Here is a 57,671-nt window from a genome sequence, read left to right as displayed (position 1 = left end):
CTGATGAAAACCGAAGGCCGCCGCCGCCGTGCCCGCAACGAAACTCGGCGCCACGGTCGGCAGGTAAATGGCCGGCGTGACGAGTTCCGGCTTGCGTCCGCCTTGCCAGAGTCGTCCATGCAGATACACGCCGAGTGCCAGTTGCGCGACGACGGCCACACCGAACAGCGCGAGTGCGACGCGATATGCGTGCGGCTGCAAAAGTTGCGCGGCCAGCATGCTCGACACGGGCGCAAGCGCCGCGAAAGACGACTGCACCGGATGCTGCATTTCCTCACGAGCCTCGGCAGTGCGTGTCAGCCACTTCAGCCCGTAGGCGACGAGAATGGCGAGCCACACGACTAACGCAGCGACCGTCGTCAACGTTCCAATGGCGGCGGGCAAGTGCCACAGCCTGATCGCCACGCGCCACAGATTGGCGAGCGCGAGGGCGCCCACCGCGATACCGAAGAATGCAACGGGTACTGAGCCACGATTGGTGTCCATCACCGATCCTCCAGGAGTTGCGTCGCGCTAGACTGTTCCGGCTTCGCGCGATCGATGACGTACTGTAGAACCGCGCCCGCAAACGCAGAACGCTGGGCGCGCTCAACAAATCGCGCAATCGTCTCAAGATGCGCAGCATACGGTTCGGTTTCGATCACGCGTTTCATTCGAGCGTTTGGCTCCGATGCGCGCTTTGCGTGCTTGACATTAGCCCCTCTTCCAACTGATCATTTGATGCAGTACGCCCAGTTCTAATGGCACGCGTTCCTGCGCGGCGCCCATCGCACGCAGCGTCTCGTCAAGCCTCCTCCCGTCATTCGCTTCAGCCATTTCCAGTTTTCGCCAGCACGTTGACCCAAAAATCCGACATCGCCCGCCAGCCCACAGGTACAGCTAGTGGCCCGCACAAGGTGCTCACCGCATTGCGTGCAGCAACTTCGCAACGCCACGAGTCGACTCACCTCCTGATGCCGCTGTCGGTCGACAGTGTCGCGCTCGGCGATTACGTCGCGCATCTGGTCATTCTTCGCGAATGGCTCGTACAACTCGATGCCTGGTTAGCGCATTTCAGCGATGGACCTCAGGCACCGGCGCTGCTCGCAGCCCGTAATCGCGTCGCGTTGATCGATATGGATCTGGCCCACGCATCGGTAAAACTGGAAGATCGCATTGGTACGCAGGAAGTAAGTAGTACATGTCACTGGGTTGGCAGCGAGAGCGCCGCTTATCGTTGGGGCGTGTGCTATGTGATCGAAGGTTCGCAGTTGGGCGGCGCGGTTTTATACGAACGCCTGAAAGAACGGCTCGCGCCTCATCCTCTCGGATACCTGAAGGCGGGCCGCGACGCACTCGGTGTGCGTTGGCCGGCGTTCGTTCGCGCAATGTGCGCCGACGTCGATATGCAAACTCAAGCCAGTATCAAAGAAGCGTGCCGCGGCGCCTGCGACGCGTTTGACCACCTCATCGAACTCGTGCCGCGTCCCGCCATGGCCACCTTCGCGGGCGGCGAATAACCGCGGGCGGCACACGTAATGAATCGCTTCCAAGAGGACGGTCCAGCGCCGTCGCACCCGCTCGACGCGGCGTCGGTTTTCGACCTGCTACCCGAGGCTTATCTGATTCTCAACCGGCATTACGAAATACAGCTTGCCAATGCACGCTATTGCGAACTGGTGAGCCAATCGTCAAGTGACCTGTTGGGCAAATCGATTTATGAGGTCAACCAGTTCGGTCCCCAGGAGCAGCGCGAGGCCCGACGCTCGTGGCTGGAAAGCGTGCTGCTCGACCTCGCGCCTGGCGAGCCAAAATGGTCGACGTTGTTCCGCTACGAAAGTCCGCGGCGCGCTCAGGATGCGGCGCGCGCCGCTGCTTCAGATCCGGATGGCTCGTCCGCGCAGCTTGCGCCACGTTACTGGAAGATCAAGGCGTCCTTGCTGGACTCGACGCAAAGAGGCGGCGATATCGCTTTGCGCGTGAGCGAAGTCACCGACCGTGTCGACGAATACGAGCGAAATCAGCGCGAGCGCGCGAAGCTTCGTTCGCAGGCGCAGTTGCGTCTACTGTTGGCGAAGGAAGCAAAAGAGCAGTTGCGCGAGAACGAAGAACGCTTTCAACTCGCGCTTGCGTTTTCGCAACTCGGTGCATGGGAATTGGATCCGCGCACAATGCGCATCGACTGCACGGATCAGTGCAAGGCGAACCTGGGTCTGTCGCACAGTTCGGTGCTGACTGAGCAGCGACTCTTCGGCGAGATCGCGCATCCGGAAGACAGTGTGCGTTTGCGCGATGAAATGAATCGCGCCTTCGCGAGCCGTGAGCATTTCGAAGTGGATTTCCGCGTCGGTTGGGCGACTGGTTCGATCCGCTGGATTCTGGTGCGCGGCGTGGGACGATTCCTGCCCGATGGCGCGCTCAATTCAGTCATTGGATTTACCCTCGACATCACGACTCGAAAAGAAGCCGAGCTGGAGCAGCAGCAAATCGCGTTGTCGGAGAAGCGGGCGCGTGAGGAGAGCGAGCGCCTCGCCACGGCGATGGACCATTTCGTCACGACAGTCAGTCATGAATTGCGCTCGCCGCTCGCCGCGATCGTATCCTGGACTCATTTGCTCGAGCGCACAAAAGACGCTTCGCAGGTAGCGCCGCGCGCGGCTGGCGTTATCAGCCGCAATGCGCGGCAACTCGCGCATATGGTCGACGATCTGCTCGATAGCGGCGCCATTGTTACGGGCAAGCTGTCGGTCAATCTGAGCCCGGTCGATCTGGGTGCGCTCGCGGGCAACGTCGCGGAAGACATGCGTATGGACGTCGAGGCAAAAGGCTTGCGTCTCGTCGCTGACGATCTCGCATCGGTCACCGTGCTCGCCGATGAAAGCCGCATGAAGCAGGTTGTGTGGAACCTGTTGTCGAACGCGCTGAAGTTTTGTCCGACCGGATTCATCCAGCTATCCGTCACAACCGGTGCAGAACATGTCGAACTCGCGGTGCGCGATACCGGCGTGGGCCTGGATGAAAATTCGCTCAAGCAGATTTTCGAACGTTTCCAGCAGTTCGCCGGCAACGGTTCCGGACGCGTTGCCGGGCTCGGCTTAGGCTTGTGGCTGGTGAATAACCTGGTCGACCTGCATAACGGCACGATCTTCGCCGAAAGCGCCGGCCTCGGGCATGGCGCCACTTTCCGGGTTCGCCTGCCTGTGTATCGCTAAGCCGTGCAGCGCCTCTTTGACTCGCCATGGGCAGCGTGTGTGAACCGCACGGTCAGCCACGGCATTGAGCGTGAGTGAATGACACGCTTGCGGGCGAGGTATGCGTCAGCGCGGAAGAGGCGGCGGTTCGTTGAGTACGGCCCAGAACACACCAAGGTCTTTGATGGCGTCCATGAAGTCTTCGAACTGAACGGGCTTCACCACGTAGGCGTTCACGCCCAGATCGTAGCTGCGCAGCAGATCGCTTTCTTCGCGCGATGAGGTAAGCATCACCACCGGAATGCGCCTGAGATCTTCGTCGGCGCGTACGGTTTTTAGCACCTCGTGACCGTCTACCTTCGGCAACTTCTTGTCCAGCAGAATGACCGCCGGAATCTCCGCACCTCGGTCCGCCCACTGCCCCTCACGGCGAAGGTATTGCAACGCCTCTTCTCCGTCGCGCAACGATACGACCGGATTCGCAAGCCGCGTTTTCTCCAGCGCGATCAGCGTCAGTTCGATGTCGTTGGGATTGTCTTCAACCAGCAAAATTGGTTTTAGCACGCGTTCATTCTCCTTTCATCTTCGTTTCAGCTCTCCGATCAGACCGCGTCCGGTTTTGCGCCAGCAAGTTGTCTGGGCGTGCCGTGGAGACTGCCGGCGATTCTTCGTTCCCCGTTGCAACAGCCGCAAGCGAACGGGGCAGTGAGAATGTCACGGTTGCCCCTTTGTCCACTTCGCCGACCGCCCACGCCTCACCGCCATGACGTTCGACGATCCGCTTCACGGTCGCGAGGCCGATACCGGTTCCGCTAAATTCTTCCATGCGATGCAGGCGCTGGAAGACTTCGAAAAGTTTGCCGACGTAGAGCATGTCGAAACCGACACCGTTGTCTTTCACGAAGAACACGTCGTGGCCGGCTAGTGCATCTTCCCCTGCGTAACGGCCGATTTCGATTACAGCGGCATCGCGCGTCGCGGTGAACTTGACGGCGTTCTCGATCAGATTGCGCAGCACGACATGAATCAGCACAGGGTCCGCCGTAATCTGGCCGAGGTCGCCCACGTGCCACGTGATGTTGCGCTCGGACGCGTGCTTGAGTTCGTCGGCGATCAGGGAGTCGACCAGTTCCTGCACGTCGATCAGTTGCGGACGCAGCGCCGTGCGGCTCATCTGCGAGAACGCCAGCAGGTCGTCTACCAGCTCGCCGCCAAATTTCGCCGATGAAATGATCCGCTCGAGAAAGTGTTGGCCGCGCTCGGACAGCGCGCCGCTTTCCATCTGACGCAGCAGATCCGCGAAGCTGGCGATGTGCCGAAGAGGCGCACGCAAATCGTGCGATACCGTATAGGAGAAACCTTGCAATTCCTCGTTCGCACGTCCGAGTTCGTGCGCGAGTTGCCCGAGTTCTTCGGCCCGGCGCAGCACGATGCCGAGCAAGGCAGTGCGGAATTCCGAAGCAATTTCCAGTTCAGCAGGGCGCCATGCGAGCGATCGGTCGCGTACCGTGTCCGTCCAGACGTCGAAGCTCTTGCGCGGAGACAGCGAAGGCGAAAGACTTGCGAGCTTTTCTCGCGGATCGCCCGCCCATTTGATTGTCTGAATGGCTTCCTTGCGGAACCACAGCACATAATTCCGGAACAACGTCGAAATCGATACGGACAGCAGGCCGGCATAACCTGGATTGGCTGGCACGACCGGACAGGTGAACGCTAGGGCGTCGGTTTCGAACGTCTCCTGAGACTTGGTATCCAGCCATTCGACGAGCTTCCCGACGTCCGCCTCGGATGGCGTGCTGCCAATGAGCAGCACTCGACCGTCAACGACGATGGCTGCGCCGTCTGATGCGGTCAGTCCGAGGAAATCGCCAGGATCGTTGACGAGCGCGTCGGTAAAACTGTCTGCGTCTGCCATTGCACCGAGAAGCCGCGTGAGGGTGCGGCGCAATTCGAGTCGGTATGCGGCTTCGGCATGTTCGTCTTTCGCTTCGATCTGCAGCGACAGCACTTGTGCAATGTGTTCACACGCGGTGCGTACTTCGAAAGGCGGAACGCGCCCGCTATCGTGATGACAGGAAATCAAGCCCCACAGCTTTCCGCGAACTACGATGGACATGGACATGGACGACATCGTGTCCATGTTCTTCATGTACTGCACGTGCACAGGCGATACGCTTCGCAGCGAAGCATAGGTCAGATCGGTGGGCTTGCCTGTCGACGGGTGCAAGGACGGCACGAGCGGCGCGGGCTGATATCCGGCGTCCGCAATCAAGCGGATGCGGTTGCGTATATATAGCGCACGCGCCTGTGCTGGAATGTCCGAGCCAGGGAAGTGCTGGTCGATGTAAGACGCGTACCCCGGTTCGACGTGTTCTGCGATCACGTGACCGATACCGGCTTCGTCGAAGTTGTAGACCAGAGTGCGGCCGTAACCGGTGATGCGATGCACTTCGTCGGCGGCGAGTTGCGCGAGACACTCGATACTGTTCGCCTCTTCAAGGCGGTTGATGAATGTGCGCACGAGCGGATACATCGACGAAAACACGTCGCCGGTTCCCAGCGCCGGCTCGAGTTCGACGATCGCGACACCCTGGTAGCGATGCACGATAACGGCGAAGGGCGAGGGCCGCCCGGATGCCTCGTCACCACGCGGGTCGCTCATCGAACCGATGTAAAGCGGGATGCCGTCATCGACCTGCGAGGCAAGCCCGTTGACGATGCGGGCCGCCCATTCTTCGCCGAGAATGCTCTCGATCGAGCCGCCCAGTGTGTTCTCCGCGGGCGAGCCTGTCAGGCTCGCGATATTGGCGCTGACCTGCAACAACGTTCCGTCTGCGGCAATGCTGAACAGAAAGCCGTGCGGCTGAATGCCGCCTGGGATATGAATGGGTTCTCGCGCGCAGTCGACCTCAGCTGCCGATGAAGCGGAATAAGGCAGTTCTGCCATGCTTGCTCCGGAAACGGTGTGCTGTATTTTCGCATATTCGTTTCATCGGAACTTGAACTGCAGATCGAAATGTGTGGGCCCGGCGCGTCTGGAACTCGCCTAAAACCCATACAACTCAGCCGGATTATCTACAAGCATCTTGCGGCGAACTTCGTCGCTTTCCGTTAGCCGCATCGTCCAGTCGAGCATGCGCGCGTCGTCGGGCACGGGCTTTACGTTGGGATGCGGCCAATTCGACGCCCACACGCCGCGCTCCGGAAATCGGCTTGAAAGCGTGCGCACGAGCCACGACACGTCGTCGAAATCAGGCGAGCCGTTGCGCGAGCTTTCATAGGGCGCGGACAGCTTGATCCAGCAACGGGGACCGTCGAGCAGGCGGCACAACGACGTGAACCCTTCGCTTTCCGGTGTGACGGGCGCGAGAAATTTGCCGAGATGATCGATAACAAGATTCGACGGTAAGCTCGCCAGCATCGCTTCATGGGCAGGCAGCGTGTGCCCATCGAGCTGCAGGTTGATATTCCATCCCATCGGAGCGATGCGCGCCGACATATCCCTGAGCACACTCCACGGCAGTACGCCGCCCGACAGCATCATGAAACGCACGCCACGTATGCCGGCATCGTGCAGGCGCTGCAATTCGTCATCGCTGACGTCGGGCGGCACGACTGCGACGCCGCGCGCACCGTCGCCCAACTGAGCGATGGCCGCGAGCGTGCAGCGGTTGTCGAAGCCGTACCCCGTCGGTTGCACGACGATCGCGCGCGACAAACCGAGCCCGCGCTGCACTTCGCGATATGCCGATGCAGGTGCCGGAGGCGGCGTGAAGGTTGCGCTCGCCGCGAGCGGATAGCCTTCCTCGTACACGTGGATGTGGCAATCGCATGCGCCTTCGAAGTCGATTGGACGTGTCATCGCGCGTCCGTCGGCATGGCAAAGCCTGAGAGGCGATACGCGTGCGCCGCATTCACCGCGCCCGCAGGCACGCGGCCCTGAAACAGGGCTTCGGTTTGCGCGACGGTTTCCATCGATTGATGCTCGATGGCGCCCGGCGTCAGTCCGCCAATGTGCGGCGTCGCGATTACGCGCGGATGGGCCGCCAACTCAGGCGACGGCATCTGATCTGCCGCGCGGCCCACGTCGAGCGCGCATCCTGCCAGGTGGCCACGCTCCAGCGCGGCGAGCAGAGCGGCGTCGTCGACCAGTTCGCCGCGGGCCGCGTTGATGAAGTACGCGCCCGCTTTCATCGCCGCGAAGGTCTGCGCGTTCATCAGGTTCGCAGTCTGCGGCGTGGCGGGCGCAAGGCAGACGACGAAGTCCGACTCGGCGAGCAGATCGTCCAGGCCGACTTGCTGCACGCGCGTGTCGCCGATCGTCGCATACGGATCGGACACGATCACGCGCATGCCGAAGGCCGACGCGAGAGGGCACAGGTAGCGCGATATCTGCCCATACCCGATCACGCCGAACGTGCTGCCGCGCAACTCGCGGCCCATCTTCGGAGCAGGCGATTCGTGCCGGTGGTACGCCTCTGCATACGCGGTGGTTCCTCGCGCGAGATCGAGCATTGCGCCGATCACCCACTCGGACACGGCCGGTATGAAGCCTGCGCTCGCCTGCGTGACGAGCACGCCGAGTTCGCTCGCGGCATCTACATCGACCGTACGGATATCCACCGCGCAGCGCACGAAGGCGGCCAGCTTCGGCAGCGCTTCGAACAACGCGCGCGGCGCGGGCGTCTGCCGGTAGGCGATGATGACATCGGCCTCGCGCGCGGCGTCGGCGAGTTCAGTAAGCGTCAGCTCGCGATCTTCGGGGTTGTACGTGACGTCGGCGAACTTCGCCAGCGCCGCCGCGGCGCGCGTGCCGAAGTAATGATCCAGCATGTGCCGGGGATGACTCACGAATACCTTGTTCATGTCCTTATCCTGTCTTTCTGGCTTGCTTCGCTTTCGCCGCGGTTTTGCCCGGGCGCGCGACCGATTCGCGTTCCACGAGCGTGATGTCCGTGAACAGCGCCTGCTCCGACGCAGGCATGGGTTCGTCGTGCGGACGCATCGCGCGCTCCACCATTGCGGCGGCCATCGCCGGCACCGGAAGTTGCACGGTTGTGAGCGCGGGGTTTGAAATCGCCGCGAGGAAATGCCCGTCCATGCCGACGATCGACACGTCTTCCGGCACGCGCAGTCCGCACTCGCGCAGGCCTGCCATGAGGCCGAGCGCCATCAGGTCGTTGACCGCGACAATGCCGGTCGGGCGCGCGTCGTCTTGCGAGAGCAGGCGCGCGAGCGCGCGACCGTTCTCAGCAATCATCGAGTCGCCGTATTCGTTCACCGGGCCGCTGTCGAGCACGCGCGCCTCTTCTGATAGCCCCGCCTCCTGTGCTGCCGAGAGGAACCCGTTGATCTTGTCGCGGCGGCTCATCGTCACGCCGGTCAACGTTGCAAAGGCGAGCCGCGCGTGGCCGTGCGCGATCAGATGGCGCGTCGCGATGCGCGCTGCTTCGAAGTTGTCCGGCGTGACGTGTTCGACGCGCGTGGTCTCACCTTCGGTCGCGCGGCGGTCGTAGCTGACAACAACCATGCCGCGTTCGACGGCGGTTTCCAGATGGCGCTCGTTCGCAAGCGACGAGATGACGATCACGCGCCGCACGCCTTGCGACAGCAGGTCTTCGAAGAACGACGCTTCCTTCGCCGGATCGCGATACGTGTTGCCGATCATCACACGGTAGCCGTAGCGCTCCTGTGCATACGTTTCGACCTCGCGTGCGATATAGCCGTACATCGGATTGGCGATGGACGGCACGAGCAGTCCGATGAGCGGCGTCTGTCCCGTCTTGAGCTGACGCGCGAGCGTGCTCGGCCGATATTGCAGCGAACTCATCGCGGCCTGCACGCGCGCGAGCGTTTCCTGACGCATCTGGTCGGTGCGGCCGTTGAGTACGTTGGATACCGTGCTCACGGATACACCGGCCTCGCGGGCGACATCCTGAATGGTGCTCATAAGGTTTTGCATCTGCCGGCTACAGGCCGAGCCGGGTCGGCAACCACAACGAAAAGGATGGCACCAGAACCAGCACCACCAGTGCAATGCACAACACCAGCAGATATTTGAGCATAGGACGCGCCACAGCCTTCATTTCCGTGCCGGTGATGGCGCAGGTCGCAAAGAGGCCCAGGCCGACCGGCGGCGCGAACAAACCCAGGCCCATTGCGACGACGATCACCGTGCCGAAATGCAGCGGGTTGATGCCGAGTTGCGTGGCGATCGGAGTAAGCAGCGGGCCGAAGATGATGAGCGCGGGTGCGCCTTCCAGCACCGCGCCGAACACGATCATGATCAGCACGGAAAGCAGCAGGAACATCGTGGGACCGTATTGATGCGCGAAGGCGATCATCGAATCGGAGACGAGCGCGGGGATCTGCTCGATGGTCAGCGCGAACGACACGCTGGAGGCCGCCGCTACGATGAAGAGAATGCTGCTCGCCATCGATGCCGAGCGCACGAATACCCGTGCCACCGATTTCGGCGTCAGTTCACGAAACGCCAGCCAGCCGACGATAAGCGCATAGACCACGGCGAATGCGGACACTTCGGTCGACGTCGCGATACCCGAAGTCACACCCTTGCCGATCATGGTGATCATGACGAGCGCGACCAGCGCGCCGCCGAGCAGCGGCATCCACGCGCGAGGATTGGTGAGCGCATCGGCGAGATTGATGCGGCGCCCGAAAATCACCGCGACGATCGCCAACGCCACCGCAAGGACGGCTGCCGGCACCACGCCCGCGAGGAACAGCCCCGCAATCGATATGTTCGCGACGAAGCCCATGATGATCATGTTCACGCACGGCGGAATGGTTTCGGCCATCACGGCGCTGCAGGCGAGCAACGCTGCGGCTTCGTTCGGATCTTCCTTGCTCTGGCGCACTGCCGGCATCACGACGCCGCCGACGGCCGCGATATCCGCAAGCTTTGAACCGGACACGCCGGAGAAGAAGGCCGTTGCCATGATAGTGATGAGCCCGAGGCCGCCGCGCACGCGCCCGAAGATCCGCAGCAGCAGTTCGATCAGTCGCGACGACATGCCGTTGGTTTCCATCAGCAGGCCGGCTAATACGAAGAACGGAATAGCGAGCAGCACGAAATGGTCGGTGCCGGCCATTACTTGTTGCGAGTAGACGAGCATCGGCAGCGATGGGTCCGCGAGGAAATACAGCAGCGCCGAGAACGCGAGCACGAAGCCGATCGGCACGCCGAGCACCAGTGCGCCGACGAAGCCGGCTATCAGCAGCGAGCCGGGCTTGATCGCGTGAGCGGGCACGGAGGCGTTCCACGCGAACACCGCCGCCGCGAGCAACAGGCAGCCGATCAATGTGCCCAGCACGGTCTTGCGCGCGCCGTTCACCGCGTTGGCGAGCGCGAAGATCGTCATGAATACGCTGCCAATGACGAGTGGGTACACGTTGATCCATGCGGGGAGGCCGCTCGGCGTCATCTGACCGTACGAATCGACCAGCAGCAGGCACGACGACACGCAAAGATTGCCCGCGACGCCAACGATTACCCAGTGCCCCACATGAACGAGCGCGGGCTGCCAGCGCCTTGGCAGCATGCCGCGAAACAGGTCGACGCCGACGTGCTGACTGCGCGCAAGCACCGTGGCGGCGCCGAAGAACACCAGCACGATCATCAGCGCGCCGGCGACTTCCTCGGCCCAGTCGAAAGGATCATGCAGGAAATAGCGGTAGATCACGGAGAGGAACACCACGAGCACATCGGCCGCGAGCACCGCCGCGCACAGGTATTCGATCCAGCGCATGAGACGGGCGAGGCCGCGCGCGAGCATGGTCTCATGGCCGAAGCCCGGCGCGGCGAGTTGCGTTTCCGGCCCGGGCGTCGCGGAGAAAGTGGTCATGGTGTGCTGCCTCGTTAGCCGCGCGCTGCGGCGATTGCGCTGAAGAGCGGCGCGGTCGAGGGATACTGCTTCGAGAAGCTCGCGTACAGCTGCGACTGCATCTCGCCGCGCGCGGTATCGCGGTCGGCCTTCGACATCGGATAGAACGTCATGCCGCGCTTTTTCAACTCCTGCTCGGCGCGGGCAGCCGTTTCGATGGCTACGACGCGCTGCTTCACCGTCGCGTCTTGCGCCGCTTTCTGAAACGCGGGGCGCAAATTCTCCGGAATCTTCGCCAGCGCGCGGCGGCCCATCGCGACGACGAGCGGGCTGAACACATGCTGCGTCTGCCAGCACGACTTCACCACTTCGTCGTACTTGCTCGCGAGCACGGTCGCGCAGTCATGCTCGAAGCCATCGACGACGCCTGTTTGCGCGGCCATGTACAACTCGCCGATTGGAATGGGCGTCGGTACAGCGCCCATCAGCTTGAAGGTTTCCATGAAAGCGGGCGTGGGCAGCACGCGCAGCTTCACGCCCTTGATGTCGGCAAGCGATTGCGTGGGCTTCTTCGTGAACACGTTGCGCGCGCCGAACGAATAGCCCCACGTGACGACCGAGCAGCCCGCACGCTGTTGCAGCATCGTGTCGAACGTTTTGCCGACGGTGCCGTCCATGGCGCGCCCGACGTGGTCGAAGCTGTCGAACACATAGCCCAGATCGAGCATGCCCAGTTCCGGCAACACGGTCGCCCAGATCGACGAGCCGGTGACCATCATGTCGACGGCGCCGACCTTCACCTGCTGCACCACGTCGCTTTCCTTGCCGAGCTGGTTGTTCGGGAAGTAGTCGATCCGGATCTGATCGCCGACGCTCGCTTTCAGGTTCGCAGCGAGGTTTTGATACCACACGTAGTGCGCGGCGTTTTCGTTGGGAGGCATGGACGACGACAGCCGCAACGTGGCGGCGGGCTGCGCACGCACGATCGCGGGAAACCCCGCGCCCGCGGCTGCAAGCGAAGCTGCCGAAGCAGTCTGAAGGAACCGTCGCCGGGAAATGGAATGCATGGTGTTGTCTCCTGGATGCCGCGTTGACCGCGGACGAGTTTGTCGGGCGCGGCAAGACAGAACGCGCGACTGTATCGATTTAGTGTATCGATACAGTAAATCGCGGCATCGCTGGAACAAATGGGCGTTTACCCGGTGCACGCGGTGGTTGACTATGAGGCGCGGCGCACTGGCACACCGCATAAAGCGACCGCGTTACAGGCGTGAACAAGCGGTTCGCGGCGCGCGATGGTCAACGCCGCACCAAGCTGCGTGCGTTAAATTTCTCTGCCGATGGCCTTGTCGATCGAATATCGGCCGGCGCCCTTGAACGCAATATGCAGCGCCAGCAAGCCCATCAGGACGGGATATTCCATGCCCTTGTCCAGCCAGACCCATGCCGGCGCGAGGACGAAGCAGATCCCGATCATCTCGAACGTGATCATTGCGGCAAAAATGCGCGTCATGAATCCCAGGGCGATACACAACGCGCCGCCCGACTCCAGGAAGGTCACGAAATAGGCAAGCATTTCCGCTGCCGGAAGGTGAAGTCTGGAATCGATCAGCCGCATGGAACTCGCCAATGGATTGTCCATTGATCCATGTGAGTGGCCGAGCACCTTCGGGAGTCCGTGGGTGAGAAGGACAATGCCGAAACCAAGTCGCAATACGGCGTATGACACAGGATCAAAGAGCCGATAGAGCTGGCCGAGTTGCGGGATGATCAGCTTCGGAGCCGTCGCATCTGCGTTGCGGGTGTCGAGTTCCTGCGTGTCGAGATCCATAGCCAGGCTCCGCATGAATTGAAAAGACCGGTGAGAGCAGCGTGCCGGACCGCGCACGGACCGGAACGAGTAGTCCGGTGAACCCTGCGCGTTCCCCGAACGACAGTTATTTCGACTTCGGAGCGAGTCCCATTTTTTCGAGCGTCAGGGTTTCGTCGGCGCGACCCCATCCTCCGTCGGCAACTTCCTCGACAAGAACCATCGAATACGGGCGGACACCTTCACCGAAGTATTCGACGAACATCGCCGTAGTGCGATGGATGATTTCTTCCTTGCGCGCGTGATCCAGAATGCCTTCCGGGAACTTGTAATTTGCAAACGGCATAGTGCTTCTCCTGTAGATGCCTCGTTGACAAGGCGCATGTCGCGGCACCGGGCGGTCCGGCATGACTGACCGCATTTTTGTCGTTGCCCGCCTTGAGATAAAGAGTGGCAGATGGACAACTGCATTCGAGGTCGATCAATAATGAGTGAGCGAAGGGGCTGTAGACGGCGCGGTGTTGCTTGCTGCCCAACAGTGCGTCACCTGGAAATGGACGTAAGTCGGTTTAGCTCCAAAACCGGTGTCGTCAGACGATTCGTTGCATCGTCAAGGAGCACCGGCTGCGCGCCGGGCGGACCGCTGCTGCACGCGAATGTTTGCCTGATCGCGACGGACGATAGCGAGTCGGTACAAATAATGCTGACGCATTTGCAGCCAGGCCGGTTGCATGCAGTTATCGTTGATGCAAGACAAGGACTACAACCGGGGTAACGATGACTTTGAAAAAGTACCCAATGCGACTCTTTTTATGGCTGCTGACGCCCGCCCTCTTTTTGTCGACACCGGCATTCAGTCATGCACTGGATCAGGAAATGGCATGCGAGGGCACGCCCCATGACTTCGTCGAGGAACTGGTCGATCAGCAATCGATTGAGACGCCAGCCAACCGCGTTCAGCCGGATTCAGTCAACGCGTTCCGCCCAACTCGCGGTGCACATCTGACCGCGTTCGGTTTCCGGGTGAAGGCGATTTTTGGATATCAGCCCGGCGATCCGCTTTTCGAGGCCGGCACCGGCAAGCCAGCGTCCGCGCCGCTCTATGGCGTGGTCGTGTTCGGTTCGTCCGAGTCGGTGCAGCGTGAACTGGCTGCGGCGGGCAGCCATGCCGTCACTCATTCGGTGATTCCGATGGTGCTAACCGCAATTGTGTGTGCGCAATGACACATGACGAAGCGCCGCGCCTGGTCAGCTCGACCGGTGGCGGATACGTTTAATCATGCCAGCGCCAACGGCACCCGCGAACGCGCTGCGCAGGCCGTGGAGACCGTTGAGCAGGCAACTTTAGAAGATTTCGATTGCGGTGGAACTGTGTATGTTTGCTAACACTAGAGCATTGGCTGTCGCGCTATTAGAGGCGAATCCCGCTGCGTGTGCAGTGCTCGCTCGTGACTTGACCGTAATTGAAGCTAACGTCCGTTTCAGCGACCTGTTCGACTATCGCCCGTCACCGTCGGTGTCCACGAGTGTTGTTTCTCTCGTCATCGGAAAGCTGCCGGTTCTGTCGAGGGAGGCGTCGCGAGCAAAACTTCTGGCGGCCGCGGGCCGAGCATTTGAAGAAGGTCGAACGCAGAGCGTCGTCATTGCCGACGCTGTGATCGATGCGGACGCCGCGCAGGGTGCTGTGGGTTCTGAGTCGGGCATCACGTGGCGGATCGAATTCAATCCTCTTGCCGTGGACGATGCCATCGACATGGCTCCAGCGATGGTGGTGCTGGTGAAGTCCAAAGACGCCGCGGGCGAGCTTTCATCGGCAGGCAGAAAGTTAGAGGGCGCCGCCGCGTCCGGGAACGATGACTCTCGTGACGATTCGGAATTGCGTCGATTGCTGTTGGAGGCCCGATATCACGCGCTGGTGAAGGTAGCCAGCTCGGCGGCCTACGTGTGCGATGCCGTGGGCAGATTCGTGGTGCCGCAACCTTCGTGGGAAAGCTATACCGGGCAGCCTTGGGAGAAGCACCAAGGTTATGGGTGGGCCGAAATGATCCATCCGGACGATCGGCTCGTGGCGCAGACAGCGCTGAACAAGTCTCTCGAAACAGACGGGCCGTATCGCGCGGACGTCCGGCTGTGGCACGCCGCATCTTCGACCTACAGACGCTGTCAGATTCGCGCGGCGGGCTCGCATGACGAGAGCGGCGCGATCTACGAATGGGTGGGGATGATTACCGATGTCGAAGAAACGCTAATCAACGCGCAAAGTCTCACGGAAGAACGCGAGCGTCTCGACCTGTCGATCCAGGCAGCCGAAATCGGCACGTTCCATTGTCCGATTCCGCTGGACCGGATCATCTGGAACGTCAAGTGCAAGGAACACTTCTGGCTGCCTGCAAACGCCGAGGTTGGCTTTGACCTGTTCTACGCAAGGATTCACCCGGACGACAGGCAAAAAACCCGGGACGCTGTCGAGAAGGCGGTCAACGAAGGTGTGCCTTACGACATCGAATACCGAACCGCTTCGCCATCGGGCGATATCCGGTGGATTCGTGCCAAGGGACGAACACATGTAGACGAAGCGGGTCGGCCGTTGCGGTTCGACGGCATCACCATCGACGTTTCTTCTCACAAGGCGCTTGAAATGGAGCGCGACCGGCTTCTGACAAACGAGCGGCTGTTGCGGTTAGAGGCGCAACACGCCAATCAGCTCAAAGATGCCTTTCTTGCTACCGTGTCTCACGAGCTGCGAACGCCGCTGAATGCGATGCAATCGTGGCTCTATCTTCTGCAACACGAAAACACCGACCCCGAACTCATCGCGCGCGGCATCGAGGCGATAGATCGCAACGTCGAACTGCAAACGCGGCTTGTCGACGACCTGCTGGATCTGAGCCGGATCGCCGCCGGCAAGCTGTTCATCAATTCGAGCGAGGTGGACCTCGTGCCGCTGCTCGTCGCCGAAATCAGTGACGTTAAGTTGGCTGCGCGCGCTAAAGGAGTCGAGATCGTGCCGCGGCTCTCAGACACATTGCTCGTGGAGGGCGACCCGCTCCGGCTGCGTCAGGTGTTTTCCAATGTACTCAGCAATGCGCTGAAGTACTCGAAGGCCGAAGGGAAAATCGATATCGTTGCCAGTCGCGCCGGCAACTGGGCGGAGATACGGGTTGAGGACAATGGAGCGGGAATTCCAGCTTCTTTCATCAACCACGTATTCGAGCCATTTGCACAAGCTTCACAGGCGACGACACGCCGCTTCGGCGGGCTCGGTATTGGTCTCGCAATCGCGAAGAGCATCGTGACGCTGCATGGCGGATCGATCACGGCCCAAAGTGAAGGCGACGGGCGCGGAAGCACTTTCGTCGTTCACATTCCTTTGCTGGCCGAAGATAGAGAGCCACCGGCTGGACCGCCGCTGACCGACATAGTGACATCGTCCCGCGACGAAGCGCTTGCCGGCATCAGAGTGCTTCTGGTCGAAGACGAAGCGGACGTGCGCGATGCGATGCTCGCCGTGCTGGAGTCCGCTGGAGCCGGAGTGCGGGGTGCCGAATCGGCGCCCGAAGCGCGCCGGCAGATCGATGCGGAGCAATTCGACGTCATTCTTTCAGACATCGGCATGCCGGACGAAGACGGCTATTCGCTTATCCGCTCACTGCGGCAGCAGGCCAATCAGACGCCCGCGATCGCGGTGACAGCTTTCGGGCGTCCGGAAGACAGAGCTCGTGCATTGCAGGCCGGCTTCGACCTGCATATGCCGAAGCCCGTCGAGCCGATGAGTCTCTTCAGGGCCATTCGGGAATTGCTCCGAATCTAGGTTCCCAATGACGTCGGCTGAAGCATACCGAGCGGCGGCGCAACGCTACGAACGTGATCGAGGTCCTGCGTGCGCCCGCCGCGCTTCTTCACGCGTGGATCGTTGCGTGGATCGTTGTGTGCGTCGTTCTCTCGCGGCCTTTTTCTCGGCCGCCCCCTCTGCTTCCGCATGAGTGTCGCCGATTACCTTGCCGATCGCTTCCTTCACCGAGCCTTGCGCTTCACTGGTCTGAGTCGTCCTTCCTCGTGAGTGATTCATTTTTGTCTCCCGTCTTGCACCAAACAAAACCATTGTCTTTCATAAGGTAAGGAAGAGCGGCGCTCGGAAAGTTCCCGACCGACATTGGAACCGGACCTTTGGGCGCTAAGAGGGCAGAATCATTTGCTGTCAACATGCAATTGCCCCCACGCTTTGGGTGCATTTGCGGCTACCGGTCGGTAAATACATCCCTGATAATCTCGCGATAGCGAACGCGTCGGGAAGACCCTGTCCGCACGTTCTGCATGTCGCTGCCGCATATGCCGTTCGGGACGATTTCCATGGCGTGTGCGCGACCCAGGCGGTTGTAACCGGCGAATGCGCCGGTGCGCCGCCGTGGGCGCTTTCGTCCTTGAACCTTGCCGCGACGCGGCGCCCGAACAGAACAGCCAGCCGCGATGGACGCTTCCGTGCAACGCCCGAAAACTGACCGCCGTCAGCTCCAGCAGATCATCGCAGGCCTGAGCGAAGGGGTCATTCTCATAGAACCCGACCAGAGCATTCGTTGGGCCAATCAGGCCGCCCTCGACATGCATGGCGCCAGCAGCATCGAGGAACTCGGCCGGAATGTGTCCGAGTACCGCCAAAGATTCCAGCTTCGCTACCGGAACAATCACCGCATCGAACCAGGCAGTTACCCGATCGATCGCGTGGTCGCCGGTGAATCTTTTAGCGACGTACTGGTGGAGGTCGCACCCGCCGGGCAAGCAGAGCCGCGCTGGGTTCACCGCGTGCGAAGTCTGGTGATTACCGACACGGACGGCGAGCCGGATTGTCTCGTGCTCATCCTGCACGATGCAACCGAGTGGGCAAGCGCGGAAGAGCGTTTCGAAAAGACATTCGGCGCAAACCCGGCTCCTGCCGTTATCTGCAGGCTCAGCGATCTGCGCTTCATCAGGGTCAACCGCGGCTTTGTCGAGATGACGGGCTATACACGCGAGCAGGTAATCGGGCGTTCGGTCTATGAACTGGATGTTCTGGAAAATGCTTCGCAGAAGGAGCTGGCCGTCGAGCGTCTGACAGCAGGGCAGACGATTCCGCAAATGGAAGCGTTGCTGCGCCTCGCGGACTCGGAGTCCAAGCTGGTTATCGTCGCCGGACAGCCGATCGATCTCGCCGACGAGCCGTGCATGCTCTTCACGTTCATGGATCTCGAGCCGCGCAGAAAGGCCGAACAAGCGCTGCGTCGCAGTGAGGAGCAGTTTGCGAATGCGTTCAGGATGGCTCCGATTCCAACCATCGTGTACGCACGTGATTCGCTCAGGCTGCTCGAGGCGAACCAGGCGTTTCTCGACGCCACGGGTTTCGCGGCCGAAGAACTTGTCGGTCACACGCTCGAAGAATCGACCTTCTGGGACGCGGAGGATGCGCACGCGAAGATAGAGCAGATGCTCGCCACGTCGGGCAACCTGCGCAACGTCGAGTTCAAGGTGCGCACGCGGGCCGGGCTTGCGGTCGACTGCCTGATCTCCGCCGAGTCGGTCCCCATTCATGGCGACGACTGCGTGCTGATGGTGTTTCAGGACATCACCGAGCGCAAACGCACCGAGCTCGAACTCCTTCTCGCGATCGAAGCGGTCATGCAGGACGCGTCGTGGTTCAGCCGGTCGATTCTGGACAAGCTTCGTCATATCCGCAGCGGGACGGCACCCGGCAAGATCGATGCGGCGATTTCAGACCTGACGCCGCGCGAGCGCGACGTTCTCGCGCTGATCTGCGAAGGACTTGCCGACAAGGAAATTGCCACGAGACTCGGCGTGGCTCCGAACACCGTCCGCAGCCGCGTGAGCACGCTATACGCGAAGCTCGGTCTGCACAGCCGCAGCGAGGCGATCATCTGGGCGCGCGAACACGGCCTGCCGGCTGGCGGCGTTGCAAGCACGCGCCCTGCGGCACGCGCTTCCCGACGTTCTTCCTGACTCCGATGCCGGCACAGCCGGCGTCTTTTTACCTCTCATGGAAAATCAAAGTTCTGACCTCCGTGGCAGTCACATGGACCGCCGCGTATCAACCGGCGTTGCCGGCCTCGACGAGATCCTGGCCGGCGGTCTTACGGCAAGCCGGGTCTACCTGGTCGAAGGGCCGCCCGGCGCGGGCAAGACGACTCTTGCACTGCAGTTCCTGCTCGAAGGTCGACGCCTGGGGGATACCGGTCTCTACGTCACGCTGTCCGAGACCGCGTCCGAGTTGCGTTCCGTTGCGGCGACTCACGGATGGTCGCTCGACGATCTGGCAATCGTCGAGTTGTTGAGCGACGAAGGGCTCACGCCTGAATACGAACAGACGGTGCTGAATCCGGCCGAGCTCGAACTCGGCGAAACGGTGCGTAATGTGATGCGAGAGGTCGAGCAGGCTCGTCCGACACGTGTGGTGTTCGACAGCCTGTCCGAGCTACGGCTTCTGTCGCAGAGTCCGCTGCGGTATCGGCGGCAGTTACTCGCGCTCAAGCGGTTTTTTGGCAATCGCAACTGCACGGTGTTGCTGCTCGACGACGAGACTTCCGACGCCGGCGACGTGCAGTTGCACAGTCTGGCACATGGGGTCATCAACCTGAATCAGGTCACGCACGAGTACGGCACGCAGCGCCGGCGTCTGCGCGTCGTCAAGATGCGCGGCGTGGCCTTTCAGGGAGGTTTTCACGACTTTACGTTGAAAAGCGGCGGCATTCAGGTTTTCCCGACGCTGGTGGCCGGGGATCGACACGTACAGTTCGACCACGAGAATCTGTCGACCGGCGTGCCCGAACTCGACGCGCTGCTGGGCGGCGGCCTTGCACGCGGAACGAATACTCTGCTGGTGGGGCCGTCGGGCGCGGGCAAAACCACTACCGTGCTCCGGTGCCTGCAGACGGCACTCGAACGGGGCGAGCACGCCGTCTACTATCTCTTCGACGAAACGCTCGGCACGCTACTGCGTCGCGCAGCAGCGCTCGGTATGAATCTTTCGCCTCATCTGGAAAGCGGTCTCCTGTCGATCGAACCGATAGATCCAGCAGAGCTTTCGCCAGGGGAATTTACTCACCGCGTTCAGGCGGCGGTCGAGACGCACGGTGCGCGCGTGGTGGCTATCGACAGCCTCAATGCATATCTGCAGGCGATGCCTGGCGAAAAATACCTGATGCTGCAGATGCACGAGCTGCTGACCTACCTGAACCAGCAGGGCGTCATGTCTCTGCTCGTCCTCGGTCAGCACGGGATCATCGGCGAGATCCAGAGCAATATCGACGTGAGCTACCTGAGCGATGCATTGCTGCTGTTCCGGTTCTTCGAAGCAGAAGGCTCGGTGTTGACTGCGGTGTCGGCGGTCAAAAGCCGGACCAACATGCACGAACGCTCGATCCGGCAATTCCGGCTGAGCGACAAGGGACTCGAAGTAGGCGACGTATTGAGCGACTTCAAAGGCGTGTTGTCGGGACTGCCGTCTTACACCGGACACACGCCTTTGCTCGGCGCGAATTCCGTCGCCTCCGAGTGAGAAGCCATCGCCCGTAGCGGGCACATCCCGGTAAAAACTTACCCAAAGAGCGAGGCGACGGCCTTCGAACACCGCGGCATGACGGAACATTTGGAACATTTCGGTAACATTCGTCCAGTCCCTTAAAATGCCGGGATTGATCCAATGACGCCGGAGCTGGTGATGCGTATCCTGGTGATCGAAGACGAGCCGAAAACAGGCGCGTACCTGAAAAAGGGCCTGGAAGAATCGGGCTATTCCGTCGACCTCGCCAACGACGGCGCCGACGGCCTGCTGCTCGCACAGGAGCAGGACTACGACGTGATCGTCCTCGACGTGATGCTGCCGACAATGGACGGTTGGGCCGTGCTGAAGGTACTGCGCGCGACTCATACCACGCCGGTGCTGTTCCTTACCGCGCGCGACGACGTGAACGACCGCGTGCGCGGCCTCGAACTGGGCGGCGACGATTACCTCGTCAAACCATTTGCGTTTGTCGAACTGCTGGCACGGGTGCGTACGTTGGCGCGGCGCGGTCCGCCGCGAGAGAGCGAACTGCTGGCGGTCGGCGACCTGGAGATGGACATCAACCGGCGGCGCGTGAAACGCGGCGCAACGCGTATCGATCTGACGCCCCGCGAGTTCTCGCTGTTGCAACTGCTTCTGCGCCGTCAGGGCGAGGTGCTAAGCCGCACGCAGATCGCTTCATACGTGTGGGACATGAATTTCGACAGCGATACGAACGTGGTCGAGGTGGCGATTCGCCGCTTGCGAGCGAAGATCGACGACGCTTTTCCCGTCAAGCTGATCCAGACCGTCCGCGGCGTTGGATACGTAATCGAAGCGAAAGAGCCGGACTGATGGCAGCACGCTCGCTGACCGCTACGCTTGCACTCGCATTCGCGGGCACGACGCTGCTCGTATTCGCGCTGGTAGGCAGCGTGCTGTACTTCGCGCTGGACCGCCAGGTCAAGCAGCAGGACGACCTCGATATCGTGCTGATCGCGCGGCACACGCGGCGTCTCGCGCAGGAGCTCAATACGCTCGACGAACTGCGCAGCCACGGCGACCGGCTGACTAGCCAGGTGCTGGGCAACCTGGCGCTGTCGATGGAAGTGCGCGATCCGCAGCGCAAGCTGCTGTTCGAACACAACACGGCGGCCATTGCCGACACTACGACGCCGTCGCCTGCGCTCATGAAACGAATCGGCGCCTCGCAACGCATCACCGAAGCCGATATTGCAGAGTGGCGCACCTCGAAGGACGTGCCGGTGCGCGGACTTGCTGCGGATGCGATGTTGCGCGACGGCACGCCGGTCACGATCATCATTGCGCGCAATATGGCGGACCGCTGGCGCCTGCTCGACCGGTATCGCGATCGGCTGTATGTCGCGGGTCTCGCGGGTATGCTGCTCGCGTTCCTGATGAGCTGGTTGCTGGTGCGCGAGTCGTTGCGGCCATTGCGCGAGATGGCGCGCAGCGCGGCCACCGTCACCGTCGACAAATTGCACACGCGAATCGAAGCCGATGGTGCGCCGAATGAACTGGCCGCGCTCATCGCGTCGCTGAATGCGATGCTGGACCGCCTGCACGGCGGCTTTGAACGGATGTCGCAATACACGGCGGACCTCGCCCACGATATGCGCACGCCGCTTGGCAATCTGCGCGGATCGACTGAAGTCGCGCTGGCACGCCCACGTTCGGCCGATGAATATCAGTCCGTGCTCGCATCGAATCTCGAAGAGTGCGAACGATTGTCGCGCATGATCGAAAGCGTGCTGTTTCTAGCCCGCGCCGAACACCCGCAGTTCGTCAAGACGCTGACGCAGGTCGATGCGCAGCAAGAGCTGTCGCGCATCGCCGAATACTTCGAGGGCGTCGCCGACGAAGCCGGCGTGCAGATTCGCGTAACAGGCGGCGGCCAGTTGCGCGCCGACGTCGAACTGTTCCGGCGCGCCGTCAATAATCTGCTTGCGAATGCGCTCCGTTATACGCCGCGCGGGGCCATGATCACACTGGATGCACAGGCCCCCGCCGAGGCTCCGCATACGCTGCGTGTGACCGTGGCGAACGAGGGCAAGCCGATCGATCCGGCCCTGCTCGAGCGGGTGTTCGACCGCTTCTATCGCGTGGACCCGTCGCGCAAAAGCGAGCCGAACGCGTCCGGATCTGCGGGTCTGGGTCTTGCCATTGTGCGCACCATCATGGAACTGCATGGCGGCAGCGCGCATGCCGAAAGCGACGCGGCCGGTACACGCTTCATCCTCACGTTTGCGGCCGCGTAGATGGCGAGTTCGGTGACGTGGTCGCCGCCGCGTTCCCGCTTTCATCGAGCGAGTTGCGACTCCAGCCGCCGCCCAGCGCTTTTAGCAACTGCACGCTGGCATCAACACGCCGTGCGTCGATCAGTTCCTGCGTGCGTTCATTCGTCAACGCAATGGTTTGTGCGGTCACGACATCCAGGTAGCTCACGGCTCCTGCCTGATATCGGTTCGTCGTGAGCTTCAAGGACAGCTCAGCGGCCGATGTCGCGCGTTGCTGGCTGTCCGCTTCGCTAGCCAGTGTCGTCAGCGTGGACAGGTTGTCTTCCACTTGCTGGAACGCGGTCAGCACAGTCTGCCGGTAATCTGCTACTGCGCTGTCGTACTGCGCGTTCGCGCCCTTCAACGAGGCATCGCGGCGGCCGCCGTCGAACAGCGTGCCGGCCAGTTGCGCGCCGAGCGACCAGAAGAGGCTGGGCGCTGTGAGCCAGGGCGCGAAGAACGTGCTTTCGAGTCCCGCCGTAGCCGACAGCGTCAGGTTGGGATAGTAGGCGGCGCGCGCCTCGCCGATCTGAGCGTTGGCCGCCGCGACGCGCCGCTCGGCGGCTGCGATATCGGGTCTGCGTTCGAGCAGTTGCGACGGCACGCCCGTTGGAATCTGCGGCAACCCCACGTTTTTCACTTCACTGGCCAGTGCGAACGACGACGCGGGCATGCCGATCAGCGTCGCAATGGCGTGTTGAAGCTGCGCACGCTGTACGTCGATGTCGGTGTCCTGGCTGCGGGTGCTCTCCAGTTGCGTCTGCGCCTGCGCAACGGCCGATGCGTCGATCGCACCGTCCTTTAACTGCTGTTGCACGATGCTCAAGGCCGCGGCATATGCGGTAACGCTGTCGTCGAGCAGCTTCTTCTGACGATCGAGCGAACGCAGATCGAAGTAGTCGGTCGCGAGATCGCTGGCGACCGCCAGGCGCACGGCCTGAAGGTCCGCCTCGCTTGCCTGCGCGTTGTCGCGCGCATAGACGGTTGCATCTTTCACCCGGCCGAACAGGTCGGGTTCCCAGCTCGCGGTGGCGCCCACCGAATAGTCGGGCACCGTCTGTCCGGCGAGCGAATGCCCGAGCACGTTCTGCGACAACCTCGTGCGCGACTGCGCCGCGCCCGCCGTTACCGTGGGTGCGTAGCCGGCACGCTGGTAGTCGAGCATCGCGCGGGCGGCCTGCAACTGCGCTACCGCTTTCGCCACGGTCTGATTCGACACGTCGACGCGCGCTTCGAGCTGGTCCAGTTCGGCGTCGTGAAAGAGCGTCCACCAAGGGCCGGGCGGCTCGGCATCGGCTGGCGCAGCGACGCTCCAGCCGGGCGCCGCGGCGCCTGCGTATTGAGTGGGAACGGCCGCTTCCGGTTGATGATACGTGGGCAGCGTCGAACACGCAGTCAACGCGCAGGCGGTGACGATAGCCGCGCTGCGACGGGCGAATGGATGAAGAAGAGTGAGCATGAGCCGTCTCCTGGATCGCTTAACCGTGCCGTGCCGCGGACGCGGCGACGCGCACCGGCTGGCCGTCCGCGAGGGCATCGCCCGGATTGTCGATGACCTGATCTGTCGACGTGACGCCGGTCGCGATTTCAACGTAGGTGCCGAAGTCCCGGCCGATCGTCACCTTGCGAAGATGCGCGCGACCATCCTGTCCGATCACCGCAACCGTGACGCCATCGGGTCTGAACAGCAATGCGCTCACCGGGAGTTCGAGCGCGGGGTGCTGCGTGCGCAACGCCAGATGAACCTGTGCATACGCGCCGGGCAACAACGCGCCGTCGCGATTGTCGACGTCGATCTCAACGCGCAGTGTCCGGCTGACAGAATCGATTGCGTCGGCGCTGCGCGCGACGGTCGCCGCAAAGGAGCGGCCCGGATACTGCTGGGTGGTCAGATAGACCTGTGTGCCTGCGGTGACGCTGCCGGCGTCGTCCTGCGGCACGTTCACGTAGACGCGCAAGCGGTCGGTCTGCTCGACGTGGAAAAGCTCTCCCGGCGCACTTGCAAGACCGGGCGATCCTCCTGAGGTGACGAGCGCTCCGACATCGACGTTGCGCACGGTGACGACGCCGTCGAACGGCGCGGTGACTTTCTCGTAAGACACGAGCTCGTTCAACCGCGCAACGTTCGCCTGCGCCGACGCGAGCGCGGCGAGTTTCGCGGCGCTGTCGCTCGTCTTCGAATCGGCGTCCTGCTGCGACACCGACTGCGTTTGCAACATCGTCTGCCAGCGCCGCGCGGTGCTGTCCGCGAACGCGTAGTTCGCCTTTGCGGTGGCCACGTCGGCGCGTGCCTGTTGCAACTGGGCGTCCAGCTCCGGCGTTTCGATGTCGGCAAGCGTTTGTCCGGCTCGGACTTTCGTGCCGATGTCCGCGTACCAATGCCGGACGTAGCCGCTCGTGCGCGCGTAGATCGACGCGTCGGCATACGGCATCACGGAACCGGGCAACAACAGTTCCTGCGAAACCGGCGCCGGTTTTGGGCGCACAGCATCGACGATCGTTTCGCGTTGCGCGGCGACCTGTTGCGAGAGTTCGGTGCTCGCATGCAGACGCGGCACGATTCCGATGGCTAGCAGGGCCGCTGCAATCGTCAGCAGGGCGCCGGGCAGCAGGAGCGCGCGGCGCTTCGCGGGTGGCGCGCCGGTGTCGTTGCGAGCGGGTACGGCAAGCTCCGTCGATGCCGTGCCATCGCGGTCCTGCGGAAGGTTGGACTGAGTCATGGCTTTTCCTTATCGAGCTTGAGTATTCATCGGCACGGCGGCAGCGCGAGCCGCGCGACGCCGCGCGAGCCACGCATGTACCGCCCCGAACACGACGGGTACGAACATCAGCGTCGAGAGCGTGCCGAATGCCAGGCCGCCAATCACCGCGCGGCCGAGCGGGGCGTTCTGTTCGCCGCCGTCGCCGAGGCCGAGGGCCATCGGCAGCATGCCGATCAGCATGGCGAGCGCGGTCATCAGCACGGGCCTGAAGCGGTTGAAGCCCGCATCGAGCGCGGCGGCGAGCGGCTCCATGCCGGCCTGCAACGACTCGCGCGCCGTGTTGATCACGAGAATGCTGTTTGCTGTCGCAATGCCGATGCAGAGAATCGTTCCGGTGAGAGCCGGCACGCTCAGCGTGGTATGCGTCGCGAACAGCATCCATGCGATGCCCGCGAGCGATGCGGGCAAGCCGCTGATGATGATCAGCGGGTCCAGCCACGACTGGAAGTTCACGACCATCAGCAGATAGACGAGCGCGATTGCGAACACGAGTCCGGCGCCGAGACCGGCGAACGACTCGTTCATCGACTGCACCTGGCCGCGCATCACGATCGACGAACCGGGCGGCAACTGCGCGCGCGCCGCGTCGACGATTCTGGATACGTCGGCGGCGACGCCGCCCAGATCGCGTCCTTGCGTCGCCGCGAATATGTCGAGCACCGGCTGCACGTTGTAGTGCGAGACGACAGCCTGTTGTGAGCTGCGATCCAACGTGCCGAGCGTGCCGAGCTGGTTCTGTGGCGCGACCGTGGCCTGATTCGTGGTCAACGGAATGTTCGAGAGCGTTTGCAGCGAGTCGATGTCGTACTGCGGCACCTCGGCCAGCAGGGGATAGCTGACGCCGTTCTTCGGATCGAGCCAGAAGTTCGGCGTAGTCTGCGAGCTGCCCGAGAGCGCGATCAACATGTTCTGTGCGACGTCACGCTGCGTGAGGCCCGCCTGGATAGCCTTCGTCCGGTCGACGTTCACGTCGATGGTCGGCGCGTCGCCGGGCTGCTGGATGCGTGCGTCGACGAGACCGCGTACACCGCGCAACTGCGCAAGCAGCCGGTCGGCCACCACGCGGTTCTTATCGAGCTGATTGCCCACGATCTGCACGTCGATAGGAGCGGGCAGGCCGAAGTTCAGGATCTGGCTGACGATGTCGGCGGGCAGGAACGCGAACGTCACACCCGGAAACGAGGCGGCGAGCACGTTGCGCAGTTGCGCGACATATTGCGCGGTGGGTTTGTGCTTGGGCTGCAGCGTCACCAGAATATCGGCGTCTTCGGGGCCGACCGGATCGGACGAGTCGTAGGTCAGATTGATGCCGCTGACCGGCACACCGATGTTATCGAGCACGGCCGCCTGCTCCGCCTTCGGGATCACGCTTCGAATCTTCGCTTCGACCTGATCGGTGATGCGCGCTGTTTGCTCGATGCGGGTGCCCGTCGGTGCGCGCAGATGCAGCCGGATCTGACCGGTATCGACGGAGGGAAAGAAGTCGCGGCCGGCGAACGGGACGAGGATCAGCGACGCGAGACACAGCGCGACATAGACCGGCACGAAACGGCGGCGTCCCGAGATCGCGCGTCCCAGCATCGCACGATAGCCGTTGCGCAACGCCTCGAAGTGCCGTTCGAAGCGCGCCTGGAAACGGGCAACTGCAGCAAAGCGTCCCTGCGCATTGTGGCCTTCTTTGGACGGCGCGCGCATCAGATACATTGCAAGCGTCGGGATCAGCGTGCGCGAGAAAAAGTAAGACGCGCACATGGCGAACACGACCGCTTCCGCAAGCGGAACGAACAGATAACGCGCGACGCCGGACAGCAGGAACATCGGTACGAACACAATGCAGATCGACATCGTCGAGACGAACGTGGGCACCGCGATCTCGCCTGAGCCGTTCAGGATCGCATCATGCAACGGCTCGCCCTTTTCCAGATGGTGCGTGATGTTTTCAATCGCCACCGTCGCGTCGTCGACGAGAATACCGACGGCGAGCGCAAGGCCGCCAAGCGTCATGATGTTGATGGTCTGCCCGAGCGCTGCAAGTGCAATCAGGGACGTCAGCACGGCGAGCGGAATCGTCACCGCAATGATCAGCGTTGCGCGCCAGCTGCCGAGAAACAGCAGGATCATCGCGGCCGTCAGGCATGCGGCGATCAGCGCTTCGCGCACCACGCCCGAAATGGCCGACTTTACGAACACGGACTGATCCGATAACGGGGTGATGTGCAGCGCTTTCGGCAAACCGGCCGCGATTTTCGGCAGCATGTCTTTGACCTGCTGGATGATCGTCAGCGTCGACGCGCTGCCGGTCTTCTCGACTTGCAGCAGTGCAGCGCGCTTGCCGTCGCTGCGCACGATGTTGGTCTGCGGCGCATATCCGTCGATCACATGCGCGACGTCGCGAACGTACACCACGCCGCCTTGCACTGTCTTGATCGGCAGATCGTTGAGCGCAGCGACGCTCTTCGTGCTGCCGTTCATCTCGACGTTGTATTCACGCGAGCCGATTTTCGCGGTGCCGCCCGGCAGAATCAGGTTTTGCGCATTGACCGCGTTGACGACGTCGATCGGTGCGAGTCCTTTCGCCTGCAGCGCCTTTGGATCGAGCTCGACCATGATCTGGCGGATCTTGCCGCCGAACGGCAGCGGCACCGCCGCGCCCTGCACGGTGGCTAACTGCGTGCGGATAAAACTGTTGCCGAGATCGTAGAGCGTCTGTTCGGGCAACGTGTCGCTCGACAGGCCCAGTTGCAGGACGGGCACCGTCGATGCGTTATACGTGATGATGTTCGGCGGCAAGGTGCCCGGCGGCAGGACTCGCAAGATCGACGCGGAGTTCGATGCGGCTTCGGCGATCGCGCGGTTGATGTCGGCGCCGGGGTGAAAGAAGATCTTCACGACTGAGACGCCGTTTAACGACTGCGACTCGATGTGCTCGATGTCGTCGACGTCCGTCGTGAGCGCACGCTCGTAATTCGACGTGATCCGGTGCGCCATGTCTTCGGCGGAAAAGCCGTTGTACGACCAGACAATGCTGACCACGGGAATGTCGATGTTCGGAAAGATGTCGGTCGGCGTGCGCATGATCGCAAGCGGGCCGAGTATGAACAGCAGCACGGCCAGCACGATAAAGGTGTAGGGCCGCCGCAGGGCCAGTCGGACTATCCACATGACATTTCCTTGGACGATGGGCTAGAGAGATGGCCCGTGCCGCGGTGCGTCCAAGCGATGCAATGCGGCGGGCTGATGACGTCGCAGTGTGCCGATCCGTCACTGACTTGTAAGTGACGGCGTCATTACAAGTCTGTTATCTGCGTGGGAGCAAAGACGAGCGGGCAACGGCAGAAAGCAAGGGGCGCTGAGCGCGCTCGAAGATGACAAGCTTGTAATGCGCTGGTCAGCATTGGGTCAGTGCTCATTGCTCACAATCCGTTCAACCCTTCACGAATCGCAACGGAGGGAACCCGGGCCGCGCTCATCGTGAATGCGGCCGCAACTCACAGACAGGTGAATGATCATGAAAGCACTGCTCAACGTTGTTCTCGTTTCCTGCGCACTGGCCGCACCCGCGCTTTCTTTCGCGCAAACCGTCGATCAGCCGGTGACGCGTGCGGAAGTGCGTGCCGATCTCGTGCAGTTTGAAATGGCCGGATATCGTCCGGTCGCATCGGACGCGCAGTATCCCGCGGACATTCAGACCGCAGAGGCGAAGGTGTCAGCCGCACAGACTGCTACGTATAAGACGTCGGTAGGGGGCGTGTCGATGAACGGCTCGTCGCAGGCAGGCGCGCCGGCATCGGTGGACGGTGCCGGGCGGATCTACTTCGGACATTGAGCCGCGTTGGCGGTGTCATGTGGAACCGCCGGGCGGGCAATGAATGCGTTCCTCGCGATGCGGGCCGCCCGGGTTGTCACTGGTTGTCACTGGTTGTCGCTGGTTGCCGGTGCTTCCGGCCGGTAACCGGAAAGCAATGTTCGACGGCTTCTCAACGAGGCTTTACCACTGCTGGTGGACAAACGGCGCGATCTTTTGCAGATATAGCGCGCGTAGGACCTCCATGGCCGAATCTGTCAGGGGCGGGAGTTCGCTCGCCTCAGCGTTTGCTTTGGCTTGCGCTGCGTTCTTCGCCCCTGGAATGACAGTCGTCACTCCATCGTTCATGAGGATCCAGCGAAGCGCGAACTGCGCCATCGTGGCGTCTTGCGGGACGAGTGAGCGGATTTCGTCGACGGCTTCCAGAGCGACGTCATAAGGAACGCCGGCAAAGGTTTCGCCCTTGTCGAAGGCCTCGCCGTTACGATTGAAAAGGCGATGGTCATTGGCCGCAAACGTCGTCTCGCGCGTCATTTTTCCTGTGAGCAGGCCCGACGCAAGAGGCACCCGGACGATAACGGCGACTCCGCGGTCACGAGCTTCCTGAATAAAGCGGGCTGGCCTTTGCCTGAAAATGTTGTAGATGATCTGTACCGACTTCACACCCGGATATTCGATCGCTTTCAGACCTTCTTCGACTTTCTCGACCGACACACCGTAGCTGCTGATCTTTCCCGCTGCGACCATGCGGTCCATCGCATCGAAAACCTCCGGCTGGTAATAGACCTCGGTCGGTGGACAATGAAGCTGTACAAGATCGAGCCGCTCCATCTCCAGGTTCTTCAAGGACCGGTCGACAAAAGCATTCAGATTCGCTGCGGTGTAGCCTTGCGCCACGTGCGGGTCCAGTCGCCGCCCAGCCTTGGTCGCAACGAATGGCCGCGGTCCCGAACGTTCCTTGAGCACGTCCGCGATGATCCGCTCCGAGCGGCCGTCGCCGTAAACGTCAGCCGTGTCAATGAAGGTTGTACCGCTATCGAGCGCCGCATGCAGAGCCGCCTTTGCATCGCTCTCCGCGACGTCGCCCCATGAACCTCCAATGGCCCACGCGCCAAACCCGATTTCAGAGACGCTCTTTTCTGCGTGTCCGAACTTCCGTTCTTTCATCTTGATTCTCCGTTCATGGCATGAGTTGTCCGCCGTTGACCTCGATGATCTGCCCCGTGATGTATCCCGACATGGCGGGAGACGCGAGGAACAGGAACGCGCCGACGCACTCATCCGGCAGGCCTTCTCTGCCCATCGGCACCGTGGCAGTCTGCGACGCCCAGATTTCCGGCGGCGTGTATTTGTCGTGGAACGGCGTCTGTATGAGTCCGGGTGCTACTGCGTTCACACGGATTCCGTCGTTTACAAATTCCTTTGCGTGGCCACGGGTCAAACTGCTGACAAAGCTTTTTGACGCGGCGTAAAGCACCGCTCCTGCGCCGCCGCCCGTACGCGCGGCAACGGACGACGTATTGATGACGTAACCACGTGATTCCTTGAGAAACGGATGGGCAGCCGAGGTTGCTTCCCAAACCGATCTTGCGTTCAGATTGACGACGCGTTCGAAGTGGCTGGCCGAGGCGCTTATAGATGCCAGCCTACCCAACATGGCGCCGGCGTTATTGATGAGCCCATCGAGTCCGCCTAGCAGTTGCGCCGCTTCCTTCACGACCCGCGATGCTTCGCCCGTCTCGCTGACGTCGCCCTGGACAAGATGAATGCGCTCCGGCGATTCCGCACGCAGCGCTTGCGCAGCCGCTTCGCTCTCGTTGAAATGCGCGACCACGTGCGCGCCCTGTGCGGCAAATGCGCGAACAATAGCCGCTCCAATTCCAGTCGAGCCGCCCGTGACGAGAACTCTCGTATCCTTCAGATCGCCGATCTGTATTTGCTCAAGTCCATGCATGGAATTTCCTCCGAATGGATAAACATGAGCGGGGCATACGCCGCAGCGCTCCGGGATTCGCGACGAAGAAAATGATTACATACCGTAGAATGAAACGGATTCACTGGAACGATGAACGGCATTCATCATGGCAAAGAACGACCGGATCGATTTTGCGGACTTAAGGCTGTTTCTTGCGATAGTCAGGTGCCGGAGTTTCCGGCTGGCTGCAATCGAACTCGGGCAGACGCCGTCGGCAGTCAGTCACGCGATGCGGCGGCTGGAAGACCGCCTCGGCGCAAAGCTGCTTAACCGGACGAGCAGGGCGGTTTCGCCCACGGAGGCGGGGCTCGATCTCGCTTCCCGACTGGAAGAAGGCTTCAATCAGATCGGTTCGGCTCTCGAGAGTTTTGAAGCGCCGGGTACCGCGCGGCTCGGCTCTTTACGTCTGAATGTTTTCGCGGATGCCGCCCACTTGCTGGTCGCACCGGCATTGCCGGAATTCGCACGCCTTTGCCCCGATGTGCAGCTTACGGTGGTGGTCGACAACCGGCCGATCGACATCGTTGCAGAAGGATACGACGCCGGGATTCGCTACGGTCATCATGTTCCCGAAGACATGATTGCAGTGCCGCTTACCGGCCCGCAGCGATGGGTGATGGCCGCGTCGCCCGCATACCTGAAGAAACACGGCACTCCTCGTCACGTCAGCGAACTGGTCGAGCACAACTGCCTTCAGCTTTTGCTCGGTGACAATTCGAGCTACCGTTGGGAAGTCAGCGTTGCAGGTAAAACAACCCCGATCCGGGTGCCCGGGTCGATCACGATCAACGACACCGCGACCACGATTAGCGCGTGCAAGGCGGGAATGGGCATAGCGTATCTGCTGGAGGCTCGAATCGCCGATGAGCTGGCGCGGCGTACCCTGAGAGTTGTGCTCGAAGACCACGCGTGCGCTGAGGATCCACTTCACATGTACTACAGTGGTCGTCGATACAACCACCCGGCGTTGCTTAGTCTGATCAATATCATCCGGAAACAGCAGTCACTCGCGAAGATCTCAAGGTCGCGTGAGTGAGCGGGGCCGGCGCCGCTAATTGCGGCTGTTGCTGTTGCTGTTGCCACGAAGGTTCATTTGACGTGGAAGTTCGTCGTGCTGTCCGTCGCACGCGTTCGCATGCGACGGACGAGCGCTCCGATGCCGTTAATGAGCAACCGGCTCGTTGAGATAGACGCCCGAGGACAGTGCGGCTTTCACCTCACGCGTGAACTCGTCGGTGGATACTTCCTCCGCGCCGGCCTCAATTGCGTCGTATGCCTGACGCACGACGTCGGCCGGCGTCGCCTTCGGCACTTCCAGCCCGCGCGTCAGATCCGTATCGATGAAGCCGGCGTGAAGCCCGACAACTTGCGTGTGCTGCTCGCGCAACGAATGACGTAGGCCGTTGGTCAGCGCCCACGCCGCCGACTTCGACACGCCGTAACCAGAGAGGATCGGCCGGTTCACCCAGCTCGCGACCGAAAGCACGTTCAGAATCGCGCCGCCGCCGTTGCGGGCGAGGTTGCCCGCAAACGCCCGCGACATCGCCAGCATGCCGAACACGTTGGTTTCGAGGTGATCGCGCAACGCGTCGATCGCGCCGTCGTCCGTCAGGCTGCCAAGCCGTGCGATGCCCGCATTGTTGATCAGCAGCGTGACGTCACCCGCCGCCTCGGCGGCAGCGGCGACCGCCGCTGGATCGGTCACGTCCAGTTTCACCGGCACGACGCCTGGCAGCGTCACACTGGCCGGATCGCGCGCGCCCGCATAGACCTTGCGCGCGCCTCTTTGGAGCGCCTGTTTTGCAAACTCGAGACCAAGGCCGCGGTTCGCGCCCGTTACGAAAACAACAGAACCTTCGATTTTCATGACGAATCCTTCATACGGTTAATCGCAGGCGCGCCGGCTCGCCGGGCGCATGGGAAACTGATCAAAAACTTCCTTGCGTATTTCGGAATGTGTTGCCTTGTGGACCGTGCCGTCGGCTTCGCTTCCCATCACGCCCGAAAGTCCGCTAGACTTATGTCAATGTCGATCGACATCGTCTTTTGATGCATTGTGTCGACGCGGACCAGGTATGTCAATGGCGATCGACATTGTGTTTGTTAATCGATGCGATTGTCTGGATAAGGGAGGGAGCGATGGGTGTGTCTCGGCAACAGGCCGCCGAAAACCGGAGCGCGATTGTCGCGGCCGCCGAGCGGCTGTTCCGCATTCGCGGCGTCGACGCTGTGGGGCTCGCGGAACTGATGAAAGAAGCCGGCTTTACGCAGGGTGGCTTTTACAACCACTTCAAGTCGAAGGACGCGCTGGTCGCCGCGGTGATGGAAAAGGCGATGCAAGACTATGCGGATTCGCCGAACGCCGGTAGCCTGGTCAAGCAAACCGCGCGCTATCTGTCGACCCGGCACCGCGACAACATCGAGGCGGGGTGCCCGCTGTCTGGATTCGTTGGCGACGCTCCCCGGATGACCGCCGCCGCGCGCGTGTCCTACGCGCACGGCCTGGCGGCGTATCTCGACCGGTTTGCGGCCATGATCTCCAAGGAAGGCGCGACGCCGGAAGAAACCCGCCAGGACGCCATTGCGGCGTTCAGTCAGATGGTCGGGGCGCTCGTGTTGTCGCGCGCGATTGCGGATGCGGATCCCGCCTTCGCAGACGAAATCCTCGAAGCAGGGCGCCGCACGCTCGCCGATGAGACGCCGCCTACGGCTCCTTGAGCGCCGCGGTGCGATAGGACCGCCGAAGGTCCCATCCAACCTACACCGTACTCACGCAAGTACGCTGCGTTTGCAATGCGCTCAGCACGGCGTCCACAACCCGCTCGACGCCTGGCCAGTTTTTCTCGGGTTGGCCTTCGATATAAACATCCGGCGCGACGCTCTTATAGTGTTCCGGGTATCCCCAGATTGCGTCGTGAACCGCCGGCCTCGTGATACTGCCGCCGAGCACTGCGACAGTCGGCCGGTGGAAGGCGGCAGCCACATGCATCAGCATCGAGGAGTTCGTCAGGACGGCATTCGCATTTTCGGCGAGCGCAAAGACCGTTCGCATCGACACGTCGCCCGCGACCGAACGCACCGGGACATTGGGTCCCGCGGCGACGATCGCTTCGTTGGCACGCGCCTTGTCGGCCTCGCTACCAACTATAAGAATCTCACAGCGGTCGCCGGACTGTTGCAATGCGGACGCAATCTGCGAGAGCGCTGCCCCAAACTGCCGGGGATCCCAAGCCTTGGTGGGAACACCCGCTCCGACGCCAACCAGCACTCGCCATGTCGTGCCAACTTCTGCGGAGTCGTTTGTCCAGATCCTGTCGGCGCTTGCCCGTTCGGCTGCCGTGAGGAAAAGCTGAGGTCGAGCGTCGGGAAGCTCCGTTGCGCCGAGCAACTCGGCTTGCGCGAGCGCGGCGCGACCGGATTGGCGGCGCGCAAAATCAATGTAAGCGTGACACCCGCTGTGGCCGCCGCGATAACCGCGCACGCCTATGCGATATCGCACACCAAGCCGCATCATCAGGAGCGCGCCCATGTAACTGCCGAGGACGTCGATTCCGACGTCAAACCCGCCTCGCTTACGCAGCGCGGCGACTTGCGGCGATTTCAGCAGGAAACGCACGACGTCACCGGGCGAGCGGTTCTCGACGATCTTGTTGTTCCATGGTGCATCGATCTCGACGATTTCATCGATGAACGGATTGTTCTCGAGAATCGGGCGCCCCCAGCTGCCGATGCCGGCAACGATTCGGGTGGCCGGGAAGCGTTTTTTGAGCGCCTCGAAGATCGGCGTCGCAGTCAGCAATTCACCAAAATCGTTCGGTCGAAGGACAAGAATTTCACGCGGCGTACTGCGACGAGGGTCATGCCGCGACGGGGTCAAGCGGCCAATCACCCAGACCGGGAATTCAGTAAGCAGGCTTTTCCATTCCATTGCATATCCACGAGATGAGGTGAGTGCCAAGCCGCGCGGAGCGACGCACTGAGTGTGCATGGAAGGAGGTGCCCGGTCTGTGGGCCGCCATACGAAACTGCCGCGTCGTGAGCGCTCGCCGCTATGGCGCGTTCGCGAGCTCGCAGCTTCCGTCGCCGGTGTTGAGCCCGGCGGGTTTCAGTTCAACGTTCTTTCGTCCGGACGCAACGTCAGGACGCGTACACCGTTTCGGGTAACGGCGACGGTATGCTCGAACTGTGCGGACAGCTTTCCATCGTTCGTGACGACCGTCCAGCCATCGTCTTCAGTCCGAACGGCGTGTCGCCCCTGGTTGATCATCGGCTCGATGGTAAAGACCATGCCCTCTTGCAGCACCAGACCGGTTCGCGGCTTTCCCCAATGCAGCACCTGAGGCGGCTCGTGCATTTCGCGTCCGATGCCGTGCCCGCAATATTCCCTTACGACCGAATAACCGTTTTGCCGTGCGTGCCGCTCGATCGCATGCCCGACATCGCCCAGTCGCGCGCCAGGACGAACGGCCCTGATGCCTTTCCACATCGCTTGATACGTGACTTCGACGAGCCGTTTGGCTAACGGCGAGACCTCGCCCAGCAGATACATTTTGCTGGAGTCCGCGATGTATCCGCTCTTTTCCAGCGTGATGTCGAAATTGACGATATCGCCGCTTTCCAATATTTCCGTCGGCGACGGAACGCCGTGGCAAACCACGTTGTTGCGCGATGAATTCAAGACGTAGGCGTAGCCATATTGGCCTTTGCTCGCCGGACGGGCATTGAGTTCGTTGACGATGAGGCTATCGACCAGATCGTTGATCTGCATGGTCGACATACCGATCATGTCCAACCGGTCCAGGTGACCAAACACCTCAGCGAGCAATTTGCCGGACTCCGCGAGCAACGCGATTTCTTCTGGCCGCTTGGTCACGTGGACGCCACCCTGACGGATCGCGTCTCCACGCCTGCTGCTCGCAGTTCGCGCGCAACGATTTCACTAAAACTGTGCGTCGGATTCATTTCGCACAGCATGCCAATCTTGATCCAGAACGCACGCTTGTGCGTTGATCGACCGACACGACACCTGGCTCGCTTTGCGTATCTGATCGTGCAAGTCGTCGTCAATATTCACGATGCCCATTTTTGCCATCCGTATATGAAACGTATATGGATCATATACTCTTGTCCGTTCGCAGTGCAAGCGTGTTGGTGCTCGCGATTGCGGTCACTGCCACGGGCCAGTGCGTAAGGTGACCAACCTGAAGTCGCATCGCCGAGATTGACGATGGACTTCAGTTTTGGGGAGATGCGATGTGTCAGAACGTCGGGGCCGGGCCTGCGCCAATACGTACACGGAAGAGCGCGTAGGGCTTCCTGCGCTCGTCCTTGCCGCCGTGGAAAACAGGCTGACGATGCAGTTGATTCGCCGTGAAGTACAGATATCCGTCGGTGCCGACCGACAGTGTGTCCGGCCACAGCACGCGCGGATCATGCGCGATGGTCCGCCATTCGCCGCCCGGTTCGAGCTTGCGAATGGAGTCGTGTTCGTAGTCGCCTGCGTAGACGGCGCCGTTCGCGTCGCTTTCGAGTCCGTCTGAAGCGCCTTTCTCTCCGAGGTCTTTTACAGCGGCTGAAAGTTGGGCTTCGCTGATCGACGGGTCGCGCAGCATGGCGGTCGGCACCGAGTAGAGATGCCGGCTCGAAAGCGGGCAGTAGTAGAGCGTCTTGCCATCCGGCGAAAGCGCGATGCCATCCGATGCAACGGTGAACGGCGTGCTCTTGCCGTTTGCATCTCGCACTTTAAGGGTCTCGCCTTCGACCACCGGCACGAAGGCCGGATCGGCCGATGTGGAAACGTCACCGGTCAGGCGTCGCAATGCCTTGCCCGAGTCGAGGTCGATAACGATCAATCCACCGGTGCCGCTCAACGACGAGTCGGTCACATACGCGACGCCCGCTTTGCCCACGCGGAAGTCGAACCGCACGTCGTTCACGTAGGTTTGCGCGCGCATGACATTGGCCGGAAAGACGAGCGTCTTCACCACGCGATTGGTAGCGAGGTCGATGGCGACGAGCTTGGCACCGCCCGCTACCGGATTCGAGAAGTTGGGCGCTGCGGTGTCCAGTACCCACAGACGTCCGCGGCCGTCTGCAACCACGCTTTGAACGCTCAGGAAATGCGCGGCTGCGTGGGAAACGTCCGCACGATTGATGTCCGCATTCGGATACGCGACCACTTTACCGTCGCGCACTTCGGCAACGGTGGCCTGAACGTCGTCGCCCCAGCGCGGGAAGTTGACGAAGATCCGCCCGGTTTCCGTGACGGTCACGCCGGTAGGCATCGGCCCGGAGAATGTCGCCACCGTTTCTATCGAACCGATGGTGCGTTCCGTTGCCTCGCTGGACGACGCCGCTGCTGACGGCGCCTGCGATGGCGCCTGGACGGACGCCGCATAGGCGAAGCTGCCGAAGCTCAGGCTCACGGCCAGCGCGATTGCGGCGCGGCGCATCGCGCCGCTCTTTTTACCGCCTTGATAGATAGATTGCATGGTCGTTCTCCAGTTGTGTGTGATGTTGCAGGTGGCGTGATGAACCAGTGCGGCGAACTAGAAACCTTCGAGCACGATTTTTCCGCGAGCGCGTCCGCTTTCGATCAGCGCATGAGCGCGGCGCAGATTCTTCGCATTGATGGTTCCGAAGTGATCCGCCATCGTGGTGCGCAGCGTGCCCTCGTCGATCAGTGCGGACACTCTGTTCAGGATTTCGTGCTGCCTGACCATGTCAGCGGTTTCGAACAGCGACCGTGTGAACATCAGCTCCCAATGAAGAGAAATGGACTTCCGCTTGAGCGGCATCGCGTCGAGCGTGTCCGGATCGTCGATCACACCGAGCCGGCCTTGAGGCGCCAGCGCCTCGACGAGCTGCGGATAGTGAAGGTCCGTTTGGGTCAGGCTCGCGACGTAACGCACCTGCGGCGAACCGATATGGCGCAGGCCTTCCAGCAGCGGTCGCGAGTGATCGATCACGTCGTGCGCGCCGAGCGCTTGCACCCATTCACGCGTTTCAGGGCGGGACGCCGTGCCAATCACGCGCAGTTTCGTCAGACGGCTTGCAAGCTGCGTGAGCATCGAGCCGACGCCGCCGGCAGCGCCAACAATCAGCAGCGCGTCGCCGGATCCTGCGTGCTCGATTACGCCGAGCCGGTCGAACAGCAGTTCCCACGCCGTCAACGAAGTCAGCGGAAGCGCGGCGGCTTGCGCATCTGAAAGCGAGGCAGGTTTCCTGCCGGCAAGCCGCTCGTCCACGAGCGCGTATTGCGCGTACGCGCCGGGTCGGGCAATGCTGCCCGCGTAGAAGACCTTGTCTCCTGGCGCGAACAGCGACACGTCGTCGCCCACGGCCTCGACGGTTCCGACGGCGTCCCAGCCGAGTACGCGCGGCGCTTCGGTCGGCGAGCCCATGCGGACTTTCGTATCCACCGGATTGACCGCGATCGCGTCTATCTTCACCAGCAAGTCGCGCGATGCCGGTTCAGGCGTAGGCAGGTCGAGATCGATGAGGGAATCCGGATGCTCGGCGGGAAGACCGTGCTGTGTATAGACCACTGCTTTCATGCGCATGCTCCAGGTACGTTTTGAAGGACTTCAGCGCTCACCTTGCTCATGTATCGCTGATGTGTGGCTGAATTCTGGCGCGACCTCATAGGTACGAAAAACCGGTTACATTAGGGAAGACTTTCACTCCTGGAATGAAAATGGTCCGGTTAGAAGACCTTCAACTCTTTGTGAGAACTGCCGCGCTCGGCAGCTTTTCAAACGCGGCGAGAGAGGCGGACCTTCTGCCCGGCCAGGTCAGCGCAGCGATTTTGCGGCTCGAGCGGGAGCTTGATATCCGGCTCTTTGCGCGGTCCACTCGCAGCCTCAAGCTGACTGCAGAAGGCGAGCAGTACCTTCCCTATGCGGAAGAAGTTCTGTCGATGATTCACGAGGGCCGTGAACGTCTGCATGGAGAAAGACATGCGCTGCAAGGCATGCTGCGGATCGCGGCGCCTTCCGATCTCGGTCGTAACAACCTGCTGACCTGGCTTGGTACGTTCCGCGATCAACATCCGAAGCTGACACTGCGGCTTTCCCTGTCGGATCACGTAACCGACGTCTTTCGCGATCCGGTGGATGTGGCGATCCGCTATGGGTCTGCGGAGCAGGCGAGCTACGTTGCGCTCGCACTCGCCGAGAACAATCGAAGGGTGCTGGTGGCTTCGCCGGAGTACCTGAAGCGCCGCGGCTCGCCCGCTTCTCTCGACGAACTCGTTTTGCACGATTGCCTGCCCTATGTGCTGGCAGGTCGCGTCTATGACCGCTGGTCGTTTCCGTCCAACGGCGTGCGGCGGCAGGTCACGGTGAGGGGCGCGCTGCTTTGCGACGATGCGGAAATCGCGAGACGCTGGGCGGTGGAAGGCCGCGGCATCGCCTATAAATCGTGGCTCGACGTGCACGACGATGTGATATCCGGCCGATTACATGTCCTGTTGCCTGACCAACCCGGGGAAACAGCGCCGCTAAACCTGGTCTGTCCGCACCGTCGTCAGTTCTCGCCGGCTGTCCGATATCTTCATGCTCATCTCAGGGAACGGGTGTTGCCCATGAGCGCAGCGATGCGTGAGTACGCGAACGCATTGGTGGAATGACCGCGAAGCGTTTCAGCGCGGCGACGACACGGCTGCGCTTTTCTGATTGCGCGGAGCGGTATCGAAGACGCTCATGGCTCACGCCGCTTATCTGGCGTATCTCGCCAACAACGACCGGATCGCCGGATCGTTCATGTTTTGTGGCGTAACGGTGACCACGTCGACGAAGAGAGTGCGGGGTGGTGGATGGCCCTGCAGTGCCTCGACCATGGACGCCAAGGCGAGGTAACCCATACGGTAAGGGTCCTGCAATATGGCGGCATGTACGATTCCTTTTTTGAGGCCTTCCAGGAATTCCGGACGCCAGTCGAATAGCACGAGGCGCGGGCGCTGGCCGACTGCCGCAGTCTCGATCACCCGCAGAGCGCCGTAGGCAATCGGTTCAGCCGGCGCAAAAACGGCATCGAGGCGGCCCGGGTAGCTCTTTATCACCTCGGCAATTAGCACTTCGGCATCGCGCGGTCGATACCCTACGTAGGTATCGATCACCACATCCCATCCCTCTTTGCGGGCAACGCTTAAAAATCCGCTTTCTCTCGCAACGGTCGAACTCACGTTGGGCGCGAGCCGCAGCATTGCCACCTTGGCGCCCTTTTTCAGAACCGGTACCAGGCTGAGCGCCGCCTTCCTGCCAGCGCTGAAATTGTCTGTGTAGACGGTCGAGATTCCATCGTAATCGGCGCTGTATCGATCCACGAGGATCACAGGGACTGGGACTGAAAGCCGCGTGTCGCCGGCCAATGGTTCTGGTGCCAGTACCACGCCCGAGACTCCCTGCGTCACCATGTATTCGATAATGCGCAGCTGGATATTCGGTGTATTGAGCGACTCGCCATCGGACGGGTTGCGAATCAGCAGATCTACATGATGATCATGGGCCGATTGTTGTATTCCCTTGAGCAATGTCTGATAAAAGACAAGGGATGAGCCCGGCAGGACGACACCGATTGTGCTCGCGTGCGCGGTCGGCGCCATCACCGCCAGCGACCAGAGCAGCACAAAAAGTCTCAGAGGTCCAAGCATGGTGTGTCCACTCGAAGTGGCCTCGACCTGACCGCATAAGCTTGCGGAAAGGCATTTCCCTGTTATGAAGATTCTCGCCGGGCAAGTGGAATCTTTGCCCCACACACTAGTTTTCAACGACCTTTCGGAATAATAAGCCGATGATCGGCGGGCCGCCATTGTCACTTCATGGGATGGGGCAGCGGACGGGTTCGGCCACTACCGGCCATCCGCCCGCAAAAGGCTGCGGTCATTCAAATGTCAGCAATTGCGCTGAAGCCGACGTACGCGCTTGCCGTCTTCTCTGGCGTCGGGAACTCATGATAGTTGAGCGCGGCTTCGCGAGAACCTTCTTTTTCCGTTTGCGTGGTCGTTTCGGCAATGCTCTAAAAAAATTGGCAGTCGCCCAAGGGCGACTGCCAATTTGCAGAGTGATGTTGTGGAGGCTCAATGAGCGTTCGATCGGACGGATGCGTCGCCCGTAGATGCGGATGCGATGGCCGGATTGTCGATCGGCTGCAGCTCTTCAAATTCATCAACGTACGTACGATTCAGCACCGCACGCGCAGTGTTCATGTCGAGCTGTCCTTCCCAACGCGCGACCACGACAGTTGCAACCCCATTGCCGATCAGGTTCGTCACGGCCCGAGCTTCATTAAGAAAACGATCGACACCGAGAAGCAGGACCAAGCCTTCGACCGGAATTTTGTGCATCGACGCGAGCGTCGCGGCCAGCGCAACAAATCCAGCACCCGCGACTCCCGCCGAGCCTTTCGAAGTGAGAAGAAGCACGCCCAACACAAGCAACTGATCCCAAATCGTCAGATGCACATTCATCGCCTGGGCGATGAACAGGGCAGCCATCGTGAGATATATCGCCGTTCCGTCCGCATTGAAGGTGTATCCGGTAGGCAACACCATTCCAACAACGGGTCGCGAGCAGCCCATCCGTTCCATCTTGACCAGCATCTGCGGAAGTACCGCTTCCGTGGACGCCGTGCCGAGCGTGATCAGGATCTCGTCCTTGATGTAGCGAGGTACTTGAACAGCGACAATCCACACATCCTCATTACCAGTCCGAGGACTACAACCACAAAGAAGATAGACGTTAGATAGAGGCACAACATCAACTGGCCGAAGGAAGCCAATGTGCCGATCCCGTACTTTGCGATGGTGAAGGCCATGCCGCCGAACGCACCGATAGGCGCGACGTACATGACGATCTGCACCACCCCGAACATGCCCTGAAGGAACATATCGAGCATGTCTACAAACGGTGCCGTCCGAGGTCCTAGCCTGGCGAGAGAAATGGCGAGCAGCAGCGAGAAGAAAATGATGGGTAGCATCTCGCCGTTGGCGAACGCGCCGACGATGCTGTTCGGGACAATGCTCGTGAAAAAGTCGAGCATGCCATGTTGCCTGGCGGCAGTCGTATAGGTCGAGATCGCAGACCCGTCGATGTGCGACGGATCGACGTTCATGCCGGCACCGGGTTTGAAGACATTCACGACGACCATCCCAATGAGGAGTGCGATCGTCGATGCGACTTCAAAGTAAAGCAGCGCCTTGACGCCGACGCGGCCCGCTTCATGAAGATCATTCATGCGGGCAATGCCGACAACCACCGACGCGAAGATGATCGGTGCAAGCAGCATTCGAATCAACTTGATAAACAAGTCACCGAGGGGCTTGAGTTGGGAACCAACGTCCGGATAAAAGTGGCCCAGCAGGATACCGGCGATGATCCCGATAAGAACCTGCACATAGAGCTTCGAGAGCGTCTTCCTGACTTTCGATACCAGCATGTCTGTCTCCTATGACTGGCGTCTATTTGTAGAGTACGGACGAGCATCCACAGCGGGACAATCCGCTGTGGTGAGCACGGCCGAGGTGCGCCTGAATTGGTCTTTTTATAGGCGTAGCATCGACGAGGACCGTCGATGCCTTGATACCGCTGAGTGTTTATGCCGACAGCTTGCGCATCTCGGCAATGAGATCCGATTTACCCTCGAAGCCGATACCCGGGAGGTCCGGCATCGTGATATAGCCGTTCTCGACCTTGACCCCATCGGGGAATCCGCCGTACGGTTGGAACAGGTCCGGATAGGACTCGTTTCCGCCCAAGCCAAGGCCAGCGGCGATGTTCAGCGACATCTGGTGACCGCCGTGGGGAATGCAGCGGCTCGGCGACCAGCCGTGCTGACGCAGCATGTCCAACGTGCGCAGATACTCCACCAGACCGTAGCTCAGCGCGCAGTCGAATTGCAGCCAGTCGCGGTCGGGACGCATGCCGCCATAGCGGATCAAGTTACGCGCGTCCTGCATCGAGAACAGGTCTTCGCCCGTCGCCATCGGCTTGTCGTAGTAGTTGCGCAGCGTGGCTTGCAGTTCAAAGTCGAGCGGATCGCCCGGTTCCTCGTACCAGAACAGATCGTATTGAGAGAGCGCCTTTGCGTACTGAATTGCGGTGTCCAGATCGAAGCGACCGTTCGCATCAACGGCAAGCTTCTGGTCGTCTTGCAGCGCGCTGAGGATCGAGTCGATGCGGCGAAGATCTTCGTCGAGCGATGCACCGCCAATTTTTTTCTTCACCACGGTGTAACCGCGGTCGATATAGCTGCGCATCTCGTCTTTCAGCTTCTCGTGGTCCTGGCCCGGATAGTAGTAGCCGCCTGCTGCGTACACGAAAATCTTGCGATCCGGTTGGCCGTTGCCGTAGCGGTCCGCCAGCAACTGAAACAGCGGTTTCCCTTCGATCTTCGAGACCGCATCCCAGATTGCCATATCGATGGTGCCAATTGCGACCGAGCGTTCGCCGTGGCCGCCGGGCTTTTCGTTGGTGAACATCGTCGCCCAGATTTTATGGGGATCGAGGTTGTCACCAGCATCGTTGACCAGCGAGGCGGGGTCAGCTTCGAGAATGCGAGGGATGAACCGCTCACGCATGAGCTTGCCCTGCCCGTACCGGCCGTTGGAGTTGAAGCCGTAGCCGATTACCGGCTTGCCGTCCCGAATCACGTCGGTGATGACTGCGACCAGACTCAGCGTCATCTTGCTGAAGTCAATATAGGCATTGCGGATCGGGGAACTGATCGGAACGGTCTTTTCGCGGATTTCAACGATTCTCACGGCTTCGTCTCCAGAGTTTTACGAGGTGTTGCGACTCGTCGGCTGCAACATGGGACGTAGATTAACCGTGAAAAAGACTGCTAAACTGCACTTTCATTCACATCACATTTCAATTCCAGTGAATACTGGGACGCAGACTGCGACTGATTTCGAGTTTTTTATTCTTCTGGCGAAACTCAGAAGCATGTCAGGCGCCGCACGAGCTCTCGACCTGTCCCCGCCGGCTGCGACGAAGAGGCTTGGCGTCATTGAACAGCGACTCGGCGTACGACTTGTCAATCGAACTACCCGGAGCGTGAGTCTCACGCCTGAAGGCGAAACATATCTTCGGTATGCAACGCAGATAGTCGGACAGGTCCGCGAAATGGAGGAAGCGATCTCGGGAACGAAAGGTGACCCTCAAGGGCTCGTGCGCGTCAATGCGACGCTCGGCTTCGGCCGAACAACAATCGCGCCGTTGGTCTCGGATTTCGCAAAACGCTTCCCAAGCGTCGAAATCCAGTTTGAGGTCACCGATCGTCCAGTCGATCTTGTTGAAGGCGCGTTCGACATGGCGATAAGATTCGGCGAACTTCCAGACACTCGTTTGAGCGCGCGAAGAATCATGAGCAATCGCCGCTTCCTTTGTGCCTCGCCAAAATACCTGGAGAAGTACGGCACACCAGAGCGCGTCGAGGATCTAGCCCAACATCGTTGCATCATCCATCGCCAGAATAACGACGCGTATGGCGTCTGGCGTTATATCGTGAATGACCACACCGAGGCCATCAAGGTCAAAGGGGCCTTGTCGAGTAACGACGGCGACATCGTACTTCGCTGGGCGCTTGAAGGACACGGGATATTGATACGGTCTGAATGGGACCTGGCCAAATATGTGCAGAGCGGGCGTCTCCAACTTGTGCTGCCTAACACGGTTCTTCCGTCCGCCGACTTATTCGTCTACTACCCGAGGCAGAAGAATCAAACAGCCCGCGCGCGCGCATTCATTGATTTCCTCGTGAGTCGATTCCAGGCACCGTTCACTCCGGTGGAAACCGGCGCGGAGCCGCGGGAACGGAAGAAGCGCAGCCGCGGTTGATGAGTTGGAAGCAAGACAGACTTGAACGCTCGCATGCGCATTGTTCCTAACGTTGCTTTCGGTCGGTCTTGAGTTGACACCGTGACGAATCAACGCCCGAATGACTCAAGTTTGCCGCTGCGAGACGCTGACGATGGAAAGCGGCGAGTGGCCGAAGAGTTCGGTCGACTGGAGACCACCGCGTGGGGCAGCAAGCCGAGGGCGGTCGACGCCCCCATCTGACGGAGTGTCGTCTTCATTTCGCGTGAAGGTCTCCGATGATCGCTGGAAGCGCTTTCCTCAATTCGTCGAAGTTGTTGAAGATGTCGCGCTCGGGTACGACCGCCGGGATTACCTGCAGCCGCTCGAGAAGGTCGCGCTGCGACACCGAAACGCCAACGACCAGCACGCGCACCCCGGCCGCGTTTAGCCGCACCAGTGCATCGTCCAACGCATAGACGCCAGTCTGGTCCATGTACGAGATGCGATCCATGCGCAATACCAACAGCCTGCTCAGGAGTGTCGCCTGACGCGCGATGTCGAGGAACTTGCTGGCGAAGCCGAAGAAGATCGGCCCGTCGACGTGCTTGATCAGAAGTCTGTCGCGAAGTCCGGCGGGAATGGTCAGTTCGTCCGCCCAAGGCTCATCAGCGACCGGGGTAAGCATCGTCCGCTGCTCGGTAATGTCGCCCACCTTCTTCACAAAGACAAACGAAGCGACGACGAGGCCCGTGGCCACCGCGATGATGAGGTCGGTGAATACGGTTAGCGCGAGCACGAGGAGCATTAAAAAGGCATCCGACCGTGACAATTTAAGCAGGTGGCGGAAACTGCGGCGATCGATGATGCCGATTCCGACTGTCACCAGCAGGCCAGCGAGAATTGCACGGGGAACGTGCTGAAGCAATCCTGAAAGGCCAAGCAGCACGGCTGCCAGGAAGAGTCCATGGATCACGCCCGACAGGAGTGTTCTTCCCCCTGCATCGACGTTGACAACGGTGCGCATGGTGGCGCCGGCGCCGGGCAGCCCGCCAATCACGGCCGCTGCGATGTTGCCCAGGCCTTGCCCGATGAGCTCGCGGTTGCTGTCGTGCCGCGTACGCGTGAGGTTGTCGGCCACGAGCGCCGTCAGCAGCGAGTCGATGGCGCCTAGTAGCGATAGCTGGAGCGCGGCAGACACGAGGGAAGGCAGCCGGTGCAAGTCGAACGCCGGCATCGTCAGGGTCGGCAATCCGGACGGGATCTCACCGATTACGGGGACGTCGAGCTTCAGCATCACTGCAGTGATCGTCAGCACGATCAGCGCCACGAGGGAGGCCGGGATTACCTTGGTGAATCGGGGCAGGAGCAATGCGATTGCGATCGTCGACGCGGAAAGCGCAACGGCGCTCCACCTGATGTTGCCTCCCAGTAAATGCAACTGGCTGAGGATCGACCACGGGTCTGATCCCGGTGCGTTTGCGCCGAGCATCGGAAAGACCTGCTGCGTGATGATGATCACGCCGATGCCGCTCATAAAGCCCGAGATGACCGGGTAGGGCACATATCGGATATAGGACCCGATGCGCAGCAGACCGAAAGCGATTTGCATGAAACCGGCGACCACGAAGATTCCAACGACGAGTGGAAGGTTCGCGCTGCCAGAAGAATGCATGTTCGCCGCCAGCACACCTGCAACGACCAGCGTCATCGGCCCGGTCGGGCCTGTGATCTGCACCGGCGTGCCGCCAAACAGCGCGGCGACGATGCCGGTGACAATGGCACCGTAAAGGCCGGCCACCGGGCCGAGTCCCGAAGCGACGCCGAAGGCGAGCGCCAGCGGTAGCGCGACAACACCCGCCGCCACGCCACCGAAAATGTCGCCACGTCCGATCATTGGCGACGACTTGGTGGATTGAGGCTCAAGCATCTCTCTCATAGCATTGCTTCGGGTCCCATTTGACCGCTGACGGATCGGTTGTGCGCCTGCAACTGGAGCGTGGACACATTGGCTGACGGCGACTATCCGCTCGATCGTTGACACGAGCGGTGACCGTCAGGCTCTCATCCTAGAAGATAAATCGTATGCCGAGCACCGGTCCCTGCTGCGTCACGTCGTAGAGGAATCCCCCGTTTCTATGCCGGACATCGAGATAGCGGTATCCGGCGTAGGCGGTGAGCCATTTCTTGAAGCGGTAACCAACGCCACCGTAGATTTGCCATGTCCAATCGGACGAAATTCCGAATCCTCCGGCGTCCAGGTAGCCGTCGACGCTGAATCCGGTAGCGAACGGCAACGTCCCGCGCACGCCTATGACCGGATTCACCCATGCGTCACTGCTGCTGCCGCTTCTCCCGCGAAGGAGGGCACTGGTCAGTGTGAGCTCGTTGTTGACGTAGAAGATTCTTGCCCCCGCAAGGCCATCGACCGTAATTTTCGGCGAGTCAATGAACCGGTAGGCTCCGGCGATCGTGCTGTGGAAGTTCTGTTGTACGAGCGTTCCCGTCCCAAACAAGGGGCCTGGCGTCGATGCACTCGCTTTAAGTTTTATGTACTGTACGTCGCCAAGAATGGCGAAGCGGCCCTTCCATGCTTCACCGCTCACGAAAACGACCGCAGGCCAATCGATATGATTGAAGATGTCGCCAAAGCTCACGTCAATCGAGGAAGGCGGCAGACGTTCGAACACGCCTACGTCGCCGCGAACTCCCGACATCCAGAGATAAGGCGATATTTCGAAAGTCCAGCCGTTCCCTGTCTTGGTTTGGTCCGCTTGCGCCGACGCTGTCGCCGCCAGCGTGCCGAGCGTCAAGCACACGATCACATCGCGAAAGGGATGGCTGCTCGACATCTTTCTCTCTTTCGACATGGAAGGCACCCGGGCGCAAGCTCACAGTGATCCACACCTTGAAACCAGATTGACCGAAGCGCACATGCTCGTCCGTTTATTGCGCTTCCTCCGACAGGAAGAAGGAATAGTTGCATCGACCTTGCGTTTAAGCCACCTGGATCGTCAGCGGATGAAGCACGGCGGTGCGTCAGACGGCACCGCTTGGCTGACGGATGGGATGCCAGACGCGGATGCGACAGCGCCGGATCATGACGTCATTTCCATAGAGACAATCTCCGCCGTTTTTCAGGATGTTTGCCTGAGAACTCTTCGGGGCGCCCGGATCTGACATCGGAACATCATTCGTCGCGTTTCAGAAAAGATGCCCCGAACTGAGAGCCGTCCCCAAACCGCCCTGCGGTTTCGACTGCTTTGCTAGCCGTGTTGACTTTAAATCTAGTTGCATACGCTGGAAAAGCAAACATCAATCACCCACTCGTCATGCAGTTTCGTCATTGCGCTGATCATTGCGTATGCCGATTCTGTTGCGCTCCTAAGCATAGTCATGCGCTTACTCCGGCATGCCCTGAGTTCGCCAATGACGATGAAGGCAGACGGACTGTTCCCGTTCCCGTGTGCTCAGCAGCGAAACGGGGATTCGAATGGGCTCTGAATTTCCGCGACAACGATTCGTTACACCCGGCCGGGAGTCGGCTGTCGATGTCCGGAACGCCATCGATTCAAGAGTGCGGGATCAGGGGATGTTCTCCGGATCCTGCTCCATGTCCAGCGCCCTTCGTTGCATGTCGTCAAATTCTGGATCGGGTTCCAGTGAAGGTACGGCCGGCGCGGAATTCGCGCGCCGTGCACGGCTGGATTGAGTACTGTGCGCGTGCAGTGACTCGGCAATTGCTTCGTCTATGCGCGCGAGCAGATACGGAAAGAATGGATTCGACGAAATGCGGAACATGGAATCGAGGCTGATCGTCAACGCGCCCCGTTCACCGCGAGGCACAAATGCGCCCAGCGAAATACCGTAGCGCGAGTTTGCTGCGTTCGCGGGTTGCGTACCGTAAAGCGCATCGTCGGGTGGAAACGGAATCGCCACGTGTGAAAGCGAGAAGATCTGCGGCGGATACGAAAGACCAAGACTGCGCGTGCGGGCTACCGTCGTACCCGGTTCGACTACGCGCTCGATCGCGTAGTCAGCGCCATCAGGCAAGTTGCCGATCGTCGTCATCTGGTAGTCAACCGGCAGCGTTGGCAATACCTTTGCCAACGCCCGTGACGATGCCGGATCAATCAGCGGCCCGACTTTTGCACGGCGGTTCACATCGAACAGGACCAGTTCGCTCCCATCGTCCGGGAGCATGACGTAGAGCCGCTTGATGATTGCCGACGTGCTCACGGTAAAGTCGAGCACCGACTGGAAGGTCAATACCGGCGGCATGCCGTCGAGGCTGCTGCTTTGGGCGAGGCGGGCAATCTGCTCCTGCAATGCAATTGTGAGACCGTGCGACTGTCGCGCGCCATTGACTGGAAACGAGTTGTATTTGAAGGGATTGAATTCCGGCACGATACCCAGCCATGCGGCCTTCTCGAAAGGCGGCAGCAGTGCTGGAAGGGCAGCCAGACCCGCGAATCGTGCATAGCGCGTAATGCCGATCATCGGGGAGATCAAGATGATGTGCGATGGTCGAGCTAACGTGTTGTCCTCCAGACTGTCGAGCGCATACTTCATCGCGAGCGCGCCGCCATTTGAGAACCCGACGACGTGAAGCGGACGGTTCGGGCCCGCGCGCCGCTGCGCCTCGCGCACAGCGAGTCGTGTCGCTGCCATCCATGTTTTCCAGTCGACGTTTGTCAGACCGCCGGGCACCGTGCCGTGCCCGGGAAGGCGAATGCCGACTGCTACGAATCCGCGCTCGACATACCGCCGTGCAATGTGCCGCAGGCTGTACGGTGAATCGGTCAGGCCATGAAGCAGGACGACTGCTCCGACGGGATTGCCAGCTGGCAACATTTCATACGATCGGTTCCAGTCGTGATCAAAGCGCGGCGGGTAGATCGGGCTGCCCTCGAAATAGCGGTTCGACGGCACGCGTGCCTCGGGAGGCAGGCGATCAGTGACCTGTCTGCGCACCTCGTCGAACAGCGTGTCCTCGTGCTGCAGATAGATTGGCCAGTCGCTCTGATCAAGCCGCTCTGCGCTAAGTTCGTCCGGCACATAGGTGTGCCATCGTTCAAGAGGAGGCCCTGTTCGCGCATCGTAAGCGCGTAGCCCAAGCAGGGCAATCGCGAGCGCCACAAGGCCAAACCCCCAAAGGCGCACAGCGCGAACCATACGTGAACGGGTTTTCATGTCAGGTGGATAGAGACCATGCTTCTCACGACATACATGACGAGCCGCTTACCGATTGTGGGTTCGACAGGACCCGGAGAGATCGTCTCCTGCCTCCGGACAAACATGAGGATTGCTCTAAATGCCTATTGCCATACCGGATGGTAGTGCACATAGTTTGTCACCGGCAGCAAATCCGAGATGCCGTGGAGAAAGGCGATGAAGGATGCAAAGGTCGGTGCACGGCCACCCGAGGCAAACAGGCAGCACCAGCTGGGTAACCGGGAGTACGAGAAGGAGCTCGCCCGCCTTCACGTCGAACTGGTCAAGCTCCAGCAATGGGTCATTGCAACGGGCGCCAAGGTATGTGTCATTTTCGAGGGGCGCGACGGTGCAGGCAAGGGCGGGACGATCAAGGCGCTTACCGAGCGCGTGAGTCCGCGGATTTTTCACGTCGTCGCATTGCCAGCGCCGTCGGACCGCGAAAAATCCCAGATGTATATGCAGCGTTACCTGCCGCATCTGCCCGCGAGCGGTGAGATCGTCTTGTTCGATCGCAGCTGGTACAACCGCGCCGGGGTGGAACGGGTCATGGGGTTCTGCACGGAAGAACAGGCGAAGACATTTCTGAAAGACGCGCCATTGGTCGAGCGGGCAGTGACTGATTCGGGCATCATTTTACTCAAGTACTGGCTCGAAGTCGGTATGGAAGAACAGACGCGTCGACTGGAAGCGCGTATTCACGATCAGCGCAAGATCTGGAAGCTGTCGCCGATGGATCTTGAGTCGTACCAGCGGTGGTACGACTACTCCCGCGCACGCGACGAAATGTTCAGGGCGACAGACACGGAGTTCGCGCCCTGGTACGTGGTGAAGTCGGATGACAAAAAGCGGGCACGCCTAAATCTCATTAGCCACTTACTAAGCAGGATTCCCTATGAGGAAGTGGCGCGCGAAAAGGTCACGTTACCCAGACGACAGAAGCCCGGAGGGTACAAAGAGCCCGACTACCCATTCAGATTTGTTCCGGAGATTCGCGGATAACTTGGCCACCGCGATGCGTCGCAACGCGGTGGCCAACGCGGTGGCCGATGCGGTGTGTGCCGATGTGAAGCGTCTGACGTCGGCACAACTGGCCGACTGTCTCGGCCGGTGCATTGCCTGACGACTGCGGGCGTAAACCGCTGGTCAGAACCCCGGAGCGAGTACATACTGCCTTTCGCCAAAGCATTGTCTTCCATCGACGTGGTTTCGGCACTTGAACGTCTTTCCCGCATAACGGGGAATGGATAGGGAGGTCGCCATGACACCAATCCAGGGACTGTTTGCCGCGGTCTCCGCAGTTCTCCTCTTCCTGTACGGCCTTCAGGGCTTCAGTCGCGAACTCCAGGACGTGGGGGGTACGGCGCTGCAGTCGTGGCTAGGGCGCGTCACGGCGAGCCGCTGGCTTGGGTTTCTGGTCGGTGCGCTCGCGACAGCGATTGTGCAGTCAAGCAGTGCAATCACAGCGCTTGCAGTCACCCTGGTCGACGCATCCGTCATTTCCTTCCGGGCCAGTCTTGGGATCCTGCTCGGTAGCAATGTGGGAACAACGGCAACCGCCTGGCTCGTCTCCTTCAAGCTCACGGGCATCGGTCCTGTATTCATCGTGCTCGGGGCCCTGATTTCAGTGTTGCCGGTCCGCGCAAGGTACATTGGGAAAGCTGTTTTCTATTTTGGATTGATCTTCTTCGCGCTGGATCTGATATCCGCGGAGCTGAAGCCTCTGCAAGAGCGCCCACAGTTCAAGAGATGGCTTGCACTTGCAGAGGCTCCTTGGGCAGGCGTGCTCGCCGGCCTGGTGTTTACCGCTCTGGTCCAGTCCAGCAGTGTCACCACTGGTCTGGCAATTCTCCTTGTCCAGCAAGGTGTGCTGCCGCCCCAGGCAGCGATACCGATCGTCATCGGCTCTAACGTAGGTTCGACATCGACTGCGTTGATTGCAGGCCTCGGGATGAGTTCTGTCGCCAGGGCCACGGCAATTACCAACTTTCTGTTCAACGCAGCCGGCGTGCTGTGTTACTTCCCATTCCTGAGATCCTTCTCGCGAGCGATGGTGGAGCTGACCGCCAATCCGGGCATGGCGGTGGCATGGGCGCATCTGATTTTCAATCTTAGCGTCGCAATAGGCTTTCTTCTGGTGCTGACGTGGGTTGAACCCTTGCTCAGAAAATGGCTCGGCGCCGACGTTCGAACTGCGAGATCTGAACCGGCGTCATAAATGGCTGCCATCACGGACAAAACATTTCCTGGCTCCATGCCACATGGGCCAACGCGTGACGCGCAACTAACGCCGGGCCAAGCCCAGCGACCGCGTTCAGCTCGGATAAGAATGATGAATTTGTGGACGCGGTGGCGAAAGCGAATGTCCGAGGTACGATCGAAGCGATACGCCGAGGCACTAATTGGCTGCGATGCAACAGGATGGGAACGTAAAAGTTCTTCGATCCATGTACCACCTATACGGTGGTACGGTCGACTTCTTCGTTTGAAGGTGTCGCGCGAAGAACAAGAGGGCCGGCCGTACGGAGAACAAGCGCGACAGCTCGAATCGGAAATAGGTGTAATGCAAGCAGCTAGAGTCGGTTGGCACGGAAGGTTTCGCCGGGAGATCTCTCGCCATAATTAGTGACCGTCGCCTCAAGATCCGTGACTATACTGGTCAAATTGAGGTCGGATGTATGGCGCCGACTCATCTTCATTGGCGATTACCTCGTATAGCTCTTCAAGGCAGTTCTTCGCAACGGATCTCCTGGACCCGTTGAGGTGTCAAGACTCGGAGGCGGCCAGAAGGGCTTGGCCGACCGCGAAAGTGGATCATATGCAAATACCTCGAGCGTCCCTGCGCGGTTCGAGCAGAGTTGCGCGATTTGAGGAGCGAAGCATGACTGACGTCCGCTTGCTTTTCCGCAGAGCTATTCGAATCGTCGCTCTGATGTTGATACCGATGCCCGCGGTCGCGGAGAGTGATGCAGACCTCGCGAAGCAACTGAGCAACCCGGTCGCCGCATTGATCAGTGTCCCGTTCCAGTTCAATTACGATGCAAACATCGGAGCGAACAGGGACGGGGACCGATATCTTCTGAACTTTCAGCCAGTGATTCCCTTTCGTCTAAATGGCAACTGGAATCTCATTTCGCGCACCATCGCGCCGATTGTTTCGCAAAACAACGTTGCGCCCGGTTCCGGATCGCAGACCGGTCTAGGCGATGTCGTCCAGAGCTTCTTTTTTTCGCCAGCAAAGCCCACGCAAGGCGGACTGATCTGGGGTGTGGGCCCAGTGTTTCTTCTGCCGGTATCTACCGACCGGCTGCTGGGTGCCGAGAAGTGGGGCGCCGGGCCAACCGCTGTGCTGCTCTGGCAGGCTAACGGCTGGACGTATGGCTTTCTAGCCAACCACGTGTGGTCATTTGCCGGCGATGGCAACCGCGCCGGCGTGAGCTCGACGTTCATGCAGCCTTTCCTTAACTACACGACAAGGGACGCCTGGACATTCGTTCTGAACACGGAATCGACATACAACTGGAACCGGCATCAGTGGTCGACTCCAATCAACGCAACTGTCAGCAAGCTGCTGAAGGTCGGGGAACTGCCTGTGAACATCGGCGCAGGAGTGCGTTACTGGGCCGCAAGCCCGGATACCGGCCCTCACGGCTGGGGCGCGCGCCTCGTCGTGACCCTGCTTTTCCCGAAGTGACAGTCAGTGGTTGATCGTCGGCCGGCTTCGGGCGCGGCGGCACACCTACCGCGCTTACATTAACCGGTCCGGTTCAGTGCTTCATGCCGTATCCGGCGACTGCCATGGCTGTCGAGAAAATTGAGGAGCGTATGCAACGTTTAGCGTCGAATTCGCTTTCGGGTGCGTTCGAGAGGGGAGCCCCGACGAACATAACCGGGAGCGTGTTCGATTTCCTCAAACTGAAATTGGCGGGCCCGCTTGTTACTTGCGCCAATGGCCGCGCTCCCATTGCGCTGCAGGCTGGTTGACCTCGATCTCTTCAATCGGCGCGCTGTCAATAAGTATGACAGCCGACATCACCATACTTTGGAGGACATATGGATTTCCTCGAAAAATCGTTGATTCGGACCATCGGTGCCGCGGTTGTAAGCGTCGCGGCATTCTTTGCCCAGGCAGCTGCGGGTGAAAGCGATACCGCGGTTAGCGCCGATGCAAGCCAGCATTTTCATCGCGAGGGAAAAGTGCCCTCCCGATTCACCGTCGAATTGCGCAACGGAGTCAAAAGACAATTACCCTTCGAAGATCAACGGGACTTTGAAGAGAACAAGCGAGGCCTCATCGCCGTGCCGCCGTTCCAGAAGATCATGGCTGACGCCGGCAACGTCGCGTGGGATATGCAAAGTTATAGCTTTCTGCTGGAAGGCAAGGACTTTGAAAGTATCAACCCTTCGCTGCAGCGCCAGGCCATCCTCAATATGGCTTATGGCCTCTATGAAGTAGTCCCGGGACGAATCTATCAGGTGCGGGGCTTTGACCTTGCCAACATCACCTTCATTAAAGGCGACACCGGATGGATCGTTTTTGACCCACTGACCGCGGCTGAAACCGCACGGGCCGCGTTGAAGTTCGCCAATGAGAAACTGGGTAGTCGTCCAGTGGTGGCAGTGATTTACTCGCATTCACATATCGATCACTTCGGCGGTGTGCGAGGCGTGGTAAACGAGGCCGACGTGCAATCGGGCAAGGTCAAAATCATTGCGCCAGAGGGGTTCCTCCAAGAAGCAATTTCCGAGAACATCTTTGCGGGGAACGCGATGACGCGCCGTAGCCGCATTCAGTACGGTACGCTATTGGAGCGTAGTCCATTCGGCCATGTGGACCAGGCGATCGGCAAGAATGTCGCGTCGGGTAGCGTCGGCCTTATCCCGCCCAATGTCTCCATTACGAAGGACTTCGAGAGCCTAACCGTAGATGGCGTGAAGATGATTTTTCAAAACACGCCCGACACAGAAGCCCCCGTCGAGATGAACACCTACTTCCCTGAGTGGAAAGCTTTCTGGGGCGCAGAAAATGTCACCGCGACAATCCACAACATCTACACGTTGCGCGGCGCCCCGGTCCGCAATGCGCTCAATTGGTCGAAGGAAATCAACAAAGCGCTATACAATTTTCCCGACATGGAAGTGATGTTCGCCTCGCACAGCTGGCCACGTTGGGGTAACGCCCGGATTCAGGAAGTACTACGCGCGCAGCGCGATCTCTACGCCAACATGAACAATCAGGTATTGCATCTGGCCAACGAGGGTGTAACGATCAACGAAGTTCAGAATGTCTACCGCGTGCCGCCGAGCCTGCAACGTCAGTGGGCGGCACGCAGCTATCACGGCTCGGTTGAGGTCAATGCCCGCGCTATCATCAACCGCTTTATCGGCTACTGGGACGGCAATCCCACTACACTCATTCCGCTATCGCCCCGCGATAGCGCCCCCCTCTATGTCGAAATGATGGGCGGCGCTGGGAAGATCATTCCCAAAGGACGCGAATTGATCGGGCAGGGCAAGTACCTGCAAGCCAGCGAAATACTCAACCGGCTAGTGTTGGCTGAGCCGAGCAATCAGGTGGCACGCAACCTTCTCGCCGACGCGTTCGAGCAAATTGGCTATCAGCGGGAATCGTCGAGCGTACGCAACGCTTTTTTAAACACTGCCTATGAACTGCGCAGCGGGATACCGAGCGGAGTGGCGGCTTCCTCGACCGGCCCAGATGTTATTCGTGCGATGACCACAGAGCAATGGCTCGACTACCTTGCCATCAGCATGGATAGCCGCAAGGCCGAGGGAATGAAGTTCACCATCAATCTGATTACACCGGACACCGGTGAAAAGTTCTTGATCGAGATGAGCAATTCCACGCTCACAAATATCAAAGGCTTCCAGGATCCCAAGGCCGATCTGACAATCACATTGAATCGTACAGATCTGAACCAGGTGATGATGGGCTCCAAAAGCTTCGAAGCGTTGGAGACGGAAGGTAAGGCCCAATTCGGCGGCGACCGTCGCCCGTTCGAGCAACTGCGCAGCACCCTGGTTCAATTTACGCCGGACTTCGAAGTCTTTCCTGGTACCCGAAATGCTCGCGCGACGCCTGCAGCGACGAAGCCTTTCCAGATGATCGTACAGCCCGCAATAATGTTCGCAGACTGATGTACGCCGAAAACCCAAAACGTGAATACGGATCGCTGCGACGGTTTGCGTTGATAGGATGAGTTCGTTCTCCTCCCATACGACTCTTGCTGCGGCGCTGGCGTTCACGGGCGGCAGGACTTCGATCGCGAAATCCTATGCGTGCGCCTTGCTACCCGTACGCATGGCCGGGAATGGCAAACGTTCGTTGGGGAAGCAAATCCGGCCGACGATCCCTGACACCGATCAATTGAAAGGCCGATGTACTTTGCGAACCGCCATTCGGTCGGTGACAGCCCGAACGGCCGAGAAGGGTCGAACAGAGTCGGCCACTGTCTCGCAGGTGCAGCAATCGGGCGTTATGCGGCGCGTCTCGCTCACGGTCTCGTGAGCGAGACGCGCTTGCTCCCGCATTGTCATCTGCTCGGTTACGAGGTCTCAGTACGTAACTGACCGTTCCGACGTTGGCGGCACTTACAACCGGAATCGTGCGATTCTCTAGCAAAGTGCTAGCGCGCGGGCCGGAGTTGTATCGGATTACTTACCGATAAGCGTTGCACCCCTCGACCGCCTGCGCCAGCAAAATTCGCCAACCAGCAGTGGTGGCTCAGAGATCGGTCAGCCCTCGATATTCGTACAAGAACCGCACGAAGCCACGTTAAACACTTTTTTGTATCCCAACGTATCTGGAAGGCACAAGGGTACATGTGCATACACACAGACGGCTTTTCGACACGATTGAGATACGTCCATACGCTCAAATACCTCCATCGCATGCGGAGCATGACACAGCCGCGCAGGACCATTTGAGGTATTGCATATGCAGCACCATCCAAACCCAACGAATGAACTGAACAGCGCTATTAGCCAATCGCTGAGCAGTCATATCGCGACTAACTGTTTACTTACGCGCGCTCGCCAGATTTCCCGCGTATTGACCGCGATTTATGACGACGCGCTGCGGCCGTTCGGCATCGTCGCGCCGCAGTTCTCGTTGCTCGTGCTAATCGCAGAGTGGGCGCCGATCAGCCGATCCGAGCTCGGCCGACGGAGCCGTCACGACCGGTCCACGCTGACCAGAAACCTGCGACCGCTGATCGTTCAGGGCTGGGTGGCTGAAGGCGCGCCAGCGGGCGACGGGCGGAGCCGTCCGCTTTCGCTCACCGTCGAAGGCGACGCACTGCTCAGGCGCGCCGCGAGTGCGTGGTCATCAGCACAGAGCCACGCGACGCATGCTCTCGGAAACGAGGGCGTCGACGACCTCATGAATATCGCTCGCGAATTGGCGCTGCGTGCTGCGTGAAATTGTTCTCTGAATGTTGCATACGCAAC

The 57,671-nt window shown here is 60.5% G+C and carries 44 protein-coding genes and 2 pseudogenes (1 of these 46 cut by a window edge); 18 read left to right on the top strand and 28 right to left on the bottom strand.

Features of this window, described 5'->3' with window-relative positions:
- Together tehA and SB753_RS05945 are read right to left on the bottom strand one after the other, a co-directional pair.
- A protein-coding gene (tehA, locus tag SB753_RS05950; RefSeq protein ID WP_410799458.1) for a dicarboxylate transporter/tellurite-resistance protein TehA crosses the window boundary here: on the bottom strand, positions 1-486 show its 5' portion. It extends 537 nt beyond the left edge of the window; 486 of the gene's 1,023 nt are visible here — the first part of the coding sequence; the start codon lies at positions 484-486; its stop codon lies beyond the left edge, outside the window.
- The gene (locus SB753_RS05945) at positions 486-653 is read right to left on the bottom strand and encodes a hypothetical protein (protein ID WP_410799456.1); all 168 of its coding nucleotides are present in this window, start codon (positions 651-653) and stop codon (positions 486-488) included. Before SB753_RS05945 ends, tehA begins: the two co-directional genes overlap by 1 nt.
- Before the next feature lie 255 nt (positions 654-908).
- Between SB753_RS05945 and SB753_RS05940 the strand changes: the two genes are divergently transcribed.
- The gene (locus SB753_RS05940; protein WP_410799454.1) at positions 909-1,499 is read left to right on the top strand and encodes a biliverdin-producing heme oxygenase; all 591 of its coding nucleotides are present in this window, start codon (positions 909-911) and stop codon (positions 1,497-1,499) included.
- Positions 1,500-1,517: 18 nt separating this feature from the next.
- A complete protein-coding gene (locus tag SB753_RS05935) occupies positions 1,518-3,191 on the top strand; it encodes an ATP-binding protein (RefSeq protein WP_408128999.1) in 1,674 nt (557 codons plus the stop codon).
- Positions 3,192-3,296: 105 nt separating this feature from the next.
- Here SB753_RS05935 and SB753_RS05930 read toward each other — a convergent pair whose 3' ends face one another.
- From SB753_RS05930 to SB753_RS05890, 9 genes are all read right to left on the bottom strand, one after another.
- Positions 3,297-3,734 (bottom strand): response regulator, encoded by a 438-nt coding sequence (locus tag SB753_RS05930; protein WP_027804429.1) that lies wholly within the window; start codon positions 3,732-3,734, stop codon positions 3,297-3,299.
- A gap of 4 nt (positions 3,735-3,738) precedes the next feature.
- Entirely contained in the window at positions 3,739-6,117 is a 2,379-nt protein-coding gene (locus tag SB753_RS05925; protein WP_410799452.1) for an ATP-binding protein, read from the bottom strand.
- A 99-nt stretch (positions 6,118-6,216) separates the two neighbouring features.
- Complete coding sequence (locus SB753_RS05920; protein ID WP_410799451.1) at positions 6,217-7,032, bottom strand: amidohydrolase family protein; 816 nt, start codon at positions 7,030-7,032, stop codon at positions 6,217-6,219.
- Positions 7,029-8,036 carry a hydroxyacid dehydrogenase gene (locus tag SB753_RS05915; protein ID WP_410799450.1) on the bottom strand — a complete coding sequence of 336 codons (1,008 nt, stop codon included), beginning with the start codon at positions 8,034-8,036 and terminating at the stop codon, positions 7,029-7,031. Before SB753_RS05915 ends, SB753_RS05920 begins: the two co-directional genes overlap by 4 nt.
- A 4-nt stretch (positions 8,037-8,040) precedes the next feature.
- On the bottom strand, positions 8,041-9,120 hold the full coding sequence (locus SB753_RS05910; protein WP_087751994.1) for a LacI family DNA-binding transcriptional regulator: 1,080 nt from the start codon (positions 9,118-9,120) through the stop codon (positions 8,041-8,043).
- A 19-nt stretch (positions 9,121-9,139) separates the two neighbouring features.
- Positions 9,140-11,035 (bottom strand): TRAP transporter large permease subunit, encoded by a 1,896-nt coding sequence (locus SB753_RS05905; RefSeq protein WP_410799448.1) that lies wholly within the window; start codon positions 11,033-11,035, stop codon positions 9,140-9,142.
- Positions 11,036-11,049: 14 nt separating this feature from the next.
- Positions 11,050-12,081: a TRAP transporter substrate-binding protein gene (locus SB753_RS05900; protein WP_087751992.1), complete on the bottom strand. Its 1,032-nt coding sequence runs from the start codon at positions 12,079-12,081 to the stop codon at positions 11,050-11,052.
- Between the two features lie 257 nt (positions 12,082-12,338).
- Positions 12,339-12,845, bottom strand: coding sequence for a DoxX family protein (locus tag SB753_RS05895; RefSeq protein ID WP_410799446.1), 507 nt, complete (start codon positions 12,843-12,845; stop codon positions 12,339-12,341).
- A 106-nt stretch (positions 12,846-12,951) separates the two neighbouring features.
- Complete coding sequence (locus SB753_RS05890; RefSeq protein WP_020066774.1) at positions 12,952-13,170, bottom strand: tautomerase family protein; 219 nt, start codon at positions 13,168-13,170, stop codon at positions 12,952-12,954.
- 452 nt (positions 13,171-13,622) lie between these two features.
- On the opposite strand from SB753_RS05890, the gene SB753_RS05885 reads away from it, so the two are divergent.
- The 6 genes from SB753_RS05885 (at position 13,623) to SB753_RS05860 (ending at position 22,631) form a co-directional block, all read left to right on the top strand.
- Positions 13,623-14,048 (top strand): hypothetical protein, encoded by a 426-nt coding sequence (locus SB753_RS05885; protein ID WP_020066773.1) that lies wholly within the window; start codon positions 13,623-13,625, stop codon positions 14,046-14,048.
- A 151-nt stretch (positions 14,049-14,199) separates the two neighbouring features.
- Positions 14,200-16,635, top strand: a complete 2,436-nt coding sequence (locus SB753_RS05880) for a PAS domain-containing protein (protein WP_410799444.1) — start codon at positions 14,200-14,202, stop codon at positions 16,633-16,635.
- A gap of 656 nt (positions 16,636-17,291) precedes the next feature.
- A complete protein-coding gene (locus SB753_RS05875; RefSeq protein ID WP_410799442.1) occupies positions 17,292-18,812 on the top strand; it encodes a helix-turn-helix transcriptional regulator in 1,521 nt (506 codons plus the stop codon).
- A gap of 73 nt (positions 18,813-18,885) precedes the next feature.
- Positions 18,886-20,367, top strand: a complete 1,482-nt coding sequence (locus SB753_RS05870) for an ATPase domain-containing protein (protein WP_410799441.1) — start codon at positions 18,886-18,888, stop codon at positions 20,365-20,367.
- 162 nt (positions 20,368-20,529) lie between these two features.
- Positions 20,530-21,207 (top strand): heavy metal response regulator transcription factor, encoded by a 678-nt coding sequence (locus tag SB753_RS05865; protein ID WP_027778691.1) that lies wholly within the window; start codon positions 20,530-20,532, stop codon positions 21,205-21,207.
- Positions 21,207-22,631 (top strand): heavy metal sensor histidine kinase, encoded by a 1,425-nt coding sequence (locus SB753_RS05860; RefSeq protein WP_408191473.1) that lies wholly within the window; start codon positions 21,207-21,209, stop codon positions 22,629-22,631. Before SB753_RS05865 ends, SB753_RS05860 begins: the two co-directional genes overlap by 1 nt.
- On the opposite strand, the gene SB753_RS05855 is transcribed toward SB753_RS05860, so the two are convergent.
- Genes SB753_RS05855 through SB753_RS05845 form a run of 3 tightly spaced genes read right to left on the bottom strand, consistent with a single transcriptional unit; the run spans position 22,612 to position 28,573 of the window.
- Positions 22,612-24,108 carry an efflux transporter outer membrane subunit gene (locus tag SB753_RS05855; RefSeq protein ID WP_410799440.1) on the bottom strand — a complete coding sequence of 499 codons (1,497 nt, stop codon included), beginning with the start codon at positions 24,106-24,108 and terminating at the stop codon, positions 22,612-22,614. The genes SB753_RS05860 and SB753_RS05855 overlap by 20 nt on opposite strands.
- A gap of 19 nt (positions 24,109-24,127) precedes the next feature.
- Positions 24,128-25,369, bottom strand: a complete 1,242-nt coding sequence (locus SB753_RS05850; RefSeq protein ID WP_410799438.1) for an efflux RND transporter periplasmic adaptor subunit — start codon at positions 25,367-25,369, stop codon at positions 24,128-24,130.
- A 9-nt stretch (positions 25,370-25,378) separates the two neighbouring features.
- A complete protein-coding gene (locus SB753_RS05845) occupies positions 25,379-28,573 on the bottom strand; it encodes an efflux RND transporter permease subunit (protein ID WP_410799436.1) in 3,195 nt (1,064 codons plus the stop codon).
- A 346-nt stretch (positions 28,574-28,919) separates the two neighbouring features.
- Here SB753_RS05845 and SB753_RS05840 point away from each other — a divergent pair, with 346 nt between their 5' ends.
- Complete coding sequence (locus SB753_RS05840) at positions 28,920-29,237, top strand: DUF4148 domain-containing protein (RefSeq protein WP_088174345.1); 318 nt, start codon at positions 28,920-28,922, stop codon at positions 29,235-29,237.
- Positions 29,238-29,399: 162 nt separating this feature from the next.
- On the opposite strand, the gene SB753_RS05835 is transcribed toward SB753_RS05840, so the two are convergent.
- Together SB753_RS05835 and SB753_RS05830 are read right to left on the bottom strand one after the other, a co-directional pair.
- Positions 29,400-30,383 (bottom strand): aldo/keto reductase, encoded by a 984-nt coding sequence (locus SB753_RS05835; protein ID WP_410799636.1) that lies wholly within the window; start codon positions 30,381-30,383, stop codon positions 29,400-29,402.
- Positions 30,384-30,396: 13 nt separating this feature from the next.
- Positions 30,397-31,170, bottom strand: coding sequence for an SDR family NAD(P)-dependent oxidoreductase (locus SB753_RS05830; RefSeq protein ID WP_410799434.1), 774 nt, complete (start codon positions 31,168-31,170; stop codon positions 30,397-30,399).
- 127 nt (positions 31,171-31,297) lie between these two features.
- Between SB753_RS05830 and SB753_RS05825 the strand changes: the two genes are divergently transcribed.
- Positions 31,298-32,227 carry a LysR family transcriptional regulator gene (locus tag SB753_RS05825; protein WP_088174126.1) on the top strand — a complete coding sequence of 310 codons (930 nt, stop codon included), beginning with the start codon at positions 31,298-31,300 and terminating at the stop codon, positions 32,225-32,227.
- A gap of 126 nt (positions 32,228-32,353) precedes the next feature.
- On the opposite strand, the gene SB753_RS05820 is transcribed toward SB753_RS05825, so the two are convergent.
- Positions 32,354-33,058, bottom strand: a complete 705-nt coding sequence (locus SB753_RS05820; protein WP_087751981.1) for an SDR family oxidoreductase — start codon at positions 33,056-33,058, stop codon at positions 32,354-32,356.
- A gap of 272 nt (positions 33,059-33,330) precedes the next feature.
- On the opposite strand from SB753_RS05820, the gene SB753_RS05815 reads away from it, so the two are divergent.
- A complete protein-coding gene (locus tag SB753_RS05815) occupies positions 33,331-33,909 on the top strand; it encodes a TetR/AcrR family transcriptional regulator (RefSeq protein ID WP_288826467.1) in 579 nt (192 codons plus the stop codon).
- 40 nt (positions 33,910-33,949) lie between these two features.
- Here the strand turns inward: SB753_RS05815 and SB753_RS05810 are convergent, their stop codons facing one another.
- The 5 genes and pseudogenes from SB753_RS05810 to SB753_RS05790 all read right to left on the bottom strand — a co-directional run bounded on the left by SB753_RS05810 (position 33,950) and on the right by SB753_RS05790 (position 38,747).
- Entirely contained in the window at positions 33,950-35,119 is a 1,170-nt protein-coding gene (locus SB753_RS05810; RefSeq protein ID WP_410799432.1) for a glycosyltransferase family 9 protein, read from the bottom strand.
- 177 nt (positions 35,120-35,296) lie between these two features.
- Positions 35,297-36,064, bottom strand: a complete 768-nt coding sequence (gene map, locus SB753_RS05805) for a type I methionyl aminopeptidase (protein ID WP_410799430.1) — start codon at positions 36,062-36,064, stop codon at positions 35,297-35,299.
- Positions 36,061-36,274 (bottom strand): annotated as a pseudogene (locus SB753_RS05800) (ParD-like family protein). Before SB753_RS05800 ends, map begins: the two are co-directional and overlap by 4 nt.
- A 175-nt stretch (positions 36,275-36,449) precedes the next feature.
- On the bottom strand, positions 36,450-37,682 hold the full coding sequence (locus SB753_RS05795) for an L-dopachrome tautomerase-related protein (RefSeq protein WP_410799428.1): 1,233 nt from the start codon (positions 37,680-37,682) through the stop codon (positions 36,450-36,452).
- A 57-nt stretch (positions 37,683-37,739) separates the two neighbouring features.
- Complete coding sequence (locus SB753_RS05790) at positions 37,740-38,747, bottom strand: zinc-binding alcohol dehydrogenase family protein (RefSeq protein WP_410799426.1); 1,008 nt, start codon at positions 38,745-38,747, stop codon at positions 37,740-37,742.
- A 140-nt stretch (positions 38,748-38,887) separates the two neighbouring features.
- Here SB753_RS05790 and SB753_RS05785 point away from each other — a divergent pair, with 140 nt between their 5' ends.
- Positions 38,888-39,820, top strand: coding sequence for a LysR family transcriptional regulator (locus tag SB753_RS05785; protein ID WP_131316195.1), 933 nt, complete (start codon positions 38,888-38,890; stop codon positions 39,818-39,820).
- A gap of 87 nt (positions 39,821-39,907) precedes the next feature.
- On the opposite strand, the gene SB753_RS05780 is transcribed toward SB753_RS05785, so the two are convergent.
- From SB753_RS05780 to SB753_RS05770, 3 genes and pseudogenes are all read right to left on the bottom strand, one after another.
- A complete protein-coding gene (locus tag SB753_RS05780) occupies positions 39,908-40,843 on the bottom strand; it encodes a substrate-binding domain-containing protein (RefSeq protein WP_410799424.1) in 936 nt (311 codons plus the stop codon).
- Positions 40,844-41,269: 426 nt separating this feature from the next.
- Positions 41,270-42,627, bottom strand: a pseudogene (dctA, locus tag SB753_RS05775) (C4-dicarboxylate transporter DctA).
- Between the two features lie 157 nt (positions 42,628-42,784).
- Complete coding sequence (locus SB753_RS05770) at positions 42,785-43,951, bottom strand: mandelate racemase/muconate lactonizing enzyme family protein (protein WP_410799422.1); 1,167 nt, start codon at positions 43,949-43,951, stop codon at positions 42,785-42,787.
- 118 nt (positions 43,952-44,069) lie between these two features.
- On the opposite strand from SB753_RS05770, the gene SB753_RS05765 reads away from it, so the two are divergent.
- On the top strand, positions 44,070-45,029 hold the full coding sequence (locus tag SB753_RS05765; protein ID WP_410799634.1) for a LysR family transcriptional regulator: 960 nt from the start codon (positions 44,070-44,072) through the stop codon (positions 45,027-45,029).
- 235 nt (positions 45,030-45,264) lie between these two features.
- On the opposite strand, the gene SB753_RS05760 is transcribed toward SB753_RS05765, so the two are convergent.
- From SB753_RS05760 to SB753_RS05750, 3 genes are all read right to left on the bottom strand, one after another.
- On the bottom strand, positions 45,265-46,884 hold the full coding sequence (locus tag SB753_RS05760) for a SulP family inorganic anion transporter (protein WP_410799420.1): 1,620 nt from the start codon (positions 46,882-46,884) through the stop codon (positions 45,265-45,267).
- A gap of 172 nt (positions 46,885-47,056) precedes the next feature.
- Positions 47,057-47,857, bottom strand: a complete 801-nt coding sequence (locus SB753_RS05755) for a hypothetical protein (protein ID WP_410799418.1) — start codon at positions 47,855-47,857, stop codon at positions 47,057-47,059.
- 715 nt (positions 47,858-48,572) lie between these two features.
- A complete protein-coding gene (locus tag SB753_RS05750) occupies positions 48,573-50,045 on the bottom strand; it encodes an alpha/beta hydrolase (RefSeq protein ID WP_410799416.1) in 1,473 nt (490 codons plus the stop codon).
- A 333-nt stretch (positions 50,046-50,378) separates the two neighbouring features.
- Between SB753_RS05750 and ppk2 the strand changes: the two genes are divergently transcribed.
- The 5 genes from ppk2 to SB753_RS05725 all read left to right on the top strand — a co-directional run bounded on the left by ppk2 (position 50,379) and on the right by SB753_RS05725 (position 57,642).
- Positions 50,379-51,203: a polyphosphate kinase 2 gene (gene ppk2, locus SB753_RS05745; protein ID WP_410799414.1), complete on the top strand. Its 825-nt coding sequence runs from the start codon at positions 50,379-50,381 to the stop codon at positions 51,201-51,203.
- A 259-nt stretch (positions 51,204-51,462) separates the two neighbouring features.
- Positions 51,463-52,419 (top strand): Na/Pi cotransporter family protein, encoded by a 957-nt coding sequence (locus SB753_RS05740; protein ID WP_088174140.1) that lies wholly within the window; start codon positions 51,463-51,465, stop codon positions 52,417-52,419.
- Between the two features lie 663 nt (positions 52,420-53,082).
- Positions 53,083-53,895 (top strand): transporter, encoded by an 813-nt coding sequence (locus SB753_RS05735; RefSeq protein WP_410799412.1) that lies wholly within the window; start codon positions 53,083-53,085, stop codon positions 53,893-53,895.
- A 359-nt stretch (positions 53,896-54,254) separates the two neighbouring features.
- Positions 54,255-56,360, top strand: coding sequence for an alkyl/aryl-sulfatase (locus tag SB753_RS05730; protein WP_410799410.1), 2,106 nt, complete (start codon positions 54,255-54,257; stop codon positions 56,358-56,360).
- Between the two features lie 913 nt (positions 56,361-57,273).
- Positions 57,274-57,642 carry a MarR family winged helix-turn-helix transcriptional regulator gene (locus tag SB753_RS05725; RefSeq protein WP_310351675.1) on the top strand — a complete coding sequence of 123 codons (369 nt, stop codon included), beginning with the start codon at positions 57,274-57,276 and terminating at the stop codon, positions 57,640-57,642.
- Positions 57,643-57,671: the final 29 nt, after the last annotated feature.

It is taken from the genome of Paraburkholderia sp. SIMBA_053 (assembly GCF_046534895.1).
GTDB lineage: Bacteria > Pseudomonadota > Gammaproteobacteria > Burkholderiales > Burkholderiaceae > Paraburkholderia > Paraburkholderia caledonica.
The sequence above is the reverse complement of the archived record's forward strand: the minus strand, read 5'-3'. Positions and strand labels throughout refer to the sequence as shown.

Coding starts and splice junctions, on each gene's coding strand:
- SB753_RS05945 (WP_410799456.1), bottom strand. CDS start 653: ATGAAACGCGTGATCGAAACCGAACCGTATGCTGCGCATCTTGAGACG.
- SB753_RS05935 (WP_408128999.1), top strand. CDS start 1,518: ATGAATCGCTTCCAAGAGGACGGTCCAGCGCCGTCGCACCCGCTCGAC.
- SB753_RS05925 (WP_410799452.1), bottom strand. CDS start 6,117: ATGGCAGAACTGCCTTATTCCGCTTCATCGGCAGCTGAGGTCGACTGC.
- SB753_RS05920 (WP_410799451.1), bottom strand. CDS start 7,032: ATGACACGTCCAATCGACTTCGAAGGCGCATGCGATTGCCACATCCAC.
- SB753_RS05915 (WP_410799450.1), bottom strand. CDS start 8,036: ATGAACAAGGTATTCGTGAGTCATCCCCGGCACATGCTGGATCATTAC.
- SB753_RS05910 (WP_087751994.1), bottom strand. CDS start 9,120: ATGAGCACCATTCAGGATGTCGCCCGCGAGGCCGGTGTATCCGTGAGC.
- SB753_RS05905 (WP_410799448.1), bottom strand. CDS start 11,035: ATGACCACTTTCTCCGCGACGCCCGGGCCGGAAACGCAACTCGCCGCG.
- SB753_RS05900 (WP_087751992.1), bottom strand. CDS start 12,081: ATGCATTCCATTTCCCGGCGACGGTTCCTTCAGACTGCTTCGGCAGCT.
- SB753_RS05895 (WP_410799446.1), bottom strand. CDS start 12,845: ATGGATCTCGACACGCAGGAACTCGACACCCGCAACGCAGATGCGACG.
- SB753_RS05890 (WP_020066774.1), bottom strand. CDS start 13,170: ATGCCGTTTGCAAATTACAAGTTCCCGGAAGGCATTCTGGATCACGCG.
- SB753_RS05885 (WP_020066773.1), top strand. CDS start 13,623: ATGCGACTCTTTTTATGGCTGCTGACGCCCGCCCTCTTTTTGTCGACA.
- SB753_RS05880 (WP_410799444.1), top strand. CDS start 14,200: ATGTTTGCTAACACTAGAGCATTGGCTGTCGCGCTATTAGAGGCGAAT.
- SB753_RS05875 (WP_410799442.1), top strand. CDS start 17,292: ATGGACGCTTCCGTGCAACGCCCGAAAACTGACCGCCGTCAGCTCCAG.
- SB753_RS05870 (WP_410799441.1), top strand. CDS start 18,886: ATGGACCGCCGCGTATCAACCGGCGTTGCCGGCCTCGACGAGATCCTG.
- SB753_RS05865 (WP_027778691.1), top strand. CDS start 20,530: ATGCGTATCCTGGTGATCGAAGACGAGCCGAAAACAGGCGCGTACCTG.
- SB753_RS05860 (WP_408191473.1), top strand. CDS start 21,207: ATGGCAGCACGCTCGCTGACCGCTACGCTTGCACTCGCATTCGCGGGC.
- SB753_RS05855 (WP_410799440.1), bottom strand. CDS start 24,108: ATGCTCACTCTTCTTCATCCATTCGCCCGTCGCAGCGCGGCTATCGTC.
- SB753_RS05850 (WP_410799438.1), bottom strand. CDS start 25,369: ATGACTCAGTCCAACCTTCCGCAGGACCGCGATGGCACGGCATCGACG.
- SB753_RS05845 (WP_410799436.1), bottom strand. CDS start 28,573: ATGTGGATAGTCCGACTGGCCCTGCGGCGGCCCTACACCTTTATCGTG.
- SB753_RS05840 (WP_088174345.1), top strand. CDS start 28,920: ATGAAAGCACTGCTCAACGTTGTTCTCGTTTCCTGCGCACTGGCCGCA.
- SB753_RS05835 (WP_410799636.1), bottom strand. CDS start 30,383: ATGAAAGAACGGAAGTTCGGACACGCAGAAAAGAGCGTCTCTGAAATC.
- SB753_RS05830 (WP_410799434.1), bottom strand. CDS start 31,170: ATGCATGGACTTGAGCAAATACAGATCGGCGATCTGAAGGATACGAGA.
- SB753_RS05825 (WP_088174126.1), top strand. CDS start 31,298: ATGGCAAAGAACGACCGGATCGATTTTGCGGACTTAAGGCTGTTTCTT.
- SB753_RS05820 (WP_087751981.1), bottom strand. CDS start 33,058: ATGAAAATCGAAGGTTCTGTTGTTTTCGTAACGGGCGCGAACCGCGGC.
- SB753_RS05815 (WP_288826467.1), top strand. CDS start 33,331: ATGGGTGTGTCTCGGCAACAGGCCGCCGAAAACCGGAGCGCGATTGTC.
- SB753_RS05810 (WP_410799432.1), bottom strand. CDS start 35,119: ATGGAATGGAAAAGCCTGCTTACTGAATTCCCGGTCTGGGTGATTGGC.
- SB753_RS05795 (WP_410799428.1), bottom strand. CDS start 37,682: ATGCAATCTATCTATCAAGGCGGTAAAAAGAGCGGCGCGATGCGCCGC.
- SB753_RS05790 (WP_410799426.1), bottom strand. CDS start 38,747: ATGAAAGCAGTGGTCTATACACAGCACGGTCTTCCCGCCGAGCATCCG.
- SB753_RS05785 (WP_131316195.1), top strand. CDS start 38,888: ATGGTCCGGTTAGAAGACCTTCAACTCTTTGTGAGAACTGCCGCGCTC.
- SB753_RS05780 (WP_410799424.1), bottom strand. CDS start 40,843: ATGCTTGGACCTCTGAGACTTTTTGTGCTGCTCTGGTCGCTGGCGGTG.
- SB753_RS05760 (WP_410799420.1), bottom strand. CDS start 46,884: ATGATCGGACGTGGCGACATTTTCGGTGGCGTGGCGGCGGGTGTTGTC.
- SB753_RS05755 (WP_410799418.1), bottom strand. CDS start 47,857: ATGTCGAAAGAGAGAAAGATGTCGAGCAGCCATCCCTTTCGCGATGTG.
- ppk2 (WP_410799414.1), top strand. CDS start 50,379: ATGAAGGATGCAAAGGTCGGTGCACGGCCACCCGAGGCAAACAGGCAG.
- SB753_RS05740 (WP_088174140.1), top strand. CDS start 51,463: ATGACACCAATCCAGGGACTGTTTGCCGCGGTCTCCGCAGTTCTCCTC.
- SB753_RS05735 (WP_410799412.1), top strand. CDS start 53,083: ATGACTGACGTCCGCTTGCTTTTCCGCAGAGCTATTCGAATCGTCGCT.
- SB753_RS05730 (WP_410799410.1), top strand. CDS start 54,255: ATGGATTTCCTCGAAAAATCGTTGATTCGGACCATCGGTGCCGCGGTT.